The organism is Pseudoalteromonas thalassia (assembly GCF_049257215.1).
GTDB classification, from domain to species: domain Bacteria; phylum Pseudomonadota; class Gammaproteobacteria; order Enterobacterales; family Alteromonadaceae; genus Pseudoalteromonas; species Pseudoalteromonas lipolytica_C.
In genome coordinates, this window is sequence record NZ_JBMMUE010000008.1 from 115,343 (window position 1) to 173,013 (window position 57,671).

53 protein-coding genes and 14 tRNA genes (2 of these 67 running past the window's edge) are annotated in these 57,671 nt (G+C 41.4%); 32 read left to right on the forward strand and 35 right to left on the reverse strand.

The window, feature by feature from the left end:
* A protein-coding gene (locus AAEU31_RS11280) for a LysR substrate-binding domain-containing protein (RefSeq protein WP_054551603.1) crosses the window boundary here: on the forward strand, positions 1 to 288 show its 3' end. It extends 600 nt beyond the left edge of the window; 288 of the gene's 888 nt are visible here — the last part of the coding sequence; its start codon lies beyond the left edge, outside the window; the stop codon is at positions 286 to 288.
* Between the two features lie 55 nt (positions 289 to 343).
* The gene (locus AAEU31_RS11285; protein WP_421967258.1) at positions 344 to 1,108 is read left to right on the forward strand and encodes a YdcF family protein; all 765 of its coding nucleotides are present in this window, start codon (positions 344 to 346) and stop codon (positions 1,106 to 1,108) included.
* 6 nt (positions 1,109 to 1,114) lie between these two features.
* Here the strand turns inward: AAEU31_RS11285 and AAEU31_RS11290 are convergent, their stop codons facing one another.
* Positions 1,115 to 1,867 carry a Nif3-like dinuclear metal center hexameric protein gene (locus AAEU31_RS11290; RefSeq protein ID WP_138556787.1) on the reverse strand — a complete coding sequence of 251 codons (753 nt, stop codon included), beginning with the start codon at positions 1,865 to 1,867 and terminating at the stop codon, positions 1,115 to 1,117.
* Between the two features lie 150 nt (positions 1,868 to 2,017).
* Here AAEU31_RS11290 and AAEU31_RS11295 point away from each other — a divergent pair, with 150 nt between their 5' ends.
* Complete coding sequence (locus AAEU31_RS11295; protein ID WP_063706001.1) at positions 2,018 to 2,395, forward strand: hypothetical protein; 378 nt, start codon at positions 2,018 to 2,020, stop codon at positions 2,393 to 2,395.
* A 31-nt stretch (positions 2,396 to 2,426) separates the two neighbouring features.
* Here AAEU31_RS11295 and AAEU31_RS11300 read toward each other — a convergent pair whose 3' ends face one another.
* Entirely contained in the window at positions 2,427 to 2,903 is a 477-nt protein-coding gene (locus AAEU31_RS11300) for an HPP family protein (RefSeq protein WP_421967259.1), read from the reverse strand.
* Positions 2,904 to 3,003: 100 nt separating this feature from the next.
* On the opposite strand from AAEU31_RS11300, the gene AAEU31_RS11305 reads away from it, so the two are divergent.
* On the forward strand, positions 3,004 to 3,546 hold the full coding sequence (locus AAEU31_RS11305) for a TetR/AcrR family transcriptional regulator (protein ID WP_421967260.1): 543 nt from the start codon (positions 3,004 to 3,006) through the stop codon (positions 3,544 to 3,546).
* A gap of 43 nt (positions 3,547 to 3,589) precedes the next feature.
* Here AAEU31_RS11305 and AAEU31_RS11310 read toward each other — a convergent pair whose 3' ends face one another.
* From AAEU31_RS11310 to AAEU31_RS11335, 6 genes are all read right to left on the reverse strand, one after another.
* Positions 3,590 to 6,775, reverse strand: a complete 3,186-nt coding sequence (locus AAEU31_RS11310; RefSeq protein ID WP_421967261.1) for an amidohydrolase family protein — start codon at positions 6,773 to 6,775, stop codon at positions 3,590 to 3,592.
* 106 nt (positions 6,776 to 6,881) lie between these two features.
* Positions 6,882 to 7,706 carry a M90 family metallopeptidase gene (locus tag AAEU31_RS11315; RefSeq protein ID WP_199525812.1) on the reverse strand — a complete coding sequence of 275 codons (825 nt, stop codon included), beginning with the start codon at positions 7,704 to 7,706 and terminating at the stop codon, positions 6,882 to 6,884.
* An 88-nt stretch (positions 7,707 to 7,794) separates the two neighbouring features.
* Entirely contained in the window at positions 7,795 to 10,695 is a 2,901-nt protein-coding gene (locus AAEU31_RS11320) for a two-component regulator propeller domain-containing protein (protein ID WP_421967262.1), read from the reverse strand.
* Between the two features lie 163 nt (positions 10,696 to 10,858).
* The gene (locus AAEU31_RS11325) at positions 10,859 to 11,515 is read right to left on the reverse strand and encodes a CatA-like O-acetyltransferase (protein WP_421967263.1); all 657 of its coding nucleotides are present in this window, start codon (positions 11,513 to 11,515) and stop codon (positions 10,859 to 10,861) included.
* A 127-nt stretch (positions 11,516 to 11,642) separates the two neighbouring features.
* The gene (locus AAEU31_RS11330; protein WP_135924167.1) at positions 11,643 to 12,683 is read right to left on the reverse strand and encodes a Leu/Phe/Val dehydrogenase; all 1,041 of its coding nucleotides are present in this window, start codon (positions 12,681 to 12,683) and stop codon (positions 11,643 to 11,645) included.
* A 404-nt stretch (positions 12,684 to 13,087) separates the two neighbouring features.
* Positions 13,088 to 14,614, reverse strand: a complete 1,527-nt coding sequence (locus AAEU31_RS11335) for a fumarate hydratase (RefSeq protein WP_062570698.1) — start codon at positions 14,612 to 14,614, stop codon at positions 13,088 to 13,090.
* Between the two features lie 181 nt (positions 14,615 to 14,795).
* Between AAEU31_RS11335 and pabB the strand changes: the two genes are divergently transcribed.
* From pabB to AAEU31_RS11350, 3 genes are all read left to right on the forward strand, one after another.
* Entirely contained in the window at positions 14,796 to 16,139 is a 1,344-nt protein-coding gene (gene pabB / locus AAEU31_RS11340; protein ID WP_421967264.1) for an aminodeoxychorismate synthase component I, read from the forward strand.
* 17 nt (positions 16,140 to 16,156) lie between these two features.
* Entirely contained in the window at positions 16,157 to 16,735 is a 579-nt protein-coding gene (locus AAEU31_RS11345; RefSeq protein WP_138556782.1) for an NUDIX hydrolase, read from the forward strand.
* A 153-nt stretch (positions 16,736 to 16,888) separates the two neighbouring features.
* Complete coding sequence (locus AAEU31_RS11350) at positions 16,889 to 18,265, forward strand: L-serine ammonia-lyase (RefSeq protein WP_135924164.1); 1,377 nt, start codon at positions 16,889 to 16,891, stop codon at positions 18,263 to 18,265.
* A gap of 55 nt (positions 18,266 to 18,320) precedes the next feature.
* Here the strand turns inward: AAEU31_RS11350 and cysB are convergent, their stop codons facing one another.
* Positions 18,321 to 19,298, reverse strand: a complete 978-nt coding sequence (cysB, locus tag AAEU31_RS11355) for an HTH-type transcriptional regulator CysB (RefSeq protein WP_135924163.1) — start codon at positions 19,296 to 19,298, stop codon at positions 18,321 to 18,323.
* Between the two features lie 298 nt (positions 19,299 to 19,596).
* Here cysB and AAEU31_RS11360 point away from each other — a divergent pair, with 298 nt between their 5' ends.
* Positions 19,597 to 20,355: a hypothetical protein gene (locus AAEU31_RS11360; RefSeq protein WP_135924162.1), complete on the forward strand. Its 759-nt coding sequence runs from the start codon at positions 19,597 to 19,599 to the stop codon at positions 20,353 to 20,355.
* A gap of 37 nt (positions 20,356 to 20,392) precedes the next feature.
* On the opposite strand, the gene AAEU31_RS11365 is transcribed toward AAEU31_RS11360, so the two are convergent.
* Complete coding sequence (locus tag AAEU31_RS11365) at positions 20,393 to 21,685, reverse strand: NCS2 family permease (RefSeq protein WP_168246726.1); 1,293 nt, start codon at positions 21,683 to 21,685, stop codon at positions 20,393 to 20,395.
* Between the two features lie 121 nt (positions 21,686 to 21,806).
* Here AAEU31_RS11365 and AAEU31_RS11370 point away from each other — a divergent pair, with 121 nt between their 5' ends.
* Complete coding sequence (locus tag AAEU31_RS11370) at positions 21,807 to 22,271, forward strand: SEL1-like repeat protein (protein WP_135924161.1); 465 nt, start codon at positions 21,807 to 21,809, stop codon at positions 22,269 to 22,271.
* Positions 22,272 to 22,294: 23 nt separating this feature from the next.
* Here the strand turns inward: AAEU31_RS11370 and AAEU31_RS11375 are convergent, their stop codons facing one another.
* From AAEU31_RS11375 to dnaQ, 7 genes are all read right to left on the reverse strand, one after another.
* Positions 22,295 to 23,014 (reverse strand): helix-turn-helix domain-containing protein, encoded by a 720-nt coding sequence (locus tag AAEU31_RS11375; RefSeq protein ID WP_421967265.1) that lies wholly within the window; start codon positions 23,012 to 23,014, stop codon positions 22,295 to 22,297.
* Between the two features lie 216 nt (positions 23,015 to 23,230).
* Positions 23,231 to 23,307 (reverse strand) — tRNA-Asp (locus AAEU31_RS11380).
* A 31-nt stretch (positions 23,308 to 23,338) separates the two neighbouring features.
* Positions 23,339 to 23,415: transfer RNA gene (locus AAEU31_RS11385), tRNA-Asp, on the reverse strand.
* A gap of 42 nt (positions 23,416 to 23,457) precedes the next feature.
* A tRNA-Asp gene (locus AAEU31_RS11390) sits at positions 23,458 to 23,534 on the reverse strand.
* A 27-nt stretch (positions 23,535 to 23,561) separates the two neighbouring features.
* Positions 23,562 to 23,638 (reverse strand) — tRNA-Asp (locus AAEU31_RS11395).
* Positions 23,639 to 23,736: 98 nt separating this feature from the next.
* Positions 23,737 to 25,074, reverse strand: a complete 1,338-nt coding sequence (locus AAEU31_RS11400) for a TIGR03503 family protein (RefSeq protein WP_421967286.1) — start codon at positions 25,072 to 25,074, stop codon at positions 23,737 to 23,739.
* A gap of 45 nt (positions 25,075 to 25,119) precedes the next feature.
* Positions 25,120 to 25,830, reverse strand: a complete 711-nt coding sequence (gene dnaQ, locus AAEU31_RS11405) for a DNA polymerase III subunit epsilon (RefSeq protein ID WP_135924158.1) — start codon at positions 25,828 to 25,830, stop codon at positions 25,120 to 25,122.
* 68 nt (positions 25,831 to 25,898) lie between these two features.
* Here dnaQ and rnhA point away from each other — a divergent pair, with 68 nt between their 5' ends.
* Together rnhA and AAEU31_RS11415 are read left to right on the forward strand one after the other, a co-directional pair.
* Entirely contained in the window at positions 25,899 to 26,366 is a 468-nt protein-coding gene (gene rnhA, locus AAEU31_RS11410; RefSeq protein ID WP_421967266.1) for a ribonuclease HI, read from the forward strand.
* 90 nt (positions 26,367 to 26,456) lie between these two features.
* Complete coding sequence (locus tag AAEU31_RS11415; protein ID WP_421967267.1) at positions 26,457 to 27,320, forward strand: MBL fold metallo-hydrolase; 864 nt, start codon at positions 26,457 to 26,459, stop codon at positions 27,318 to 27,320.
* Here the strand turns inward: AAEU31_RS11415 and AAEU31_RS11420 are convergent.
* Positions 27,291 to 28,049: a class I SAM-dependent methyltransferase gene (locus tag AAEU31_RS11420; RefSeq protein WP_135924156.1), complete on the reverse strand. Its 759-nt coding sequence runs from the start codon at positions 28,047 to 28,049 to the stop codon at positions 27,291 to 27,293. The two genes, AAEU31_RS11415 and AAEU31_RS11420, sit on opposite strands and share 30 nt — an antisense overlap.
* A gap of 53 nt (positions 28,050 to 28,102) precedes the next feature.
* On the opposite strand from AAEU31_RS11420, the gene gloB reads away from it, so the two are divergent.
* Positions 28,103 to 28,876 carry a hydroxyacylglutathione hydrolase gene (gene gloB / locus AAEU31_RS11425; protein WP_138557644.1) on the forward strand — a complete coding sequence of 258 codons (774 nt, stop codon included), beginning with the start codon at positions 28,103 to 28,105 and terminating at the stop codon, positions 28,874 to 28,876.
* A 146-nt stretch (positions 28,877 to 29,022) separates the two neighbouring features.
* A complete protein-coding gene (locus AAEU31_RS11430) occupies positions 29,023 to 30,603 on the forward strand; it encodes a LysM peptidoglycan-binding domain-containing protein (protein ID WP_421967268.1) in 1,581 nt (526 codons plus the stop codon).
* A 59-nt stretch (positions 30,604 to 30,662) separates the two neighbouring features.
* Here the strand turns inward: AAEU31_RS11430 and speB are convergent, their stop codons facing one another.
* The 4 genes from speB to AAEU31_RS11450 all read right to left on the reverse strand — a co-directional run bounded on the left by speB (position 30,663) and on the right by AAEU31_RS11450 (position 34,656).
* The gene (gene speB, locus AAEU31_RS11435; RefSeq protein WP_063706052.1) at positions 30,663 to 31,586 is read right to left on the reverse strand and encodes an agmatinase; all 924 of its coding nucleotides are present in this window, start codon (positions 31,584 to 31,586) and stop codon (positions 30,663 to 30,665) included.
* A 3-nt stretch (positions 31,587 to 31,589) separates the two neighbouring features.
* Entirely contained in the window at positions 31,590 to 33,503 is a 1,914-nt protein-coding gene (gene speA, locus AAEU31_RS11440) for a biosynthetic arginine decarboxylase (protein ID WP_421967269.1), read from the reverse strand.
* Between the two features lie 183 nt (positions 33,504 to 33,686).
* Positions 33,687 to 34,127, reverse strand: coding sequence for a hypothetical protein (locus AAEU31_RS11445; protein WP_138557641.1), 441 nt, complete (start codon positions 34,125 to 34,127; stop codon positions 33,687 to 33,689).
* A gap of 67 nt (positions 34,128 to 34,194) precedes the next feature.
* On the reverse strand, positions 34,195 to 34,656 hold the full coding sequence (locus tag AAEU31_RS11450; RefSeq protein WP_135924151.1) for a GNAT family N-acetyltransferase: 462 nt from the start codon (positions 34,654 to 34,656) through the stop codon (positions 34,195 to 34,197).
* 510 nt (positions 34,657 to 35,166) lie between these two features.
* On the opposite strand from AAEU31_RS11450, the gene cysZ reads away from it, so the two are divergent.
* Positions 35,167 to 35,877 (forward strand): sulfate transporter CysZ, encoded by a 711-nt coding sequence (gene cysZ / locus AAEU31_RS11455; protein WP_199525844.1) that lies wholly within the window; start codon positions 35,167 to 35,169, stop codon positions 35,875 to 35,877.
* A 77-nt stretch (positions 35,878 to 35,954) separates the two neighbouring features.
* Here the strand turns inward: cysZ and rlmM are convergent, their stop codons facing one another.
* The 12 genes from rlmM to hemA all read right to left on the reverse strand — a co-directional run bounded on the left by rlmM (position 35,955) and on the right by hemA (position 47,332).
* Entirely contained in the window at positions 35,955 to 37,040 is a 1,086-nt protein-coding gene (rlmM, locus tag AAEU31_RS11460; RefSeq protein ID WP_135924149.1) for a 23S rRNA (cytidine(2498)-2'-O)-methyltransferase RlmM, read from the reverse strand.
* Between the two features lie 9 nt (positions 37,041 to 37,049).
* Positions 37,050 to 37,418: a DUF423 domain-containing protein gene (locus tag AAEU31_RS11465; RefSeq protein ID WP_168246725.1), complete on the reverse strand. Its 369-nt coding sequence runs from the start codon at positions 37,416 to 37,418 to the stop codon at positions 37,050 to 37,052.
* On the reverse strand, positions 37,415 to 38,056 hold the full coding sequence (locus AAEU31_RS11470) for an alpha/beta family hydrolase (RefSeq protein ID WP_421967270.1): 642 nt from the start codon (positions 38,054 to 38,056) through the stop codon (positions 37,415 to 37,417). The genes AAEU31_RS11465 and AAEU31_RS11470 overlap by 4 nt, the downstream gene beginning before the upstream one ends.
* A 1-nt stretch (position 38,057) precedes the next feature.
* The gene (locus AAEU31_RS11475) at positions 38,058 to 38,954 is read right to left on the reverse strand and encodes a transcriptional regulator GcvA (protein WP_063706073.1); all 897 of its coding nucleotides are present in this window, start codon (positions 38,952 to 38,954) and stop codon (positions 38,058 to 38,060) included.
* Between the two features lie 109 nt (positions 38,955 to 39,063).
* Complete coding sequence (gene kdsA / locus AAEU31_RS11480) at positions 39,064 to 39,918, reverse strand: 3-deoxy-8-phosphooctulonate synthase (RefSeq protein ID WP_054561809.1); 855 nt, start codon at positions 39,916 to 39,918, stop codon at positions 39,064 to 39,066.
* Positions 39,919 to 39,927: 9 nt separating this feature from the next.
* Complete coding sequence (locus tag AAEU31_RS11485; RefSeq protein WP_421967271.1) at positions 39,928 to 41,181, reverse strand: DUF819 family protein; 1,254 nt, start codon at positions 41,179 to 41,181, stop codon at positions 39,928 to 39,930.
* A 15-nt stretch (positions 41,182 to 41,196) separates the two neighbouring features.
* Positions 41,197 to 42,024, reverse strand: a complete 828-nt coding sequence (locus AAEU31_RS11490; RefSeq protein ID WP_135924146.1) for a tetratricopeptide repeat protein — start codon at positions 42,022 to 42,024, stop codon at positions 41,197 to 41,199.
* Between the two features lie 133 nt (positions 42,025 to 42,157).
* On the reverse strand, positions 42,158 to 42,532 hold the full coding sequence (locus tag AAEU31_RS11495; RefSeq protein ID WP_135924145.1) for a SirB2 family protein: 375 nt from the start codon (positions 42,530 to 42,532) through the stop codon (positions 42,158 to 42,160).
* Positions 42,533 to 42,553: 21 nt separating this feature from the next.
* Positions 42,554 to 44,092, reverse strand: coding sequence for a DUF3369 domain-containing protein (locus AAEU31_RS11500; protein WP_135924144.1), 1,539 nt, complete (start codon positions 44,090 to 44,092; stop codon positions 42,554 to 42,556).
* Between the two features lie 45 nt (positions 44,093 to 44,137).
* A complete protein-coding gene (gene prmC / locus AAEU31_RS11505) occupies positions 44,138 to 44,980 on the reverse strand; it encodes a peptide chain release factor N(5)-glutamine methyltransferase (protein WP_421967272.1) in 843 nt (280 codons plus the stop codon).
* Between the two features lie 2 nt (positions 44,981 to 44,982).
* Positions 44,983 to 46,068 carry a peptide chain release factor 1 gene (prfA, locus tag AAEU31_RS11510; protein ID WP_135924142.1) on the reverse strand — a complete coding sequence of 362 codons (1,086 nt, stop codon included), beginning with the start codon at positions 46,066 to 46,068 and terminating at the stop codon, positions 44,983 to 44,985.
* A gap of 7 nt (positions 46,069 to 46,075) precedes the next feature.
* The gene (gene hemA / locus AAEU31_RS11515; protein WP_171040414.1) at positions 46,076 to 47,332 is read right to left on the reverse strand and encodes a glutamyl-tRNA reductase; all 1,257 of its coding nucleotides are present in this window, start codon (positions 47,330 to 47,332) and stop codon (positions 46,076 to 46,078) included.
* Positions 47,333 to 47,415: 83 nt separating this feature from the next.
* On the opposite strand from hemA, the gene lolB reads away from it, so the two are divergent.
* The 17 genes from lolB to AAEU31_RS11600 all read left to right on the forward strand — a co-directional run bounded on the left by lolB (position 47,416) and on the right by AAEU31_RS11600 (position 55,034).
* Complete coding sequence (gene lolB / locus AAEU31_RS11520) at positions 47,416 to 48,003, forward strand: lipoprotein insertase outer membrane protein LolB (protein ID WP_421967273.1); 588 nt, start codon at positions 47,416 to 47,418, stop codon at positions 48,001 to 48,003.
* A gap of 2 nt (positions 48,004 to 48,005) precedes the next feature.
* Positions 48,006 to 48,872 (forward strand): 4-(cytidine 5'-diphospho)-2-C-methyl-D-erythritol kinase, encoded by an 867-nt coding sequence (gene ispE / locus AAEU31_RS11525; protein WP_421967274.1) that lies wholly within the window; start codon positions 48,006 to 48,008, stop codon positions 48,870 to 48,872.
* Between the two features lie 79 nt (positions 48,873 to 48,951).
* Positions 48,952 to 49,899, forward strand: a complete 948-nt coding sequence (locus AAEU31_RS11530; RefSeq protein ID WP_135924138.1) for a ribose-phosphate pyrophosphokinase — start codon at positions 48,952 to 48,954, stop codon at positions 49,897 to 49,899.
* A gap of 151 nt (positions 49,900 to 50,050) precedes the next feature.
* Positions 50,051 to 50,662, forward strand: a complete 612-nt coding sequence (locus AAEU31_RS11535) for a 50S ribosomal protein L25/general stress protein Ctc (protein ID WP_135924137.1) — start codon at positions 50,051 to 50,053, stop codon at positions 50,660 to 50,662.
* Positions 50,663 to 50,681: 19 nt separating this feature from the next.
* Positions 50,682 to 51,266 carry an aminoacyl-tRNA hydrolase gene (gene pth / locus AAEU31_RS11540; RefSeq protein WP_135924136.1) on the forward strand — a complete coding sequence of 195 codons (585 nt, stop codon included), beginning with the start codon at positions 50,682 to 50,684 and terminating at the stop codon, positions 51,264 to 51,266.
* Positions 51,267 to 51,300: 34 nt separating this feature from the next.
* Positions 51,301 to 52,392 carry a redox-regulated ATPase YchF gene (gene ychF, locus AAEU31_RS11545; protein WP_135924135.1) on the forward strand — a complete coding sequence of 364 codons (1,092 nt, stop codon included), beginning with the start codon at positions 51,301 to 51,303 and terminating at the stop codon, positions 52,390 to 52,392.
* Positions 52,393 to 53,030: 638 nt separating this feature from the next.
* Positions 53,031 to 53,107 (forward strand) — tRNA-Met (locus tag AAEU31_RS11550).
* Between the two features lie 61 nt (positions 53,108 to 53,168).
* Positions 53,169 to 53,253: transfer RNA gene (locus tag AAEU31_RS11555), tRNA-Leu, on the forward strand.
* Between the two features lie 36 nt (positions 53,254 to 53,289).
* Positions 53,290 to 53,364, forward strand: a tRNA-Gln gene (locus AAEU31_RS11560).
* A gap of 4 nt (positions 53,365 to 53,368) precedes the next feature.
* Positions 53,369 to 53,445 (forward strand) — tRNA-Met (locus AAEU31_RS11565).
* 87 nt (positions 53,446 to 53,532) lie between these two features.
* Positions 53,533 to 53,617: transfer RNA gene (locus AAEU31_RS11570), tRNA-Leu, on the forward strand.
* A gap of 40 nt (positions 53,618 to 53,657) precedes the next feature.
* Positions 53,658 to 53,732, forward strand: a tRNA-Gln gene (locus AAEU31_RS11575).
* 71 nt (positions 53,733 to 53,803) lie between these two features.
* A tRNA-Leu gene (locus AAEU31_RS11580) sits at positions 53,804 to 53,888 on the forward strand.
* A 40-nt stretch (positions 53,889 to 53,928) separates the two neighbouring features.
* A tRNA-Gln gene (locus tag AAEU31_RS11585) sits at positions 53,929 to 54,003 on the forward strand.
* Positions 54,004 to 54,150: 147 nt separating this feature from the next.
* Positions 54,151 to 54,235, forward strand: a tRNA-Leu gene (locus AAEU31_RS11590).
* 38 nt (positions 54,236 to 54,273) lie between these two features.
* Positions 54,274 to 54,348, forward strand: a tRNA-Gln gene (locus tag AAEU31_RS11595).
* Between the two features lie 284 nt (positions 54,349 to 54,632).
* Positions 54,633 to 55,034, forward strand: coding sequence for a hypothetical protein (locus AAEU31_RS11600; RefSeq protein ID WP_138558631.1), 402 nt, complete (start codon positions 54,633 to 54,635; stop codon positions 55,032 to 55,034).
* Positions 55,035 to 55,104: 70 nt separating this feature from the next.
* On the opposite strand, the gene AAEU31_RS11605 is transcribed toward AAEU31_RS11600, so the two are convergent.
* Positions 55,105 to 56,274 carry an FAD-dependent oxidoreductase gene (locus AAEU31_RS11605; protein WP_421967275.1) on the reverse strand — a complete coding sequence of 390 codons (1,170 nt, stop codon included), beginning with the start codon at positions 56,272 to 56,274 and terminating at the stop codon, positions 55,105 to 55,107.
* A 258-nt stretch (positions 56,275 to 56,532) separates the two neighbouring features.
* On the opposite strand from AAEU31_RS11605, the gene miaB reads away from it, so the two are divergent.
* Positions 56,533 to 57,671: the 5' portion of a tRNA (N6-isopentenyl adenosine(37)-C2)-methylthiotransferase MiaB gene (miaB, locus tag AAEU31_RS11610; RefSeq protein ID WP_421967276.1), read on the forward strand. 307 nt of this gene lie beyond the right edge of the window; 1,139 of the gene's 1,446 nt are visible here — the first part of the coding sequence; it begins with the start codon at positions 56,533 to 56,535; its stop codon lies beyond the right edge, outside the window.

Sequence of the window (57,671 nt, forward strand, 5' to 3'; positions counted from 1 at the left end):
CGCCAAGATATCTTTAAACATTTTATTCAAAATGCACGCTTTGATGGCACGCTTAAAACAGTTGACCAAGGTTTATTGATTTTCCAATTAGTGAGCGCTGGAATGGGTGTTGCAGCATTACCAGATTGGCTAGTCACCCCTTATGAAAGCCAAGGACTCATTAAGTCGATTCCGTTAGGTGCACTTGGCCTTACTCGCCCTATGTATTTAGCGATGAAAAAGAATATGAAAGATAACCCTGTTTATCGCCACTTTTTAAATACGTGTAAGCAAAATAACGGTCGCTAAAGAAAGGCAAAATAATTAACATAGCTGCATCTGTTACAAACAATAATGCTGATACATGTTTGAAATTAAAAAGATCATTGGCTCATTATTAATGCCCCTGCCGTTGCTCGGGCTGCTTACTTTAGTGATGGTATTTTTAGCCATTGCCCATAAACGCAAAGCACTCTACTTTGGCTTTGTTAGCATTTTAACTTTAATGCTGATAAGCACGCCATTTATTGGTCAGTCACTGATAGCTGCAAGCAATAACCCTGCATGGCAATTTAACCAAGCAAAACACCCTAAACTCGATAATATTGTGGTACTTGGCTGCTCTATAATGCCCAACTCACGCCTTGCCGCTAATCACCAGTTAGGCGATTGTGCGCTAGGTCGATTACTTGAAGGTGTTAAGCTTGCCCACCACTACCCAAACGCCACTCTCTATGTATCAGGGGGCGGTTTTGCTAACACCACCAATAGCCAGCTCATGTTTGAAACAGCAAAAGCGCTCGGCATTAAAGGCTCCCGAATTAAGCAAAATCCCCTCGCTATGGATACCGCTGAAGAAGCGAAGCGACTTGCCATTTATTTAGTCGATAAAAAAACAGCCCTAGTCACCTCAGCAAGCCATATGCCGCGAGCGAAAGATTTATTTAATGCACAAGGTGTTGATGTGATCCCTGCGGCAACTGACTTCCAAGATTTTAGTCAGTATCCGACGTATAAGCAGTTTATACCAGATGATGATGTACTGGTTGCCGTTACCAGAGTCGCTCATGAAAAAATTGGCAGTGCTTGGGTAAGTGTGCGCCGCTGGATTGATCCAGAGGCGCTGTAGACTTAATCAGACTGGATTGTCGATATCGATAAACGTTACATCAAAACCATGCTGCTCAGCTAAAAGTTCGCCTAAGGCTTTAATGCCATAACGCTCAGTAGCATGGTGTCCTGCTGCAAAAAAGTCGATGCCTTGCTCGCGTGAACTATGAATCGTTTGCTCAGAGGCCTCACCAGTAAGATAAGCATCAATCCCTTGAGCAGCCGCTAAATCAATATACCCTTGGCCACCCCCGGTGCACCAAGCGATTGTTTCGATTTTTTCTTTTCTGACCAAACTAGTTAATGGTGCTCTATTAAGTACTTTCGCAATTTTATCGGCAAATTCTTCACCGCTTAGTGGTGTTTTTAAACGCCCTTTTACCGGCACACTATTTGGACCAGATTCAAGCCCACCAGTGAACTCAATACCAAGTAAATTTGCCAATTGTGCGTTATTACCAATGTCAGGATGAATATCTAGCGGTAAGTGATAGCCATATAAATTAATATCATTATTTAAAAGCGCTGCTATGCGGCGTTTTTTCATGCCCGTGATTGGCTGCGACTCTCCTTTCCAGAAATAGCCATGATGTACCAAAATCGTATCTGCATTTTCTGCAATAGCGGCATCAATCAATGCTTGGCTTGCTGTGACACCCGTCACTATTTTTTTTACCTCGCTCGCCCCTTCAACTTGTAAGCCGTTTGGGCAAAAGTCAGCGATAGAATCAGGTTTAAGAATGTCGTTTAATAATTGAGTAAATTGTTTGCGTTGCATATGAAAATCGTCCTTCAACCCTCTATTTTGTGCAAATTTTGGCGTTTATGAGTGAAAAATGGAAGGGAAATCGCAAAAAATTGAAAAGTAAGCTGAAAATAGGTATAAATATATATTCTTAATCTGTGTTTACAACGTATAGGGTCTCTGATGAGCAAACTAGACAAAACAGAAGTGTTAAATGCCTTCGAAGCAGCATACGAAGCAGCGAATGGTAAGAAACCTGAAATCACTACAAAACCTGGTTGGTATAGCATCGATGGTGGCAAAAACTTGCGCCTTGCTGATGTTGCAGCGCTGACTGAAGAGCTCACTTCTGGTAAAACAGCTGAGCCTAAAGCAGAAGAAGCACCAAAAGCACCAGCGAAAAAAACCAAAACTAAAACCGCTGCACCGGCTAAAACAGCTAAGAAAGCACCGTTTACTGTTGTTACAGCAAACGATGATGGTTACAAAGCTGAAGAGCTTTGGATTGTTAACCTAGCTGAAAAAGACCACGATTGTCGTTTACCGCGTGGTGTTGTGTAATCTCATTACACTCATTCATTTTAAAAAACCGCTACTCGTTAGCGGTTTTTTTATGACTATTCAATTGGTTGCTTAATATCCATTGACTTAAATAGCCAAACAACACAATAAATACGGTTCCGATTAATACGGGCATCACTAAAAAATCCCAGCTTTGCATAGATTGCATTATCAAAATTGGGTTTGCGCCTGCCGCTGGATGTACGGTATCTGTCAACATCATTAGGCTAATTGCCAGTCCTGTTGCTATAGCAATTTCAACAGCCCCTACACCGACATAATTTACAAATACAACACCGATTAATGCAGTCAAAAGATGCCCACCAATGACATTCTTCGCTTTCGCAAGCGGACTGTGTGGCACACCAAACACTAGCACCGCTGTTGCTCCAAAGGGTGCCATCAACCACACACCGTAATGTCCTAATTGCTGTAAATAGGCCAATACAAAAATTGCCATACAAGCAAATATACCCGCAATGGCCGCTTTGCTTACTTTATTCTCCATAAACCCTCCGAAAAGTAGACCGACTTGTCTACCCAGCAGATAGTAGACAACTCGGTCTACTTCTGTCAAGCTATCATTAATCTCCAATTGAGGCCTTGTTATGGATAAACGAACACATATTATTTTGACCGCCTTGTCACTTTTTTATCAAAAAGGCATTCATAGTGTGGGAATAAACGAAATCATTAGTGTGGCGGGTGTCGCCAAAAAAACCATGTACCACCATTTCGCAAGTAAAGATGAATTGTTACTCGCGTGCCTCAGTGAGCGACATAATAGGTTTATACATTGGTTAACGCATGCCACCAGCAAGCAAACCACTGTTGAAGAGTTTAAAGCAACGTTGATCAGCTGCCATGAAGCTTGGTTTAATTCTGAAGTAACAGAATTAGGTGATTTCAATGGCTGTTTATTTATTAACACTGCTGCTGAATTTGCTGATCCTGCAAGTCCAATTAATCAAGCCTGCAAAGAGCATAAAATGGCAGTTCAACAGTTAATTAAACAGCGTTTATCAGCGTGTAATAACTTAGAAAGTTCGCAACTAGACTCACACAGCAACTATTTGATGACGCTTGTAGAGGGCATGATCTGCCAAGCAAAACTAGTAGGAATTAAACAATTTCCTTATTTAAAACAATAAAAAAGCGGCACAATGGCCGCTTTCAGTTTAGATTTTCGCTTTGTTAGATTTCTTCAAAATATAACTTTTCGCGTTTTTTTTCACCCACTTCGTTCATGGTTGCAGCATCAAATAAACGACCATTGATCATGGTGTAATCGATTTTATCTGTATCACGAATGTTAGTTAGCGGATTACCGTCAATAACGATTAAATCGGCAAGTTTACCCGGCTCTAGAGAACCGATATTTTTATCAAGGCCGATGTATTTAGCAGGGTCTAACGTTGCTGCACGAATTGCTTCAAGTGGTGTCATACCACCTTGCGCAAACATCCAAATTTCCCAATGTGCTGCTAACCCCTCACGTTGACCATGAGCACCTAGGTTTACTAACACACCTAAGTCTTGCAGCTCTTTTGCAACACGGGCATTGTTAAAGTGGTTATAGTGATGATCGGGAGCCTTAACACGGCGCATTGAGCGAGGTAAAAGCTGATTCTTTGGTACAAACTTACTTAAGCGCGGGTGATTCCACACATCGGTCTTATCGTACCAATAATTTTCCCCCCAAATACCACCGTATGCTACACCCAGTGTCGGCGTATAACCTACATCACTTTGTGACCAAAGCTGGCGAATATCATCGTAAATATTGGCAACAGGAATTGAGTGTTCAATACCCGTATGACCATCAACTACCATGGTTAAGTTGTGCTGTAGTAATGAACCGCCTTCTGGCACAACCATCATTTCAAGTTCGCGGCCTGCTTCAATAACTTGCTGGCGCTGTTCACGACGTGGTTGGTTATATGATTTAACACTAAACGCCCCTACTTTCTTTAAACGCTCAAGGTGGAATTTAGCATCTTCTAACGAATCAATATGCGATGTATAACCTGGCATATTCGCACCATATAAAATGGTACCCGTTGAGAAAATACGAGGAGCGACAATCATGCCCGCTTTTTGCATTTCGCTTGCAGCAAAAATCTCAGTGGTATCGTTTGATGGATCATGAATCGTTGTCACACCTAACGCTAAGCCCGCTAAGTTCTTCCAGTTTTGCTGTGGAATGATCTCATCGCTGCCTTGCGAACCGTGAGCATGCGCATCAACAATACCCGGCATAATCGTCTTACCGGTTACATCAATTACTTCTGCGCCTTTAGGAATAGCAACACTGTCTTTACTGCCAACCGCTTTAATATGCTTACCATCAGTAACAATAACGCCGTTTTCAATGACTTGCTCACCGTTCATGGTGATAATACGTGCGCCAGTTAACGCAAATACTGATTTAGGCTCGGCCATGGTTTTTGTAAAACCGATGTTATCGCCACTTTTAACTTTAAAATCAGTCTCAGCATTTTGGTTAATATCAAATAAACCCGCTAGGCTTGCATGATATAACTCAGGGCCTAAGCTCCAATAAAGTTTATCGCTTGTGCCACTCCAACTGATGTTTTCACCCGCGCGAACAGAGAGCTGCTCAATTGGGAATTGGCTATCTTTCGGACCAATATTAATGGTTTTACCACGCTCAACAAATGGCGTAACAAATACTTTAAAACGCTCTGCAAACGCTAAGTATTGACCATCTGGTGATACTCTAAACTCTGTTGCATGTTCTGACTCATAAAGTTTACGAACTTGTTTTGATTCAAGCTCAACAACGCTCAATGTTGGTTTTGGCCAAGGGCTCATCACATAAATTCGGTCATTCGCAGCACCAAATTGCGGCTGATACCCTGATTTAGTGATAAGTGTTGAATTACCGCCTTTAGCACTTACTGAGTAAATGCCTGGCTCTAATGACCATGTTGGATTAAGGATACTGCCGCCAGACGCTTTACGGTAAACAACCGTTTTGCCATCTGGGCTAAATGTTGGCTCTACGTATTTACCTGGTTCTTTGGTAATAGTATCGCCACGACCACCACGTGCAGACACAACACGAACTGAGCCCTGCTCATTGTCATCCCATGTGGTGTAAACAATCTTCTTACCATCACGAGAAAACTGCGGAAATAATTCAAAGTGATCGTCTTGCTTAGTCAGACGCTTTACTTTGCCAGACTCTAAATCACGCTTATAAATATGACCTAGCGCCTCAAAAATAGCTGTTTCACCATCTGGTGAAATTTGTACATTACGCAGCATTTTCACATCAAAATTATCGCTATCGATGTTTTGTGTAAAGCGCACTGCTTTTTGAATTTGCTTATTGGTTTCAACTTTAAATGGAATAGTCGAGACAGACTTATCATCCACATCTAACTTATGGATTGACCCCCCCGCCCAAAATACTAGTTGTTCGTTGTCTGGTGTCCAAGCAATTGTCGGGTATACACCATGAATAGCCCATGTTTCTTGCATATCGCGCTCAAGCTCACCATAAAGCTTTGTATGCTCACCGGTATGGAGATCATATAAATACAAGCTTGTTTGGAAATCATCACGCTTGATATACGCAAGTTTTTTACCATCTGGTGAAGGTGTCGGTCGTATAGCCCCACCCATACCATCAATAATTGTTTCAATCTCGCCGGTTTCACGGTCGTAGCGTTTAATTTTATAAATGCCCGCTACAGAGTCTTTTGAGTAATGGAATGTTTTACCCGGCGTTGCATCATGAGAGAAATAAACATAACGACCATCAGGTGAGAACATTGGCTCGCCTAAGTCTTTTTGGTCGTTCTCGCGTGCAGTTAGTTGCACACCCTTGCCACCCGCTTTGTGGTAAAGCCATACTTCACCAGCACCTAAAGAGCGGCTTGCAGTAAAGTGCTTACGCGCAACTAAATAGTCGCCATCAGGGCTCCAAGCTGGGCTATTTAGCAAGCGGAATGTTTCGTTGGTTACTGCCTTTTGGTTTTCACCGTTTACATCCATAACCCAAATATTGTCACCACCGCCTTGGTCTGAAGTAAACGCAATGTGCTTACCATCAGGGCTAAAGCGTGGTTGCATTTGCCATGCAATATCACTGGTTAATTGCGTTGCAGTACCACCCGACATTGGCATGGTATAAATATCGCCGAGTAAGTCAAACACCACTGTTTTACCATCAGGGCTAATATCAACATTCATCCACGTGCCTTGCTCAACACTAATTTTAGCGTCTAGGAATTGGCCTTTTGGTGTATCTACTTGCCATTTGTCATCATTTGATTGCTCAGTTGCAGCCACTTGCCCTGATAGAGCAAGTGAAATCGATACAGCAAGCGCTGTATGAAGCATTTTCTTCATTGAAATCTCACTTTTTATTGTTTTGCTTATATGCACACTTTTAAGATTGCACCAAATAGCTTAGCAAGATTCCAGCAATACGTGTTAAACAGACGTAAATAGACGACTAATGCCACGCAATCGGATCAAACTGATAAAAGCCAACCAGTAAATGATAAATTTCTGGGTCGAACTGCCTGAGTTCTGCGGGTTTTTCTAAAAAGGTTTCGGTGATAACAGCAAAAAACTCGGCCTCATTAGTTGCCCCGTAACTGTGAATAACATGAGGCATGCCATAGGCTAAGTGGGTTTTGAGTTGATTAAATGCGCGGCTAAATACTTTCGCCCATTTTTGGTAATCCTCATTACTCGAAAGCAATGGCGTGCCTGTGGTTTGCCCTGTTTCTTGGTCGAGTTGATGAGCAAATTCATGAAACACCAAATTATGTCCATCACTTGGTAAGCGATTGCCCTCAAGAACATCATGCCAGCTCAGTACCAAGGTTCCACCCGGCCAAGACTCTCCTTGGCGCACGGTATTGTGATAGCTTACGAGCCCTGCATTATCGCGGGAGGTTTGTGGCGCATAATAAGCACTTGGATATAAAAGGATCTCTTTTACATTGCGATACAGGGGCCAAGGTTTATTAAGCACTAAAACACAGGCATCGGCCGCTACAATCAGCTTCATTGCATCATTAAGTTTAAGGCCATCACAGCCAATAAAGCGCTTTTCATTTAAAAACCAGACAATGTGACGCTCCAGCTTTTCGCGGTCTGCATCCGTCATCTTTTGGTAGATGGGCATATAGTTTAATAGCAGTTTTTTTTGCTGAGCATTGAGGGAGTAATTAAGGTATTTTTTCTGCCAAAAATGGTTACGGATGTCATCCCAGCGCCAGTAACAGACAATAAATATAATTAAAAAAACTAACAACAACAGGTTTAGCATTACTAACGCCTAAAAAACAGTCTTGTTACTTTAATGTGTGCAAACCAAAAAAGATCAATTGTTTGCACACTTTTTATTTTCAAAAACCTTAACTTGGAGTCATGCAACCCTTATTATGCATGAAAACCCTGTTGCGGCCGCTATTTTTAGCACTGTATAAGGCATTGTCTGCATTAGATAGTAATCGATCATAGTCAGTGACTTTTGAATTATCTGCAACACCAAAGCTCACCGTAACACATAGTCCTGTTGCGATATCAGCAAAGTCATAGTCAGCTATCTGTAAACGTATGTTTTCACACAACAGTGCTGCTTGTTCAGCATTTTTGTGCGGGAATAGTAAGGTAAACTCTTCACCTCCCCATCGTGCAGCATAGCCTTCATCTGGAAAACTCATTTGTAATAATCGTGCGATTTCACAAATCACCTTATCACCGATTAAATGAGAGAAATCATCATTAATCTGTTTAAAGTGATCAATATCCATAATCGCAATACTGAGCGCTTTATCCTCATCTTGAAACTGGTTAAAGTTATTTGCTAACCAACTATCAAAGGCGCGTCTATTCGGTAATTGTGTTAATTGGTCATGGTTTGCTAAGTGGGCAAATGCATCAGCTTGTGTTTTTAGTTCATGCATTTGCTGTTCAACTTTTTCCGTTAATTCAATTTCAATTCGCTTATAGTGATATAGTCGATATTTATAAATGACATACGCGGTAAAAAGAACGGCAATTAAGATAAATAACTTAAAGCTGGTTTTTTGCCAAAAATAAGGAGCAATTTTAAAATGCAATACTTGCTCATTATTTTGCCAATCACTATTTGGGTAGCCTGCGCGCACTTTAAAGGTATATTCACCTGGCGGTAAATTTGTGTACTCGGTAATGGTCAGACGCCCCCGGTCTACCCATTGTTGATTGTACCCACTTAATTGAGTTTGATAGTTAAGCCGAGCAGGCATAATAAAACTAAGCCCTGCGTAATTAAAAGACACACGTGAGACACCTGCCGGCAAACTAATAAAATCAGTATCAGAAGTTAAAGGGATTGATTTACCATCTACCTCAAAACTTTCTATTACAGTCGACAAACGGCGTTTACTGGCCTCTTTTAAGCGCTCTGGTGCTGCAATAGCAACGCCCTTAGCGGTCGCAACCCATATTTGACCATCAGAATGTATTACCGCAGCGGGGTTTGAGCCACCATTCGCTTGCGCACTTAGCATGCCATCGCCTTCGTCATAAAGCTGCATGGAAACGTCCATTGGTTTAGCTGGGTTATCTAATAACGTATTGAGTTGTGCTTTGTTAACCTGAATGACACCGCGATTACTGGTAAGCCAAAGTGAATCACCTTGTTCAATCACTTGGAACAGTTTATCAACTGGTAAACCTTGCTCTCGGCCAAACAAACTCATTTGATCTGTGCTGAGGTTGTAGCGAACTAGCCCTCGGTCTGTGGCGAGCCACATTTTATCGCCATCCAAATAAAAGCCGAATGCATACTCAGTGCTAAACTGATCAGGAAATTTTAATGAGCTGATTTGTCCAGAAGCTGAATCTAAGATAGATACGCCAACGCCTGTGCCAATCCAGATATTGCCATAAGCATCTTCAGCAAGGGCCATGATAAAGTCGCCAGCTAAACCATCGACTGTTGTATATGAATATGTTTGCCCTGAGGTATCTATTTTAGTTAACCCACCTGCAGTCCCAACCCACAAGTTATCAGACGAATCAAATAGCACCGCGCGAACTTCGTTACTAATAAGACCATTACTTCGATTTTTAACGGGATAAATTTTGTTATCTGCAACTTTCATTAAACCCGCAGTATAAGTACCAAGCCAAACACCTCCCTGTTTATCTTCGGTAAGGCTTAAAACTGATAAAGGGTCTTTGTCGTTAGCTTGTTCAAGCGTTGTTAACTCACCATTTTCAATACGATTTAAGCCGTTACTACTGCCCACCCATAAGCTGCCATCTGAGTGAGAGAGCACTGTACGAACATAATTTGATGCCAGGCCTCTACTCTTGTTCCAATTTGTAAAAGGGGCTTCTCTTAATCGAAATAAGCCCGCGTTAGTTCCGACCCAAATGCTTTTTTCACGATCTTGCATTAGCGATAAGATACGATTATTTGGTAAACCATCGTCAGCGGCTAAATTTTCTAAACCCAATTCACTTAACCTAAACACCCCTTTATTAATGGTACCAAACCATAAATCACCATGTGCATCTTCAAGTAAGCTAGAGATAGATTCTTTATTAAGGACGGGGTCAACAGAAGTGAACTTGTCTTGTTGCTTTTTCCATACACCTTTTTCGGTGCCTACAATTAAGGTACCCGAATTCGTTAGTAGTAAAGTAAACACGGAGGCGTCCGGCAACCCTGAATCTCGGCCAACCTTACTAACCTTGTTATCTATAATTTGATACAAGCCATCACTGGTTGCCGCCCAAATAACGCCCTCTTGGTCTTGTAACAAGCGATAAACACTCAATTTATCAAGTAGTTTTTGTTCAGGTGCATGCTCTGCGGCCCGATAAGCAATCCCCTCTCCTTCGAGGGCAAGCCAAATCTCACCTTGTTCAGTTATAAGTGCATGATTTATCATAGCTGACGATGTTGCTAAAGCGCGCCATTGCCCGTGAGTTCGCTGTGCAATACCACCTCGTGCACCAACTATATATAAATCACCATTATCCATCGGAATAAGGCTACGCAATCCTGAGTCAGGTAAGCCGGGGATTTCTGTACGGGTAAAAAGTTTAAATTCACGACCATTGAAACGAGCGAGCCCTTCCCAAGTTGCTATCCAAATATAACCGTCATTTGTTTGTGTAACTGAATTTATGCTGTTATGTGGAAGGCCTGCCGGTGTACTCCAAGTCTCGGTAAAATAATCACTGAGAGAGAGGCGTGCAGAATCTGCAAAAGTATTGAAACACAAGAAAAGTAAAATACAGCTAACTACCCGCACCATAAACTAAGACCCTGATATTTATTATCATTCTTTTCAGTGATGTAGTTTTATAGGTTCAGGGTTAAGCAAAACCCTGAATGGAACCAACTTACTTAATTAAGCGAATTGCTAAAATACTACATTAGTTGCAATTTTTACTTACTTTAATCACATTTAGCAACAATCAATTACAAAAATTTGTAATTTTTTCTTGTAGTACCTTTAAAAACTGCGCTACATGAAGTCCATCCATCAAGGCATGATGAACGTCAATCGACAGAGGCATTTTTCCAGTTTTTGAATCAAACTGGCCGAATACAAACTTAGGAATACCAAGTCCGTGACCTTCACTTACCGCATGCGAAAAACCAGTAAAGTTTAACCATGGTAGCACTGAGATATGAATTAGGTCTGGCTGCCCTTCTGTTGCAGCAAATGCATCAGAGAAAAAAGCTTGTACTTTACTGTTTTTTCCCACTTCAATAGCATGTTTAGAAAACGCTTCAATCGACGCCTGTTTTTCAAAATAACTGAATCGAAACGTATCATCATCAGCAAGCTCAACCACACTCCCTCGTACCGATGACAGTTGTACCGGTAGAGAATCTATAATACGTTGCCGCATTGGGGCGTAGTCATGACACGCTTCCAAAGTCAGGTATACATATGCATGAAAAAATGAGTACGGCGATTTTTTACATTTTTCATAAAGCGCAGCCATATCAAGTGAAACACAGACATTAAAATAAGGTAAAGAAAACTCACTGAAAAAAGCAAAATGTTGCTTTCGAGGCCAAGAATCTAAATCAATCGGTGTGATTTCACAAAGTGCTGTATCCATAAGAGACCCTCGAAGATTAAAAATCGAGTTTAACGAGTTAAAATGGCTTCGTCACTTAGTTGCGACAAATTACGAGCACAAAAAAAGGTGCGACCTGCGCACCTTTTCGAACAATTAATTTAATTAATTATAAACCGTTTTCGATGATTTCTAATGCTAGTTCATCGGCAATTAAATGTGTTGATTTTTGTTCTTTCTCTGAGCGAGCAAAGATTTCAGTTAAGGTATCGTAAATACCTTCAACGTGCTTAGTTGAAGCTTCTGCACTATAACCTTCTGGCGCAGTTTCGTAGTAAACGTTGATGATACCACCAGCGTTAATAACGTAATCTGGCGCGTATAAGATACCTTTTTCACGGATGATCTCACCGTGACGAGACTCTGCTAATTGGTTATTCGCACAACCAGCAATAATCGTTGCTTTTAAGCGAGGGATGGTATTATCGTTTACCGTTGCGCCCAGTGCACACGGTGCATAAACATCAACATCTAAGTCGTAGATTTCATCAATACCAACAGCCGTTGCGTTAAAATCGTTAACAACGCGCTCAACAGCTTGCTCGTTGATATCTGTTACAAATAATGTTGCGCCCGCCTCATGCAGGTGCTTACAAAGGCCATATGCCACGGCACCTAAACCTTGCACGGCTACTTTGATGCCAGCTAGATCTTGATGACCACGTTGATGCTGTAAAGCAGCTTTAATACCTAAGAATGTACCGTATGCCGTAAATGGTGATGGGTTGCCACTTTTACCTTCAAGGCCTAATACATAGTTAGTTTCTTTATTCATGATAGCCACATCATCACAGGTGATGTTTACATCTTCAGCTGAATAGTAGCTACCGCTTAAACGCTCTAGTTGGCGACCAAATGCACGAAAAAGTTGCTCTGATTTAATTTCTTTAGCATTACCGATGATCACTGACTTACCGCCACCAAATGGTAAACGTGCTACAGCATTTTTATACGTCATACCTTTTGATAAACGAAGTGCATCTGTTACAGCATCTTCATCTGTTGTGTAATCCCACATTCTGCAACCACCAACAGCTGGACCTAACTTGGTATTGTGAACCGCGATAATAGCTTTTAGGCCTGATTCTTTATCTGAACAAAATACCACTTGCTCGTGGTTATCAAAGTCGACTTTATTAAATACAGCCACAGTTAAATACTCCGAAATTTTCTTACCCTAAGGGGTGTGAGCGCTGAAATTGCCGAGACTTTATCACTTCATATGCTCGCTTACCACTATATGAGATGATAAAACTAAGCAAAGTTCAATGACAGAAATAACAACTCAAAAAACAACTTATAAAAGAAAAAATATACCAACCAAAGTTTGAATTGAGCATTGTTAATTCAAAACAAAATATTAACATCACCAACTTTATTACGTGAACGTAAAGGTAAAGTATAGCGTAAAGAAAAAGTGACAAGGAAAATGTGCCGATAAAGCCAAGTAGTATCTGCTTTTTAAGGGCATGCAGAAAAAATAGCCGAGACTGGTCAGAGCTGAAAAAAAACGGCGCAGATGCGCCGTTTTTTATTAAAAGACTTACAGGATGATTATTTTAATTTACCATCAAGTTCTTCGATTTTTGCTTTCCAAATAGCAGGGCCTTGTGTATGCGCATTCGCACCTTCACTATCAACAGCAACCGTTACTGGCATATCTTCTACTTCAAACTCGTAGATTGCTTCCATACCTAAATCTTCAAAAGCCACTACACGTGCTTTTTTGATTGCTTTAGATACAAGGTAAGCTGCACCACCAACCGCCATTAAGTAAATAGACTTATTGTTCTTGATTGATTCAACTGTTGCAGGACCACGCTCGGCTTTACCAATCATACCGATGATGCCAGTGTTTTCTAGCATCATATCAGTGAATTTATCCATACGTGTTGCAGTTGTAGGGCCAGCAGGACCTACCGCTTCATCACCTACTGCATCAACAGGGCCAACGTAGTAGATAAACTTGTTATCAAAATCAACGCCTTCAGGTAAACCTTCACCTGATTGGATCATATCTTGTAAGCGTTTATGTGCTGCGTCACGACCCGTTAAAATAGTACCAGACAGAAGAACCGTTTCACCCATCTTCCATTCTTGCGTGTCTTCTTTAGTCAGTGTGTTTAAATCAACACGACGTGTACCTTCACCTACTTCAAACGTAACTTCTGGCCAATCTTCAAGTTTCGGCGCTTTAAGATCAGCTGGACCTGAACCATCTAACGTGAAGTGAACGTGACGAGTTGCTGCACAGTTCGGGATCATTACCACTGGTTTTGATGCTGCATGAGTCGGTGCAGTTTTGATTTTCACGTCAACAACTGTTGTTAAACCACCCAGACCTTGTGCGCCAATACCTAATTTGTTTGCACGTTCGAAGATATCGATACGCATTTTTTCTTCAGTTGTTTCTGCGCCACGCTCAATCAGCTCATGAATATCAACCGGATCCATTAATGATTCTTTAGCAAGTACCGCTGCTTTTTCTGCAGTACCACCAATACCTATACCTAGCATGCCAGGTGGACACCAGCCCGCACCCATTGTTGGTAATGTTTTTTCAACCCATGCAGCCACATCATCAGATGGGTTAAGCATAACCATTTTCGTTTTATTTTCTGAGCCGCCACCTTTAGCTGCCACCATTACTTCTACTTCAGCACCTGGCACTAAGTCGATATGAACAACTGATGGAGTATTGTCTTTGGTGTTTTTACGCGTACCAGCAGGGTCTGCAACAATTGATGCGCGTAACGGGTTATCTGGATTTAAGTATGCGCGACGTGTACCTTCATCAACCATTTGCTGTACAGTCATGTCTGTTTTATCCCACTTAACATCCATACCTACTTTTACAAAACAGGTAATGATACCGGTATCTTGGCAAAGTGGACGTTTACCTTCAGCAGACATACGAGAGTTAATTAAAATTTGCGCAATGGCATCTTTTGCCGCTTTGCTTTGCTCTTTGTTGTAAGCTTTTTCTAAGGCTTGTACGAAATCGAGAGGGTGATAAAAAGAAATGTATTGCAATGCATCTTCAATGCTATCAATGAAGTCTTGCTGACGAATTGTACTCATTACGGGTTCCTTAAGTTTTTATCGCGTAGCGCTGTACGTGATCCTGAGTAAACCGGTGACGAAGATTTACTCTACGGGTTAGTCATGGCATCACTATAAAGGAAATCATAACGCTGCCAATCAAATTTAACTTATGATACCCTCCTCGCCCGTTTCGGGCTAGTTATTCAGGGCAATGTAGATGATAAACGATGAAAATTTGTGCATTAAATTAGATTTAAGCGGTGATTGCATCGCGCTATTTACTCATTTTTCTCATTTGCCCCATGCCGTGTTGCTTGATTCAGCTAACAGTGAACATGTAAATAGTCGCTTTGATATCATTGCCATTGCGCCGCTAAAGCAATTAGAGGTGCGCGAAAATCAGTGCTTTATCGACGGTAAGCAACAATCGAGTGATTGTTTTAGTTTAATGAAAGCGGCTCTTCAGGAATTTAATCACGCACCAAGCACGAATAACCTACCTTTTACGGGTGGTTGGCTTGGCTATTTTGGTTATGATTTAGGCCGTGTGATTGAAACTATGCCAAATCATGCCGAAAACGACATTAACATGCCGCAAATGGCTGTTGGACTTTATCCTGATGCCCTTATTTTTGATAAGCAACAACAAAGTTGGTTTTACGTTTGTCAGCCAAATCAAAATCGCTTAGCGCTATACCAGCAGCACCTAAACGAAACACCTGCAAGTGCAGAGTTTGCGCTGCAAAGCGACTGGCAGTCAAACATGAGCAAAGCCAGCTACAGCGAAAAGTTTGAGAAAATTCAAGCTTATTTAAAAAGCGGTGACTGTTACCAGATCAACCTTGCACAACGATTCAAAGCTGAGTTTTCAGGTTCAACATGGCAAGCCTATAAACAACTTCGAGAAGCGAATAAAGCACCGTTTTCAAGCTATATCAATCACCCAGATGGCGCTATTTTATCTATCTCACCTGAGCGCTTTATCTCGATAAATCAAGGGCAAATTGAAACCAAGCCGATTAAAGGAACCCTGCCACGCTTAGCTGACTCAGAGCAAGACCAAGCGCAAGCAACTCGCTTACAACAATCTGAAAAAGATCGTGCAGAAAATGTCATGATTGTTGACCTATTGCGCAACGATTTAGGCAAAGTGGCTCGTCCTGGCAGCGTGACTGTGCCATCGCTATTTGCCATTGAAAGCTTTCCTGCGGTACATCATTTAGTAAGTACAGTGCGCGCAGAATTAGCCGAGGGTAAAGATGCCGTTGACCAAATTCATGCCGCTTTCCCGGGTGGCTCAATTACCGGAGCACCGAAAATTCGCGCTATGGAAATTATAGAAGAGCTCGAACCACATCGCCGTAGTGTGTATTGTGGTTCAATTGGCTATTTAAGTGCCTGTGGCAATATGGATACCAGTATCACAATTCGTACTTTAGTGTGTCATCAAGGTGCTATCTATTGTTGGGCTGGCGGTGGCATAGTGGCTGATTCAAAGGTCGACTTGGAGTACCAAGAAACTTACGATAAAGTAAATAAAATACTGCCTTTATTAAAGTAAAAGTTGAAGTAAAAGCCTTGAATAGTCAGCAAATAATTGCCCGCTTTAGTTTAAGTCAAACCACAGAGCGCCCTACCACCATTCGCTTTAATGCCGAAAAGCGTGCCAGTGCCGTAATGCTCCCTCTGCTTGATGTTAACGACGAAGCGCATTTATTGCTGTGCAAACGACCAAGTTATTTACTTCATCACCCGGGGGAGATTTGCTTACCGGGTGGTAAGTATGAGGAGCAAGATGACACTTTAATGCACACTGCCCTTCGAGAGCTTAATGAAGAGCTCAACATTGCGACACATCAAGTGACTGTTCACGGTAAATTACACCAGTATGCGACTCTAACTGGTTTCACTATTGAACCATTTGTTTGTGTACTTAGTAAAGGCACTACATGGCAAGCAGATCCTAATGAAGTGGCCGCCAGTTTTTTGCTACCGATATCACATTTGAGCAACCAGCAAAATTGGCAACCTCTCCCTTTTGAGCGCAATGGCAAAACCATCATATTACAGGGCTTGATGACCCCGCATGGCCTACTTTGGGGAGCAACCGCGAGCATAATTAACAACTTTATCAAGCAGCTCGCCCTACCAGTTTAATTATCCTGCTTTTAGGGTTACACAGCCACATAGAAACGTTATCATGTGGCACCGTTCAAAGACAGATATACCTTCCCCTAAGTTACTGAGCAAAGTATGTAAAGGGGACTACATTTTAGGTATAGCGTTTAATAGGAAAATGAGTAGCAAATTATGATCAGTGCATTCGATATGTTTAGTATTGGTATTGGCCCATCGTCATCTCACACAGTTGGCCCAATGCGCGCTTCGCGTTTATTTGTAAACGAATTAGAAGAAAAAAACATACTTACAAACGTCACCGATATTAAAGTAGAGCTGTTTGGTTCATTAGGCCAAACGGGCATTGGCCATGGCTCAGGTAAAGCCGTGATCTTAGGCCTTGCCGGTTATGATCCAGAAACCATTGATGCTGATTTAGTCGATGATATTCTCGCGAAAATCGAAAAAGAACAGGTTATTTACTTAAACCAAAGCCATAAAGCTAATTTCCCTAAGCAAGGAGCGATTGTATTCCATCGTCGTAAAACATTGCCTAAGCATTCAAATGCGATGGAAATCATTGCGAGCCAAAATGGCGAAAAACTTTTTAGTAAGGTGTATTACTCAATCGGTGGTGGCTTTATCGTAAGTGATGAAGAGTTTGAGAACGAAAAACAAAAAGCGCTCGAAATCCGCGAAGAAAACCCAGCACCTTACCCATTCAATACTGCTAAAGAGTTATTAGAGCTGTGTCGCGAATCAGGGTTTAGTGTATCAACGCTTATGATGCATAACGAAAAAACTCTTCGTAGTGAAAAAGACATCAAAGATGAGCTGTTTAATATTTGGCAAGTCATGAAAGCCTGTATTGAACGTGGTATGCGCACAGAAGGTATCTTACCGGGCGGCTTAAAAGTAAAACGTCGTGCACCTAGCTTACACCTTAAATTAAATATTGAAGTTAACAACGACCCGCTTCGCGCTATGGATTGGGTTGATTTATTTGCCCTTGCTGTGAACGAAGAAAATGCAGCTGGCGGCCGTGTTGTTACCGCACCAACCAATGGTGCTGCAGGTATTTTACCAGCGGTATTGATGTATTATCACACTTTCATTAAAGAAGTAGACCGAGATATTGCCACCCGTTATTTATTAACAGCTGCGGCAATTGGTATTTTGTATAAAAAGAATGCCTCAATTTCGGGTGCTGAAGTAGGTTGCCAAGGCGAAGTGGGTGTTGCTTGCTCAATGGCGGCTGGCGCACTAACTGAAATAATGGGTGGTAATGTTGTGCAAGTTGAGAACGCTGCTGAAATCGGCATGGAGCACAATCTAGGTCTTACCTGTGACCCTGTTGGTGGCCTTGTGCAAGTACCGTGTATTGAACGTAATGCGATGGGTGCTATAAAAGCAATCAATGCGTCACGCCTTGCAATGCGTGGCTCTGGCGAGCAAAAAGTGACCCTTGATAAGGTAATTAAAACCATGCTCGACACAGGTAATGATATGAAAACCAAATACAAAGAAACCGCTCGCGGTGGCTTGGCGGTTAATATCATCGAGTGTTAATTTACAGCACGTCTTCAGCACATAAAAAAGCCGCTTTAAAGCGGCTTTTTTATCTCTATTTTACTGGTAACTCAATATTTTCGAAGAGCTTATCAACATCTTCTTGGTTACGTAATAAACTTGCTCGCTCAACTAACTCTTTAGTTAAGTGTGGTGCAAAACGCTCGATAAAGTCATACATGTAGCTGCGTAAAAAGCTGCCTTTTCTAAAACCAATCTTAGTAGTACTGGCTTCAAATAAGTGACTAGCATCAATACACACCAAATCATTATCAGTTACTTGGTCAATGGCCATTGAAGCTACAACCCCCACCCCAAGTCCTAAACGCACATAGGTTTTAATTACATCCGCGTCCGTTGCAGTAAATACAATATGCGGCTCAAGCCCATGAGCATTAAAAGCTTTATCTAATTCAGATCGACCTGTAAAACCAAACACATAAGTTATAAGGGGATATTTAGCAACATCTGCAACTGTTAAGTTATCAGCCTTTTGCGCCAGTGGATGTGTTTTTGCAACAACGATACTGCGATTCCAGTGATAACATGGCAGCATCACTAGATCAGAGTATAAATGCAAAGCCTCTGTTGCAATGGCAAAGTCTGCGTCACCGCGCGCTGCGGCGTCCGAAATTTGCTGCGGCGTACCTTGATGCATGTGCAACGATACTGCAGGGTATTTTTTCATAAAGCCCTGAATAACATTAGGTAATGCATAACGTGCTTGGGTATGTGTTGTAGCAATGTTTAGCTTACCTTGATCCGGTAAAGTATGTTCATTGGCAACCGCTTTAATACCCTCAACTTTTGATAGTATCTCGCGTGAAATATTAATAATTTCGTTACCCGCACTGGTTACGTGCGTAAGGTGTTTACCACTACGACCAAAAATTTGTACGCCGAGCTCATCTTCAAGCATACGTACCTGCTTTGAGATCCCCGGTTGAGAAGTAAATAAACTTTCTGCTGTCGCTGAAACATTTAGTTTATGATTTTGGACTTCGACTATATATCTGAGTTGTTGTAATTTCATGGCTGCATTGTAAACGTTGTTATTGTTTATTTATAAAGGCTGCAAAGCGCAATGCCAAGTGATATTTCATCGCGCTATACTTTTATATCGATTGTTTCTAAGGCTAACACAATAAATTACTGCTCGGTAGCCGTGTTTACTCGCAAAATATTCAATAAAGATGCTGCTTTAACGCTATACTCATTAAAAAGTAGTAAACATCAGAAGTTTATTCTAGATAAGTAACCGCAAAACTATCCAGATCTAATCTTTTTAATGTAAGATAAAAAAATTAGATAGTTAAAACTGAGATTTAGTAATGATTGTTTCTATCATCATCATGCTCATTGTTGCATTAATCGTAATCGCACTGTGGGTAAGTGCTGTGCAGCAACACAAAGAAAAACAAGAAGCTGAGCGCCGCAAAGAACTAACAAAACAAAAAAAAATTATCGAAGAGGCAGAAGATGTACTTCTTAACAGTACGAATATCCCTATGTCTGAAAACACCTTACGCATTATTCAACGACGTATTTATGATGCACTAGCAAGCATGGTGCAACTTTCGCCAAACTCAAGAGAATTAAAAAATCGTTTAAAAGAATCAAAAGAACGCTTAACCGCTCCTCTCGAAGTCAACAACACAGAAGCGTTAGTATTACCAGATAACGACAAACAACTTATTTCACTTATCCAGGGTATAAAGAAACTGCGTACCTTACTTCGCTCTGAACATGGTAAAGGCAAAGTCGATAGCCAAGTTTTTGTTGCCGAAGATAAACGTTTAGAAAAACTTCAATTACGTATTAATGTCGAAAGCCAAATTAAGCGAGGTATGTCTGCTCGCTCTGCCAATATGGTTGGCTCTGCGAGACAATACTTTGAAAAAGCACTCGCAACACTATCATCTGTTAGTTATAGCGATGAATATGTTAATAGTAAAAAACAAGAAGTTGAGAATTACTTAGAAGCGATAAGCTCTGAACTGAAAGCGTCAAATGCAACGTCACTTAAGAAAAAAGCAGAGCAAGAGCAAGACGACTTAGACGTGTTATTCGCACCAAAGAAAAAGTGGTAAACCACTTTTTCTTTGTGCTTTTTTATTTAGTTGGTGTTTAAGATAAAAACGCGAACTTAACAATAAATAATGCTGTTAACACCCACACACTAATACTGATTTCATCTTTTTTACCACATACCAACTTCACCGCAGTATACGAAATAAAACCCAGTGCGATACCGTGCGCAATCGAGAAAGTTAACGGCGTCATTAATAATACCACGCTCACTGGAATGGCATCTGTCATATCATCCCAATTTACCAGCTTTAAGTTTTGCATCATTAAAACAGCAACATACAAAATCGCACCTGCCGTTGCATACGCAGGGATCATCCCGGCTAGTGGTGCAAAGAACATCATTAACAAGAAACAAATACCCACAACAACAGCTGTAAGACCTGTACGGCCACCTACAGACACACCCGCTACAGATTCAATGTATGACGTTGTCGTTGAAGTACCAAGCATTGAGCCTGCAATCGTTGCTGTGCTGTCGGCACTTAACGCACGACCTAGGCGTGGCATTTTACCTTGCTCATCAGCAAGACCTGCCTTTTGCGTTACAGCAACCAAGGTACCTGAAGTGTCAAACAAATCAACAAATAAGAAGGCAAAGATTACCGTTAACATTGAAATTTCTAGTGCTGCAGCAAAATCCAGTTGCATAAAGGTTGGCGCAATTGAAGGTGGCATTGAAATAATCCCTTGATACTCCACAAGGTCTAAGCCAAGGGCGATAGCCGTAACCAATAAAATGCTAATTAGCACGCCGCTTTTCATGTCGCGGTATAGAAGAGCCGCAATAACAAAAAAGCTAAAGATAGCCAGTAAAGGACCAGGAGCTGTGATATCGCCTAACTGCACTAAGGTTGCAGGACTTGCTACAATAATACCGGCATTTTTTAGTGCAATAAGCGCTAAGAAAGCACCAATACCTGTGGCAATCGCACGCTTTAATACCAGAGGGATCGCATCAATGATCCACTCTCGCACCTTAAATAGGCTTAAACACAAAAATATACAGCCAGACATAAATACTGCACCAAGTGCGGCTTGCCAAGTGTAGCCCATACCAAGCACTACACCATAGGTAAAGAACGCGTTTAAGCCCATACCCGGTGCCAGTGCTAATGGATAGTTTGCCCATAAGCCCATGATAAAACAGCCAATTGCAGCAGCAATACAAGTTGCTACGAATGCGGCACCTTGATCCATTCCCGCTTCTGCAAGCATTGCAGGGTTAACAAATACAATGTAAACCATGGTAATGAATGTTGTGATGCCAGCAATAGTCTCGCGGCGCACAGAGGTGTTGTTTTCAGTGATTTTGAAAAGTCTTTCGAACATGTTTAACTTTAAGTTGAGATTAATTGGCTAATTTTATCATATTTTATCTCAATAAGAGGACATTTTACCTTGCAATGTTCTAAACTAATAAGGTCTTTTATTTCAAGAAAATAACTAAACTATGTCTGATAATTCGCCAGTAGGCTTAGATTTAGAGCAACAGCTTGATAATGTACTTGCCTTTATAACCCAACCCGATAAAGGGTCGGCGCCAGATAAAAGTACTCAATCTGTTGAAAACGTACTAAACAAAGCTTTGTATTATTTAAAAAATGAACAGCCTCCCCTTGCTGCCAAATGGATGCGTTTAGCTGCTATGGCGGGTAATCATAGGGCACAATTTTATATGGGGCTGTTTTTCATCAAAGGGCAAGGTGTACCGCACAGTGTATTTCATGGCGCGGTGTGGCTAAGTCTGGCAAGTAGTCAGGGTTATGAGCCTGCAACCGCAGCACTTAACGACCTTCGAAAACACATCAGTACGCGCCGATTACAAGACGCGCAAAGCTATGCAGCTACCCTATATGAGCAAATCCACCAGCAGCAATTTGCTCATTTAATTCCTCGCGATCCTGACGCCAGCTAACACGCGTCAGGTTCTACAACTCATTAATGCTGTCTTGTCAGTTTACTCTCAAATGTTATGAGACCTGCACCAACTACAAACAATAAGATACCTATAAACTCAAGCCACACATGGCCTTTATGGGGCTTGATAACAGGTGTTTTTGAAGTAAGGTTATATAAACGCCTGCCTTGCTCGCCAGATTCTACAAACGAAAAACCTTTATAGTCCGCTGAGATAATAAATTTAAAATCATGCCTGCTAATCATTTCACGACGTTTAGCATCTATTTTCTCGCTGCTTTGCTCTACCAGCATACGCCAATCATGAAAAATGCCATCTGGTTCATTATCTTTCACCACACCATATGATTTGTACTCATAGAATTTTGTATTGAATAGCTTTTCTTGATGCCCTAAATAACACATGGCACAGCCTAGCGCACTTAACAGTATGGCAATATAGACGAGTGAACGCTGCTTAATGAATTGCTTATTACTTTGTTGCTTATACCAAGCTTCAATGTCAGGCACATTAATCAACCGAGCTTTATCTACAGAATGTTTTAATGGCTCCATAAAGTCGCAAATTGTTAGATTGAGCGCCGTTAATATTGAACGAAATGTGTCATTCGAAGGCACTGATTTATCGTTCTCAAGTTTTGAAAGGTAACTTTGCTCTATTCCAACTTGCTCTGCAAATTCTGGTTGGCTCAGTTTTAGCTCACTGCGATAGTGTTTTAGTTGTGTTCCGAATGTACTCATAACGCATTTCCTTTTTGTTGTGGAGCCGCCATTCTTTGCTATTCATGCAGATATAAAAAGCTGAATAAATAGGAATAATGAAGAATATTAGCAAGATAGGATGAAAGATACGAGATACGAGATACGAGATACGAGATACGAGATACGTTGTAAGTATAATTAAAAAGTGCGTTGTTAAGTAAAGACTTATCTAATCATTTGTTTGAGGAAAACAAATGGCGGAGTGGACGGGACTCGAACCCGCGACCCCCGGCGTGACAGGCCGGTATTCTAACCAACTGAACTACCACTCCGCAGTATTTAATGCTATTTATTTTTTCCTATTGGCGGAGTGGACGGGACTCGAACCCGCGACCCCCGGCGTGACAGGCCGGTATTCTAACCAACTGAACTACCACTCCGCAAAGGAAAAATGTTTTACAACCAAACGTTGTGTAAGTAATTGGCGGAGTGGACGGGACTCGAACCCGCGACCCCCGGCGTGACAGGCCGGTATTCTAACCAACTGAACTACCACTCCAGCGCGTACTTACAAATTGTCGAAAATTGGCGGAGTGGACGGGACTCGAACCCGCGACCCCCGGCGTGACAGGCCGGTATTCTAACCAACTGAACTACCACTCCACATTTTCGTTGCTGACTGAGTCTCCCCTGACAGCGGCGTGAATAATACGAATCACCCTCTGGTTCGTCAAGGGGTTTTTTGTATTTTTACAGGTTTTTTAGTCATCTGACATCGAAAGGTTTAAAATTTCACCTGATTTGTCATTTTTTGAGCCATTTTTGCCGACTTCATTTTCTTTCGCTGCTTGCTCATCATTTTCAGTTTTATTTTTTTTCTTTAAAAATGGCAAAGAAACTTTAAATTTAAGTGGTTTTTTCTGCACAAAAATTCGAATCGCTAGCCACCCTAACAGTAGAACGATTAAATTTCCAACAACAATGAGTATCACCATTAGTGTAGTGGACGCTTTTTGTTCCTCTTCAATAATTCGTTGCTGCTCAGCTTGGGCTTCTAAATCGATTTCAGGGCGAACAATTTCTGGTACAGCTTCAATGGGTCGCTCAATTTCAAATTTATAAGTAGGTAAAGTAGCCATAAATTCACGGTCATTTATATTGCTACCAAATACAGATAGCTCAACACTGTATCTACCCCAGTCATAATTTTTAATTGCAAGTTCGCGCATTTGTGATTTATCCGCATCAATTGAGAACATTTGCTCTTCATTATTCGGATAATAGATTTTCCCCTGAATGAGCACGGTTTCAGGTTTGACGATTTCAGGATTTAAGGTGATTGTTAAAATGTGGTCACCTTCATCTTGCTCAGCAAGCGCTATTTCATAATCAAAAGGAGGCTCGTGCACCACAATCGGTTTTTGTACCACGGTGCGTTTCAGTATTGGCGTTTCTATATAAAGCTCTGGTTGCCACTCACCTGCAGGAAACGTCAGTTTAAATTCGCCAGTAAATACGCCATCAAGCGGGCGCTCATCAAAACCACGGCCATCATCTCTAAACTCAGTGACACTTTGCGTACCGGCACCAAAGTTTGAGTAATCACTATTATTAGTACTGACAAAATCGACATTCAAACTAATCACATCACGAAACTGCCCCACTTCGATGGGTTCTCCATCATTTAATACGCGACCAGTCAGTTTCACTGTCTCTCCGCGAAATAGCATCGGCGGTAAAGGATCTACATCTAATTCAATTTCTCCCATCACCATAATACGGCTTCCTGGCAAAATTTTGCCAACAACCTGCCATGGGCCCGGCATAGGATTAGTAATAGTGACTAAGTCATAACTGAGCTCATCATACCAATCAAGATCATGATTTTTCACTGAGTCTGTGGCGTAATACTTAGTCCCATCAGGACGAACCAATACAACGGCAGGTGCACCGCGGTTACGAAAGAAAAGTAAGGTTACTTTATCGATTTTATGATCGATGCGAAAACGATTTTCTAACAGAGGAATTTCATTTTTAACCCCATCCCGAGCTAATGGCGTTATCTTATCTTGTGCTGTTGCAAATCCCATACAAGGCATTAAGCACAGTATTCCTGCTAGTAGCTGTTTTCTCATTTCATTACCTTATTCTGCACGCCATAAACATTGACCACCCTTTGCCACTAAATCTAAACGTTCTTCATGGGCAGCTTGCTCTTGTTCGGTTGCTCTTAATACCACAAGGGGTGCTCTGTCGGCACTAAGACGACGAATACCACCCGTTTGATGTGTTGAGCCTTCATCTTTATTTTGATTGAGGTTCAGCTTTACTTGTCCACCGGTCATTGCCAAGTAAACATCAGCTAGAATCTCGGAATCCAGTAATGCGCCGTGTAAAGTACGCTTTGAGTTATCAATATCATAGCGGCGACAAAGCGCATCAAGGTTATTCTTTTGACCTGGATGCAAGTCACGCGCCATTTTCAAGGTATCAAGTACACTACATACATCGGCAGTATTCGGAAAACCTTGATTTAACAATGCAAACTCGTTGTCCATGTGGCCGATATCGAACGCAGCGTTATGAATAACAAGCTCTGCGCCACGAATATACTCTAAAAACTCATGGGCAATTTGGTGGTACAAAGGTTTATCACGCAAAAATTCATTGGTGATACCGTGTACGTCTATCGCTTCTTCTTCTATTTCACGTTGTGGATTGATGTACACATGAAAGTTGTTGCCAGTAAGACGGCGATTCACAAGTTCAACACAACCGATTTCAATGATGCGGTGGCCTTGCTTTGGGTCAATACCCGTGGTTTCTGTATCTAAAACTATTTGTCTATGTGCCATATCGTCTTAAGCCTGACTCTGGTATCTTTCTATATTCACTTTATTGTACACAATATCAAGGTAAAACAGTGCAGAAAACCGTAGAGATTTACACCGATGGATCATGTTTAGGAAATCCTGGGCCTGGAGGGTATGGCATCGTGATGCGATACAACGGCCACGAAAAGCAATTGAGTCAAGGCTATACCCTAACAACCAATAATCGGATGGAAATGCTCGCAGCTATCGTTGCACTAGAAACCCTCACCCGCTCTTGTCACGTCATTCTGACGACCGATAGTCAATATGTGAAACAAGGCATTGAGTCATGGGTCGAAAATTGGAAAAAACGCGGCTGGAAAACTGCAGCAAAAAAACCAGTTAAGAATGTCGATTTATGGAAACGACTCGATGCAGCATGCCAGCAACACAAGGTAGAATGGCGCTGGGTAAAAGGTCATAGCGGCAACAAATATAATGAAATTGTTGACGATCTAGCCCGCGAAGCCGCTGGTAGCGATCAATTACTTGAAGACACAGGTTACGACGGTAATTAAAATTACCTAGAAAGAAACTTAGCGCAGGCCGTTTTATATTTTTGTTATATGTTATAATATTTGGCTATAAAGAAATATAAAGGACTCATTATGGCTCTGCGCATTCACTCTTTTTTTCATCAACAAAGCGCCACTCTCTGTTATTTAGTCAGTTGTGAAAGCACTAAAAATTGCTTGCTGATTGATGCGCCAGCTGATTTTGATATGCCAAGTGGAGAGTTAAGTTTTACCACAGCCAATGAGATCATCAGCTTCATAAAAACTGAGCAGCTGACATTACAATGGCTACTTGAAACCCACGCCCATGCTGACCATATAACTGCGGCAAGTTATATAAAGCAGCAATTACAAGCCACACATCCTTGCAAGCTCGGCACTGGCAAAGGGATCACACAAGTACAAAAGCACTTTAGCCAACTTTACAATCTGGATATGCCGTGTAATGGCGAGCCTTTTGATGCTTTATTTGCTAATAAAGCGCAATTTAAGTTAGGTAATTACAAGGTTGATGTGATTGCCACGCCTGGCCACACTCCTGACAGTGTGTGCTATCACATTCATGGCAATGTATTTGTCGGTGACACTTTCTTTATGCCAGACAGTGGCACAGCACGCTGTGACTTTCCCGGCGGCAGCGCAGGCGAATTATATGATTCACTACAACAAATTTTAGCGTTTCCTGACGATACAGTGCTTTGGATGTGCCATGACTACCAACCTGATGGTCGACCTTTAGCAAACAAAACCACGGTTAAAGAGCAGCGTGAGCAAAACATTCACTTAAAAGGAGATAAACAAGATTTTATTGCAACACGTGAAAACCGCGATGCAACCTTGGCAGTGCCAAAACTACTGCATCCTGCTATTCAATTAAATATTCGTGCAGGTCAGTATCCAAGTAAAACAGACACGCAACAGCATTATCTAGCTATCCCGCTCACAGTGCTGCTTTGATGTTTGTCTAAGACCTGCTCCTTTCACTGGCGAAAATTGCGGCCTTGCATGCCATTTAGGTTTAATTGGTGTCAGCGGGGCCACACGCTTTCTAGCCACCAGCATATACACACTGCCCATTGGCTTTAAATATTGCTGGCCAAAGCTGCGCCACGCAGCAAAGCGCGATAAGCGGTTTCCTCTTGCAAGCGATGAATGGATAAAACGCTCATCAGAGATTATTTCAAAGCCTAATAAATTCAACCAATCTTTTACTCGTGATGGCGTAAAAAACCGCCCTGTCCACGGTAGCTTTTGGCGGCTAAAAGGTAATAACTGCGCCAATCCACACAAACTAAACGGGTTAAAGCCTGTGATCACGATGTAACCACCGGGGATCAAAGTACGATGCGCTTCACGTAAGATATGGTGCGGATCAGAATGATATTCTAAACAGTGCGATAATATGCAGGCATCAACACTGTGCTCATAAAACGGTAACTCGTCTACATCAGCAATAACACCGGTAAATAAGCCCTGCTCTGCTACGCAAACTTGATGCTTAATAGGACTTTCACTGGTTGCCAGCTCACCACTTAAATTACCGAGTTTGAGCATGTGATAACCAAACATGCGCGGCAGCCATGGTGTTAGCTTACGTTCAATTTCAGCACGTAAATAGTCACCATGAGGGAACTGCTGCCAAGAGTATGGCTTAGGACCTTCTTGAAAACTAAGGGCTGGTTTCATTTTCTGAGCTCGTTATACTGTGTGTTAACTGTCACTTTATAGAGCAATTAAACATGGTGCAAGTTAAAGCAATTAAAGCCTTTTCTGATAACTACATTTGGTGCATCAGCAATGAAGCTGAACAAACAGCGTGGGTGGTCGACCCAGGACAGGCAGAGCCCGTTCTAAACTACCTAAGCGAAAATAACTTATCACTGGCAGGGATTTTAATTACCCATCATCACTATGATCACACCGATGGCGTTGCAGCCTTGGTAAAAACATTTCGTGATATCCCGGTGTACGGACCAAGACACAGCCCTTTCAAAGGCATTAGCCATGGCGTTTGTGAAGCGGATAAGGTGACGGTGTACGATTACACTTTTACTGTGCTTGCGACACCAGGGCATACTCTCGATCATGTTTGTTACATTAATGACGAGTTAAGTTTTACTGGCGATACCTTATTTAGTGCTGGCTGCGGACGATTATTTGAAGGCAGTGCTGAACAAATGTGGCACTCTTTATGTAAATTAAGAGCTCTGCCTGATGAGTGTAAAATCTACTGCACTCATGAATACACGCAGGCCAACTTGGCCTTTGCAAAAGCTGTTGAACCAAATAACGAATACCTTCTCAACTACAGTGATAAAGTAGATGCACTGCGAGAAAGCGGCAAAATTAGCTTACCGACTCAATTAAGCGTTGAGAGGCAAATAAACCCCTTTATCCGTTGTCATTTTCCACACATAACTGATGAGCTTCCAAGCGAGCTGAAAGAAAATCTTGATCTAGCTGAACCTTGGCAACGCTTTGCGGGTCTCAGAGCCTGGAAAGATAATTTTTAAAAGTGTAACTCTACCGATTACATTTTTTCTATATTTAGATCAACACCTTGCAATAATGAGCTGACATATACTGGTCATAAAGTGGCAATATGTGCTTATAGCAGGTAATATTCGCCGAGTTTTTTTACCTGATTATATAGGTATATATGTATAAGTCTCCTTTAGTTATAACACTTGCGCTGGTACTAAGTGGTTGTCAGTTAACAGCTTCTAACTCAGCTACCACGGCTAATAATGATGTTGAGCAACAGCTCAATGGCGCAAGCCCAAGTGACGTTAATGATGCACTAATGATTAACGCACAGTATCAACAGGTCGCAGATCTTGATGAGCCACCACCGGTATTTGATGATGTATGGGAGCGTATTCGTTACCAACTTTCGATTGATGTGCCACAAAACCGCCCAGTGGTTGCTGAGCGTAACTACTATGCGCGTCATCAGGCATATTTAGACCGAATCTCTAAGCGTGCAGAGCCTTACTTGTACTTTATTGTAGAAGAAGTCGAGAAGCGTCAAATGCCAATTGAAATTGCGCTTTTACCGATTGTAGAAAGTGCTTTTGACCCATTTGGTTATTCACATCGCAGTGCCTCGGGCATCTGGCAATTCATGCCACAAACTGGTGAGCGTTTTGATTTAAAACAAAACTGGTGGTACGACGGTCGTCGTGACATTGTACAGTCAACCCGTGCAGCACTTGATTATTTGTCATATCTTCACAAAACCTTAGAAGGCGATTGGTTAAATGCCATCGCAGCCTATAACTCAGGTGAAGGCCGTTTGCTACGAGCTATTAAAAAGAATCGTAAAAAGCATTTACCAACAGACTTTTGGTCTTTGGATTTACCAAAAGAAACGACCTCGTATGTACCTAAACTGTTAGCACTGTCTGATCTAGTTAAACGCAGTGACGAGTTTGGTGTTAAGTGGCAACCAATTATTAATGCTCAAGTAGTTGAGGCGGTGAATGTAGGTAGCCAAATTGACTTAGCGCTTGCAGCTGATATGGCAGGTATTAGCTTAACTGAACTTTATCGTTTAAACCCGGGTTTTAATCGCTGGGCGACCGATCCTAATGGACCGCACTTTTTATTATTACCGTCTGATAAAGTTGAAGAGTTCTCTGCAAAACTAGCAAAAACAGAGCAAAAAGACCGTCTACGTTGGCAGCAATACGTGGTTGCGCGCGGTGACAGTTTATCTGTGATTGCGAAGAAGTTTTCTACTAGTACGAATGCTATTAAAACACTGAATAAACTCTCATCGAATACTATTCGTGTTGGTCAGCAATTACTTGTACCACTGAGTGATGGTGAGATAAATAGCCAGCATTTACCAAAATCAGTGCGTATGGCTGCTAATAAAGCAACACGTAAAAAGCTAAGCCATAAAGTCGCCACTGGCGATACGCTGTGGGATATTAGCCGTGAGTACGATGTGACCATTGCAGAGCTTGCAACATGGAATAAACTTAAAAAAGATGCTGTATTACGTGTTGGTCAAAAGCTAACTGTATATAAAGAAGAAAAGTCACAACTGGCTGCTACTCAAATCAAAGAGCGCACCATTACTTATAAAGTCCGTCGTGGTGATTCATTAGCGCGCATTGCTGCTAAGTTTAATGTGTCTGTAGAAGATATTATTAAATGGAACTCATTAGCTGGACAAAAGTACATTCAACCTGGGCAAAAACTTAAGTTAAAAGTTGATGTAAGAAGCGCATAATTGCTTCATCTTGTTAATCAAAAAAAAGAGCGCCTAATGGCGCTCTTTGTCTCTCTCATTTAGTATTTATGCTTCAAAGCCCATAAGTGTAATAACTCATTGGCAATGGTCGCTGCAGCAATCGCCGTTAATTCACTTTGGTCATAAGATGGTGATACTTCAACCACATCCATACCGACCATATTAATGCCCTTCAATGCACGAAGTACTTTAAGTACTTTATCGCTAGTTAAGCCACCACACACTGGTGTGCCAGTACCCGGCGCGAATGCTGGATCAAGGCAGTCAATATCAAAGGTTAGATACACAGGTAAGTCACCCACGCGCGCTTTAATTTGCTCTGCAATATCTTGCGCTGGCAAATCATTAGCAGCCATTGCATCAATCACTGCAAACTCATGCTTGCTCTGATCAAAGTCAGTACGAATACCGATTTGAATGCTGTGATCAACATCAATGAGTCCTTCCATCGGTGCATGATAAAACATAGTACCATGATCATAACGTGAACCATTGCTGTAAGTATCGGTGTGGGCATCAAAGTGAACTAATGCCATTTTACCGTGCTGTTTAGCATGAGCACGTAGTAGTGGCAAAGTCACAAAGTGATCGCCACCTAAACCCAATAATGTTTTACCTTGACGAAGAATTTGCTCAGCCGCTAATTCTAATTGCGCGGTAAAATATTCTGGGTCGCCTACTGGGTAAGTAAAATCACCGGCATCAGCTAATTTTAAGCGCTCAAATAATGGGAACGTCCAAGGATACTTGGTTTCTTCCCATGCAAGGTGCACTGAAGCACGACGAATTGCATCAGGGCCTAAACGTGCACCTGGGCGACCTGAGGTCGCTAAGTCAAATGGTAAACCTAGCACCACCACATCGGCATCGATTGCAGTGATGTTTTGCACCATCGGCTGACGTAAAAACGTCATGCCGTTTGAGTACAACGAATGATCTGTATGGTCAAACAATGTCGACATTGCTTATAACTCTTCTAAATAAGTGTAACCGTTTAAGCCAGTTTGCAGCTCATCTAATACGCTTTGCTGCTCAGTTTCTGGCAATTTAGCTGCTACCAGCTGGGCATAAGACTGCTGGAAGCTTTCTACATCTAAATGCACGTAACGCATCATGTCAGCAACGGTATCACCTTCGTTAATCTCGGTGATTTGCGCCTGACCTTGTTCATCCATTTTTATGATTGCACTATGCGTGTCGCCAAATAAGTTGTGCATATCACCTAAAATTTCTTGATAAGCACCTACTAAGAAAAAGCCCATTAAATAAGGTTTTTCTTCGCTAAATGCAGGTACTGGCAATGTGCTTTCAATACCTTGACCGTCTACATAGTGCTCCATAGCACCGTCTGAGTCACAGGTAATATCAAGTAACACAGCACGCTTTTGTGGTGCTTCTGTTAAACCACTTAAAGGCAGAACCGGAAACACTTGGTCAATGCCCCATGCATCAGGTAATGACTGGAACAATGAAAAGTTCACAAAAAACTTATCTGCTAATCGCGCATTTAATTCATCAATAATTGGGCGATGAAAACGGTTTTTGTTATCCATGTGTTTGTTAAGCTCATAACATACACGTAAGTTAACTTGCTCCGCCCATGCTCGCTCAGTTAAATCTAATAAACCAAGTGCAAACTGATTATGTGCCTCAGCTAAATCGCCTTGGCTATCATGATAAATTTCGATTAATGCACGGTCATCATTGTCATCACTTAACTGCTGCCATGATGTCCACATATTTTTTAATAATAGTGGTGCATCAGCGGCTGGCGCTTGAATGTCTTCTGGTACATAGCTTTCGGTGCCAATAACATTTGAAATCAATACGGCATGGTGCGCTGTTAATGCACGACCTGACTCAGAAATAATGCGCGGCATTGGCTGCTCATATAACTTACAGGTGTCACCAATGGTGTATACGATGTTATTAGCATATTCACTTAGGCTGTAGTTCATTGAGTTATGAGACTGGCTACGAGTGCCGTCGTAATCAACCGCTAAACCGCCGCCCACATCTAAGCAATCAATTTGTGCACCTAACTTGCGTAACTCGCAGTAAAAACGCGCAGCTTCGCTCACACCTAAACGCACATCACGGATGTTTGCCATTTGCGAACCTAGGTGAAAGTGTACAAGTTGGATCAAATCGAGTTGATCAGATGCTTTTAAGCGATTAACCACGCTCAATACTTGCGATGCTGATAAACCAAATTTTGATTTTTCGCCACCGCTTGCTTGCCATTTACCCTTACCTTGCGATGCTAAGCGTACGCGAATACCAATACGTGGTTTTACATTTAACTCTTTTGCTTGGCTAAGCACCATGTCTAGTTCAGATAGTTTCTCGAGAACAATGTAAACCTTATGGCCTAGCTTTTCGCCAATCAGTGCTAAACGAATGTATTCTTGGTCTTTGTAGCCATTACATACAATCACCGCACTGGTTTTTTCAGCCATTGCTAATACGGTTAATAGCTCAGGCTTACTGCCCGCCTCTAAGCCCAATTGTTTCTTTTCAATATCAGCTTGGCTTGCAACAATTTCTTCAACAACTTCGCGTTGTTGATTTACTTTAATTGGGTAAACAAGCAAATAATCTTTCGGGTAACCATAGTTCTCAATTGCTGTGTTAAATGCCTGACACAAGCTATGTACTCGATGATGTAAAATTTGTGGAAAACGAACCAACGCAGGCAAGCTTAAGCCTTTGTCTTGTAATTGCTGTGCGATATCGATTAGTGCAATGGTTTGCTCTGGGGCATGGGCCTTTGGCGCAACATACACATCACCTTGATCATTAATACCAAAGAAACCTTGGCTCCAATGACGAACATTGTAACTCATGCGAGCTTGTTCTAGTGATGTTGTTTCTTTCATCTATCTTTCTCTTTATTTTAGTAATGCCAAAATTGGCAAGCGGTAATTGCGCGCATTAAAAGAAAAATAGTGATTCAAGTCCAACAAGAATTTTTACTCGTAACGAGTGATTTTTGATGTGAAAAATTAATCGTTTATCGACTAATAATTTTAAAGTCTAAACAGACAGTTAAACAGTGGTGCTTAAGGGATAACTTTGTTTATTTCATCTGCTTTAGTAGAGCTTGAGCCAAGCTGCCGCCATGCCTCATACTGCTCATTATTCACCCAGGTAATCCCGATATATTCCTGCCAATGTTGAAAATCTTTCGAGCGATACCTTTCAAGCCCACAACCACCTGCTGCAAACGCTGTTCGACAAAGCTTTACTGTAAGGTATGTGCCATCATAGCTAAGTTGTGTTCGTTCTTCAGAACAGTAACTCATAAGGCGAGTAGGAAATGTAACAATGACTCTGGAGGTTATCTTGCCAGCATCATTAAAAACACCACTAAGAGACTGGCATGAGTTTAAGTAAAACTCGGCGTTATCAATAATAAGGTCGGGTTGTTTGTTTTGTAGCTGTTCAGGTATTGTGTGTTTTTTATCACACGCAATGAGCAGCAAAGCTATAAAAAGCCACATGACCTGCAAGGATAGTTTAGTAATAACGTTAACCTCACAAAAACAAAGCTTTAAATAGCTCTTACAATTACTGATTAAGTCCCAGTTCCATAAATAAACTTTGCGGGCTGTCAGTGTAGTTGCCAAATGGGCCACAACGATGAAAGCCTAAATTTTCGTACAAACTAATTGATTCAGTTTGCTTAGGGCCCGTTTCAAGACGAATTAGCGGGATTTGTTGTTCACCAGCATGATGCAATAAGATTTGCATAATTCGGCGAGACAAACCTTTACCTCGATAACTAGGTTTCACATACAGGCGACGGATTTCGCCGTACGGTGGGTTGCCTTCTTGCATCACAATCGCTCCGCAGGCAACAATACCATCTTCATTTTTTAAACCTATGGCGTAAACATTAGGCTCAGCTAACTCTTCAACACTTAATGATTGAGCTGTAGCTACGGGGTATAAAGAGTTAATGAGTCGGTCTATATCAGCAAACACGTTTACTACTTCTGGATCATCTGGATTTAAATCGACTAACTGCATAAAACTCCCATTTTTATATGTCGTTTTTGTTAATGATGTTAATAATAGTATCGGATATTAGTGTGATCCTCTACTGTTGTTTTCATTATTCATTTTTATAGGTACTATCAGACAGTCATGGTATCGCTTAGTTCATCCCGATGTAACTGAAAATACGTTCAAATGATAAAAAACAACGTTTAACGTGAGTAGCCTTGCGGGTTGCCTAGCAGGTTAGTTGTAACTAAAAATCAATGTTCCGTAAATTAAGTTTACATTAGAGTTTTTCGCTAACTTAAGACATTAATACCAGTGAGGCGGTATTGCTTAATATCTAAACAATTCACTTCACAATGATTTGTTAACAAACTAACTCACCTTAACCTCTTAAATTAATCAATATGCCTGCTTGCTACAATTTTGCTCAATAAACACTTTGTTACGGAAAAAGACTGTTCAAACATATTGAAAACCCTATACTGCAAACAAGAAGAAATAAGATGAGGTTATCTCGTGCAGTTTACTCAAGGTATGGAATACTTCTTTTCTGGCTTTAAACTAATTAGCCAAAAGGGGTTAAAACGTTTTGTACTTATTCCTTTATTAATCAATATCCTGCTTTTTGGTAGTTCGTTGTTCTTTTTGTACGGCTGGCTAACTGATGGCTTTGCTTACATGAACTCATTGCTACCAGAATGGCTGAGCTGGCTTGAATGGTTAATGTGGCCGATTGCTGTGCTTGTCATTTTATTTAGTTACAGCATGCTCTTTACCGTTATTACGAACTTTATTGCAGCCCCATTCAACGGCTTGCTCAGTGAAAAAGTCGAACTTTACCTGACAGGTCAAAAAGTCAACGATGATGGTCTGCTTGATACAATGAAAGATGTGCCACGCATGCTAGGCCGAGAATGGACAAAACTTTGCTATTACCTGCCGCGCGCTATAGGCTTTTTTATTCTACTATGGATTTTACCTGTGATTGGGCAAGTTTTATGGGTGCTATTCACCTGTTGGATGTATGCTATCCAATACGAAGATTATGCCTTTGATAACCATAAAATTAGTTTTAATGCCATGAAAGATGACTTAAAACAAAAGCAAACCTTATCATATGGCTTTGGTTTAGCAGTGATGCTCTTAACAGCAATCCCCATTGTAAACCTTATTGTTATGCCGGTTGCTGTATGTGGTGGAACCCGGTTATGGGTTGAAAATTACCGCAGTAAATACCGCTCATAACTTTAACCACGTTAAGCTGATTTCAAATAAAAAAGCCAATCGAATTGCGATTGGCCTTTTTTAATTTCAAATTGATGTTAACTGTAGAGGCTTTGTGGCACTTTAGTTACATTTAAATGAACGGTCACTTCTTCACGATCATGATATAAATGTTTTGCTTGTAACTCGTAACTTACACCGTACTTTTCAAGCTCTTCTTTAATCATTTTTAAGCATTCATAGACACTGTCAAAACGCTTCTTCATCGGCAGCTTTAAGTTGAAAATCAGCTCGCGGGCATAAGCATTTACTGCCCAGTCAATCATAAGATTCGTTACTTTAGCTGGCTTTTCTACCATGTCGCACACTAACCAGTCGATATTGCGCTTTTCAGGGCGATATTTAAAACCATCGACTCTAAAGTGTTTAACCTGCCCTGTTTCCATTAAATCATCATTCATTGGACCATTATCGATAGCGCTAACAAACATTCCACGGCGTACTAGCTGATAAGTCCAACCTCCTGGGCACGCACCTAGGTCAACACCACGCATGCCTGGTTGCATGCGCTCTTCAGCTTCATGAGGTGGAATGAATACATTAAATGCTTCATCTAATTTAAGTGTAGAGCGGCTCGGTGCATCACTTGGCATGCGTAATCGCGGAATACCCATAAAGAATGGCGAATTATTAAATGTATACGAATACCCCACATAAGCGCTGTTATTAGCTAAAAATAACACATGCATGACTGGTTTTTTCTGGGCAAGTTCACGTGTAACCTTTGCACGTTTTTCAAGCGACTTTTTAAGTGGTGTCGAAATCTTTTTGCAGAACTTAGAAAGCTCTTTACCTTCGTTAGTGTCGGGTGTTTCTACACGTAAGTCACCACACTCAGGAAAGTCAACGGTTGCATCAGCAATGGCACTAACGCGGTCTTCAAGTGGCATATTATCCACTAACGTGCCCGTAAACCACTGGCGGGCAAATACCATATTTTTAAAATCTACTTTTTTTATGATCTCATCGCCGTGGCTTGCATCAAAACATTCGTACACAACAATTCCTGTATTTGGTTTTGTTTTTACGTACCCCGCAAAACCTTGCTCGGCAGCCTGAAAAGTAATTTCAGCAGCGGCATCATTTTCAAAACCACTTCGGCAATAAATAACTACACTCGACATAGATACCCCTTAAAACTTATATCGTGCGGCTTGAACTAACAAAATAGCCCAACCAATAATAAAACAAACGCCGCCAATTGGGGTGATAGGCCCAAGCCATTTCATGCCCGTTAATGCGAGTAAATACAAACTACCGCTAAACAACACAGTACCTGCAATAAAAAAACCACCAGCCCAAGTCAGGTTCATTCCCCACTTGATTAAGATAGCAATCGCTATAAGCGCAAGACCATGCACCATTTGATATTCAGCAGCAGTTTTAAAAATACCAATTGCGTATTCTGATACGCGACTTTTTAAACCATGGGCAGCAAATGCGCCTAGTATTACAGAGAACATACAAAATATACTGCCTGTCATTAAATACAGTTTGATCATTTTTTCTCTCCAATTAAATTAGCCATAAACTGCACAGCGTAATCCGCAGCCTGCTGTAGGTTTTCTTGTTCTGTGATACCACTTTTTTTACGAGGTTTTAGTGAATGGTCACCATCTCTTAGCCATTTGATTTCTGGCGGGTTAACCATTTTAAGCTCAGCAAGCTCTTGTTGATTACCAAACGTATCGCGTTCACCTTGTAGGACTAAAAATGGGCATGGCATATCAACAAAATGTTCTATGCGAAGTTTTTCAGGTTTACCCGGTGGGTGAAAAGGATAACCAAAAGCCACAACGCCAGCAATATTAGCCAAACCCTGCTCAGTACAAAGCATAGAAGCCATACGCCCGCCCATCGATTTGCCGCCAATAAATAGCGGCAACTCTGGATCACGGTCAGCTAAAACTTCGGCAAAATATGCAAGCAGCTTAGGTGCGCGATCAGGAGGTCTGCGCTTACCTGTCTCTTTAGCAATTTGCATATACTGAAAATCAAACAACGCCACATCAATATTTTGCTGACTAATCAATTTAGCCATTGTTTGCATAAATTCGGAGTCGCTACCTGCCCCTGCTCCGTGGGCAAATATAAATTGTGCACGCGCCTTGCCCGTTGCACTTTTAAACCACTGTAACATGTTAATACTCTTGTTCTTGCTCTACTAAGCTCAGCATCCAGTCTTTGAAGGAAACAATTTTACCAAGCTCTGTTTGTGATTCGCGGATCACTAAATAGTAAGCATTTTTACTTTCTAATGAGTGATTAAATGGAATGACGAGTCGACCCGCATCAATATCGGGCTTTGCTAATACGCTATTACCAATAGCGACACCCTGCCCATGTACCGCAGCTTGCAGCACCATAGACGAGTGACTAAAAATTGGCCCTTGGTTAACTTGCACATTTCGTACGCCAGCTGTTTTCATCCACGTTTTCCAGTTTTTACGGGTCGTATCATGCAATAAGGTATGATTCGCCAAATCACTCGGTTGATTAAGCGGTTTTGGGCCTGTTAACAATAATGGGCTACATAACGGCACTAAGTATTCAGTGTGCAGTTTATAAGTTTGCACCCCACTCCAGTGGCCACGACCATAGTAAATAGCAATATCGACATCGTCAGAAAGTGAATTTTCGTCCTGATCTTGCGCTTTAATTCGCACGTCGATTTCTGGGTGTAATTCATTAAATAAACTAAGTCTGGGTACTAACCATTGAATCGCAAAACTTGGCGTCAAACTTACTGTCAGAGAACCTTTCGCACCTCGTGCTAGCAATTTCTCTGTGGCATCAATCAGCTGGGTAAAAATCTCTTTAATATCCAGAAAGTAACCTTGCCCTTCTTCGGTTAACAGCAACGAGCGATTTTTACGTAAAAACAGTTTTAAGCCTAGATGCTCTTCTAAGGTTTTAATCTGGTGACTCACCGCAGCTTGCGTGACATACAACTCCTCAGCCGCTTTGGTAAAGCTCAGATGACGAGCAGCAGCTTCGAAGGCTTTAAGCGCATTTAAGGGAGGTAAACGACGAGACATAAACACCAAGCTTTGAATTAGTTTTTCTTATGCATCGATTATAGCGACACAAATAAAAAAAGGCGACCTTGGTCGCCTTTTTCGTACTTAAATACTTATAATTATATCATTATAAATCGCTTGCGCTGGTATCGAGTGGTGCAAAGCTCTTAACTAAGTCATCAACCGCTTTCATTTGCGATAAATAACCTTCAAGCTTACTTAGTGCTAAAGCACATGGGCCGTCACATTTTGCTTCATTCGGATTAGGATGCGCTTCAATAAATAAACCTGCAATACCTAATGCCATGCCACTGCGAGCAAGTTCTGCAGCTTGTGCACGGCGACCATCTGCAGAGTCAGCTCGGCCTCCAGGGCGCTGTAGTGCGTGCGTTGCATCAAAAATTACTGGCGCCATAGGCTTCATGTCATCCATACCAAGCATATCAACCACAAGGTTGTTATAACCAAAGCTAGTACCACGCTCACACAGTGCAACATTGTTGTTGCCAGCTTCATTAAACTTTTTAATGATATGACGCATTTCGTGCGGTGCTAAAAACTGTGGTTTTTTCACGTTGATGATGGCACCTGTTTTTGCCATCGCTACAACTAAGTCAGTTTGTCGAGCTAGGAATGCAGGTAACTGAATTACATCAACAACTTCAGCAACTGGTGCTGCTTGATGTGGCTCATGTACGTCGGTGATAAGCGGCACGTTAAAAGTAGATTTAATTTCTTCAAAGATTTTTAAACCTTCTTCCATACCCGGACCACGGTAAGAGTTAATTGAAGAGCGATTAGCTTTATCAAAAGACGCTTTAAACACGTATGGAATGTTTAGCTTTGACGTTACTTCTACGTAATGTTCAGCAATACGCATTGCTAAATCACGCGATTCAAGTACGTTCATACCACCAAACAAAACAAATGGTTTGTCGTTGGCTAATTCAATCTCGTTAATTTTAATTAACTGGTTGTTCATTTCTATTCCTTAGGGTGCAACAGCTTGTAGCATTAATCCACAAATATAAGCCATGTAAGTACCTACACCATAGCCCAAAACAGCAAGTAATACACCTACTGGCGCAAGTGACGGATGGAATGCTGATGCAACAACGGGTGCTGATGCCGCGCCACCTACATTTGCTTGAGAGCCCACTGCCATATAAAACAGTGGTGCTTTAATTAGTTTCGCGACAATAAGCATTAAGCTTGCATGGGTAATCATCCAAATCACACCCAGTACAAAATACATTGGTGAGTCAAAAATCGCGGTAATATTCATGTGTAAGCCAATTGAAGCAACAAGGATATATAAAAAGCTTGATGCTACTTTTGAAGCGCCAAAAGCTTCAATATGACGAACTTTAGTAAACGATAAACTAATACCAATTGTGGTTGAGATAACGATTAACCAAAAGAATTTACTGTTTAAACTATACTCTTGCGCCCAAGGGAAGTTAGCGCCAAAAAACGGACCTAAAAAGTCGGCACAAAAGTGCGCAAGGCCAGTAATACCAAAGGCAATAGCAATGATCGTCATGTAATCATTTAAGGTTGGCATACGTGCATGCTCTGCGTGATATTTCTCTACACGCTCTTTAAGCTCTTCAATCGCACGGGTATCTGCGCCCGTTTTTGCATCAATCGCTTTATGATTTGCAGCCATTAATAGCAATACGGCCATCCATAAGTTTGCCACAATCACATCAACGGTAACCATTGCAGAGAAGATGTCGCCGCCTACTTCAAACATTTCTTTCATTGAAGCTTGGTTTGCACCACCGCCAATCCAACTACCAGCAATGGTTGTCATACCGCGCCAAACCGCATCAGGGCCATGACCGCCAACGGCCTCTGGGAAAACTGCACTCATCACTAAAATAGCAAGCGGTCCGCCAATAACAATACCCATAGTACCCGTTAAGAACATAATTAGTGCTTTTGGACCAAGATTAAGAATTGCTTTTAAATCAATGCTAATAGTAAGCAATATCAAGCAAGCTGGCAGTAAATAACGTGATGCCACAAAATAAACATTTGAAGAGTGGCCATCAACAATACCAAAGGTATTGAGTAACGATGGTAAAAAATAACAAAGTAGTAATGCGGGTACATACTTATAAAATTTTTGGCAGGCAGCATTATTACTGTGAGAGGTTTTAAAAATAAACCCCAAAATAACGGCAAGCAAACCAAGTACGACTGCGTCATTGGTAATTAGCGCACTGTGGGCGTCAGTCATAAATGTTCCTTTAAATTAGTGGTGTGTATTATTATTGTCTTCTATTTCAGCAATTTGGTGCTGAATTATTTCAATAGCAGGATCATCTGGGCATTCATTCACAAAATACTGAAGATCATCTCTTGCCATTTTTGGGCAATCTAACTGATTAAGTAGATAACCCCGATCACGACGCTCATAAGGGTCATCCCCTAATAATTCCATGAGCATCTCTACACAATGAAGTGCATGACCAAATTTACTTTCGCTGATAAACGACCATTTTTGTTGAGCTAGGTAAAGCTTATATAGCTCTTCATCAAATACTAGCTCCAGCGGCTCTTGTTCATCACCATTTTCTTCGCACGCGTTTTCTGGGGTAATATACCAACTTTGTTGGCCTGTACTAGGCTCAATTAAGTAGCCCTCTTCATCACTTATACCTACATGTACATGCACTTCTCCTTGACTCAAGGTAACACTCGCGTCAAGTTCAGCATGCTGTATTAAGTGGCAAAGTAAAATAGCCAACGTTGTTTGTGTGCCACTACGCATAGTAATCGTATAGCGAAAACTATTTAATGTATATTCAGGGACTTTTAAACTAGAAACACTAAATAACCAGTGTTGATAAAACGTATCGAGTAATTTATCAAGACGTTCGTGCGGCTCTTTTATTTCAGAACAAAAAGTAGCTACCGTGTCTTCAAGTTGATTTAGTGTCTCGTAGCAAGCCGATAAATCTACTTGCGGATCCCACTTTAGTTCAGCATCAATACAACGATAAAGCACTTTAGATGAATATGCATCGAAGGCTTCATCTTGATAGGATTCATTTTGATCTTCAAACCAAGGAATGGTCATTTATACTGCAACATCTATTTCAAAAAAGAGCAGCTAGTTTACCTACTTTTGACCTAAGTTACCAATACTGAGCGATGAGATACAAAAAAGCGGTACGATGGCGCACGCCCATCAAAATACCGCTTAGAGATTCTTACAGAAGAAGTGCTGTTTTAGCAGAAGCTAAATAGCCAATTGCTAATAAGATGACTGTGGTGATCGCAAGTAAAGCGACTTTCATACCCTGTGCGCTTTGTTTTGCTGCAACAACGCCAAGTACAATGTAAAGGATCACTAGAATGATCTTTTCTAATAACCACGATTGCTCTAGAGGGTTAAAGCCCGCCATAACAATTAATGCAACGGCTGATACAAGCAATAAAGTGTCGATACTATGACTACCAATAAACACCACTTTATTTTTTGCTAAAGCGCCCGTCTTTAAACGTGAAAAAGAGCGAACATAAAATAATACTATACTCAACACGGCAAATAACATGTGAGTATGCTTTACTGCTAAATAATCCATACGACCCTAAACTTGTTTTAATTAATCTGGATAACGTACAAGTACGTCTTCTAATTCTTGAACGCGTTCATTAAACACATCAATCAACTTGGGATCAAATTGTTTACCCTTTTGTGCGTTTATTTCTTTTATAACATCATCAAGCGACCAAGGCTCTTTATAGCAGCGCTTATGACGAAGTGCATCATACACATCTGCAAGTGCAACAATTCGGCCAGCTATAGGAATATCTTGCCCTTTTAAACCTTTTGGATACCCTGCACCATCCCAACGCTCGTGATGCGATAAAGCAATAGTAGCTCCAACGTTAACAATTTCTCGTTTAGAGTCTTTCAAAATACTATGGCCTTTTTCAGCATGCTGCTTCATCACAGACCATTCATCATCTGTCAGTGGTCCAGGTTTGTTTAATATAGAATCTGGGATACCTACTTTACCAACATCATGAAGTGGCGCTGCAAGGCGAATTAACTCTGCTTCTCGTTTGTCTAATCCATAACCTATCGCCAGCTCATAACAAATATGCGATACACGTTTTACGTGGTTGCCTGTTTCTGTTGAGCGTTGTTCGAGTGCTTCGCTTAGCCTAAACACTAGCTCTTGTTGTGTTGCTTCTATTTCTGATTGTAGTTGCACATTTTCGTAGGCTAACTGTACATTTTGCGAAAAAATTTCGATTAGATGGCGCTGTGTGTCGGTAAGGTGTTTTGGAATACCTGATATAAATAACATTGAGTTATGATTGAACTCACTGCAACAATAGGCAAATAAGTAGTTTTCTCGATAAACAATGGTTTTTTCTTTTAAAGCTTGTTGGCAGGCTTGCAGTTGCTCATCATTAAGCACATCTTCAATCGCCTTACCTTCACTGCGTTCAAACTCACCACTGCCCGAAAACACCACTAACTTCTTTTGATTATCCTGCGGGTTACTAGCCACTAAACTTGTTGAATACATTGCTTGGTCAACCGTGCCGAGCAAAGAAGTAAGCTGCTGCATTACACCTTCGATGAAGCTCTCAAGTGAGTGAGTAGAAAAAATATCGCGAGATGCTTTAATGATTTTTTCAAGACCCAAGCGTGACTGCTCAATCGATAAAATGTCTCGATACGACCGTAAACTCGACATCACTACCGTAAACAGCTTTTGTGCTGTGAGTTCTGTTTTCGACTTATAATCGTTGATATCAAAATTGACTATTACTTGTCGCTCTGGGGCTTGGCCCGGTTGACCTGTTCTTAGGATGATTCGGATATGATTGTTTTTAGCAGTTTCACGGATAAATTTAGCAACCTTTAAGCCGGCATCATCCGTTTCCATAACAACATCAAGTAACACAATTGCCGCATCAGGATGCTCTTGTATAACTTGCTTTGCCTCTTCCCCAGAATAAGCACTTATAAATTCAAGACGCTTGTCTTGAAATTCGAAGTCACTCAACGCAAGCTTTGTTACGGCGTGTACTTCTGGCTCATCATCAACCACGATGACTTTCCAACTACCTTGGAGCACTTCATTTACTTCATCAAGTGCTTCATCCGAAAACAAAAAATCATCCATTATAAGGGATCCTCAAAGGCTATGTACGCACAAGCCTTTTTGTTATTATTTAGGCCATTGTGCAAGTGTTACACGGTCATTACCGCCAAGATCTTTAATTGTAAGTATATGGCTATACGACATTTGTGCAAAAAAATCTTGAACTTTTGCCCGTTGCTGGTAGCCATGTTCAATTAAAAGATAGCCATTTGTTGCTAAATAGTCACGCGCCATAGTAATTATTTGTTTGATGTCAGCCATACCGTCATCATCTGCGACTAATGCAGATAAAGGTTCAAAGCGCACATCTCCACGGCTCAAATGGTCATCATCATGTTCAATATACGGCGGATTGCTGACAATTAGGTCAAACTTTTCTTTTTTTACTGCACTAAACCAATTACTCAATGCGAAATGAGCATTGTGAATGTTTAGTCGTTGTTTATTTTCTTCAGCTAGTGCGACTGCATCAGCGACCCTATCGACTCCAGTAACCTGCCAAGTTGGCATTTCGCTGGCTAGCGCAAGGGCAATAGCCCCTGTCCCTGTGCCTAAATCAAGCACCTTAGCACTTGCTGGTAATTCTAAACCTAAAGCATATTCAACTAAGGTTTCGGTATCAGGTCTTGGGATCAAGGTTGTTGGATTGACCTTTAAAGGAAGGCTCCAGAATTCACGAAAGCCAACAATATGAGCAACTGGCTCGCCGTTTAAGCGGCGCTGGCATGCTTGTTCAAAAGCAAGTTGTTGCTGTTCGGTAAGTTGTTTTTCTGGCCAAGTGAATAAATAACTGCGGGGTTTATCAAGAATGGATAATAACAATACTTGCGCGTCAAGTTTGCCGCTGTCACTGCTAGGCGTTAATAACGCCGTCGCAGTAACAAGTGCTTGTTCTATGCTTTGCGGCACGATTATTCATCGCCCATCGCAGCAAGTAAGTCAGCTTGGTGTTCTTGCATTAGTGGCTCAATGACACAGCCTAAATCACCTGCAACCACTTCATTTAAGCGATAAAGTGTTAAGTTAATGCGGTGATCTGTAATACGACCTTGTGGGTAGTTGTAAGTACGGATACGCTCAGAGCGGTCACCACTGCCCACTAAGTTACGACGTTCTGACGCCTCAGCCGCTTGACGCTTTTCATCTTCAGCTTGTTGTAAACGAGCACCAAGTACAGACATTGCTTTAGCACGGTTTTTATGCTGTGAACGTTCATCCTGACACTCTACAACCACACCTGTTGGAATGTGAGTAATACGAATAGCTGAATCTGTTTTATTTACGTGCTGACCACCAGCACCCGATGCACGGAACGTATCGACTTTAATATCTGCAGGGTTAATCTCAATTGCTTCTGCTTCAGGAATTTCAGCCATCACTGCCACGGTACAAGCAGATGTATGAACACGACCTTGCGATTCAGTCTCTGGTACACGTTGAACACGGTGAGCACCCGATTCAAACTTCAGCTGACCATACACGCCTTCACCAGAGATGTGCGCGATGACTTCTTTATAACCGCCATGTTCACCTTCGTTAGTACTTACTACTTCAACTTTCCACTTTTTAGTTTCTGCGTAGCGGCTGTACATACGGAATAAATCACCAGCGAAAATAGCAGCTTCATCACCACCAGTACCAGCACGAACCTCTAAATAGACATTATTATTGTCTTTCGGGTCTTTTGGTAACATCAGAATTTGGATTTCGTCTTCTAATTCGGTGATTTGTGCTTTTGCTTCTTTATATTCTTCTTGCGCCATTTCACGCATGTCAGGATCAGAGTCTTTTAGCATCTCTTCAGCCGTAGCAACATCATCTTGTGCTTGTTGATAGGCTAAAAACGCTTTTACGATTTCTTCTAATTCTGAGTATTCTTTAGATAAGGCACGAAAGCGATTTTGGTCGCTGATCACAGAGGGGTCGCTTAGCAGCGCTTGCACTTCCTCATAACGCTCAACTAAGGTTTCTAATTTTCTATAAACAGACTCTTTCATTTAACGACTATTCCTGATCAATACCTAACATTTTCTTTAATTGGCTTAACTCGGCTGCTTCACCTTTTTTAGCAGCATCTTGAATGGCACGGGTAGGTGCGTGCATCAAGCGGTTGGTCAGTTTATTTGCCAACTCGAGTATAACTTTTTCTGCCTCTTTGCCTGCTTGCAGCTGACTGAGGGCTTTTTCGACAAGTTCTGACTTTATATCTTGTACATCGTTGCGATAATGGCGAATCAAATCCACCGAATCGAGTGAACGCAACCACATAGCAAATTCATCGGTACGAGAGCGAATAATGGTTTGCGCTTGTTCGGCGGCCTGCTCTCGGGCGGCGATATTCTCGCTTACTATGGCTTGTAAGTCATCAACTGAATACAAATAGGCGGCATCTAATTCGCCTACTTGACTCTCGATATCGCGTGGAACTGCAATATCTATAAATAACATTGGTTTATGGCGACGCTTTTTTAGCGCTTGCTCTACTACCCCTTTACCAATAATAGGTAAGGTACTTGCCGTTGAACTAATTACGATATCCGCATCGTGAAGGCGCTCAGGTAGCTGGGCAAGTGCAATCACATCTGCGTTGACATCGCTGGCAAGGGTCTTAGCACGTTCAATAGTTCTGTTGGCAACAGTAATTTTTTGCGGATTATTTTGGTACAGATGTTTAGCAACCAACTCTATTGTTTCACCAGCACCAATAAGCAGTACATTGGTTTTATCTAACTTGCCATATATGTGCTTAGCTAAATTAACCGCTGCGTAGGCAACCGAAACAGCGCTGGCACCGATATCGGTTTCAGTACGAACCTGCTTTGCTACCGAAAAGGTTTTTTGAAACAAGCGATCGAATGTCACACCGATTGCATCGTGAGTCTTTGCATTGTGATAGGCTTGTTTTATTTGCCCTAAAATTTGTGGCTCACCAAGCACCAGTGAATCTAAACCACAAGATACTCGCATTAAATGATTAATGGCTTCGGTACCTTCGTGATAATAGATGTTGTTGCTCAGTTCTTGTTCATCCAAACCATGGAAACTGGCTAACCAGTGCAACAAGGTTTGGGAATTACGCTCGGCAAGGCTACAATAGATTTCAGTTCGGTTGCAGGTCGAAACAATGACCGCTTCATTGAAATGCGCATGGCCACTTAATTGTTGTAACGCCTCAGACATTTGCTCAGGCGAAAACGCAACTTTTTCGCGTAATTCTACGGATGCGGTTTTGTGATTTATACCAAGTGCTACGATGGTCATATGTACCAAATATTGCTAAGCCCAGCTGTAAAGGCATTAATTTTACCAAAAATCAGCGGAATATGGAAAGTAAGGAACGACATTTGATTAAACAATATTTGATTTTATTCATATTTTTTTTATTTATCAGCGGTTGTGCGCAAAAAATTTCAACGGTTGATTACATTTACCCTGATTGGAAAACCCGCCTAGACCAACGGACTCAGTGGCAAGTACAAGGTAAAATGGCGTTTATCAGCACCGAGCAACGCCAATCAGCCAATTTAAATTGGCAACATGATGAACGCAACAGTGACATGGTTCTAACTAGCTTTATTGGCACACGCATTCTGTCTTTACAGCAAAACCCTCAAGGTGCTGTTTTAGAGTATGATGGCGACACCTACACAGATCAGGATGCATCTAGACTACTTTACCGGTTAACAGGCTTTTCAATTCCATTAGATAATGCCGCAAAATGGCTAAAAGGTACTGCACAGAATGAGCAAGCATCATTCGATGAACAAGGTCGTTTAAAAACACTGCTTTGGCAAGCAGAGAATGGTCAACAATGGCAGATTACCTATGCAAATTATCGCAAGCAAGATGGTTATTGGTTGCCAGAAAAACTGACTTTAAAAAATCAACATATTCGTATTAAAATTCAACTTAATGATTGGCAGTTACATTAATCATGACACACATTTTAAAGCCCCCTATCACATTAATCGCACCCGCTAAACTAAACCTATTTTTGCATATTAATGGTCGTCGCGATGATGGCTACCATGAGCTTGAAACCTTATTTACCTTTTTAGAATTTGGTGATGACTTAACATTTACAGTGACCCATGAACCCGATATCACTGTCATTGGCGATACAAACGGCATTGCTTTAACAGACAACCTTATATATAAGGCAGCTCGTTTATTACAGCAGCATTGTGGTTGCCAACAAGGTGCGACTATCGAGCTATTAAAACGTTTACCGATGGGCGGTGGTGTTGGTGGCGGTTCATCCGATGCGGCTACGACCCTACTTGCTCTCAATAAGTTGTGGGAGTGCGATTTATCGCTCGAAGAATTAGCTAAACTTGGGGTGACGCTTGGAGCCGATGTACCAGTGTTTATAAATGGCCACACAGCAATTGCTCATGGTATTGGCGAGCAGCTAGAAAATGTAGAATTACCGCAAAGTTGGTTTTGTGTAATACATCCTGGGGAGCATGTCAGCACCGCGAAAATTTTTACCCATCCTGATTTAAAACGTGACACACCCAAGTTAAAAGTAGACTGGCAAACGGAAAATTTAGGCAATGATTGTGAGCCTTTGGTTAAAAAGCTCTGCCCCGAGGTTGAAAAAGTCCTGCAGTGGTTGTTAAAATACGCCCCGTCAAAGATGACTGGTACGGGCGCTTGTTGCTTTGCTGAGTTTTCAACCCAGGCACAAGCACAACAAGTTTTAGCTCAGTTACCAGATAAATGGACAGGTTTTGTTGCAAGTAGTGCTACACTTTCACCTGCTCATAAAGCATTAAATGCTCACTTTGCTATGAAGTAACGTACAAGTAAATGTTAACCTGCTTTGGTGTCTACCATAGCCTGTTAGTCCCAAAATTCAGTGCCTGAGGAACCCTACCGTGCCTGACATGAAGCTCTTCGCTGGTAACGCAACACCTGAGCTAGCTCAAAAAGTTGCAAAACGTTTGTATATTGAATTAGGCGATGCTGTTGTTGGCCGTTTTAGTGACGGTGAGATCAGTGTTCAAATTAATGAAAATGTTCGTGGTTCTGACGTTTTCATCATTCAATCAACCTGTAACCCTACTAACGATAACTTAATGGAGCTTATCGTTATGGTTGATGCCCTTCGTCGTGCATCTGCTGGTCGTATCACAGCAGTTATTCCATACTTTGGTTATTCACGTCAAGACCGCCGTGTGCGCTCTGCTCGTGTGCCAATTACTGCTAAAGTTGTTGCAGACTTCCTTTCTAGTGTTGGTGTTGACCGCGTATTGACGGTTGATTTACACGCTGAACAAATTCAAGGTTTCTTCGACGTACCAGTTGATAACGTATTCGGTAGCCCAGTGCTATTAGAAGATATGAAAGAACGCGACTTCGATGACGTTGTTGTTGTTTCTCCAGATATCGGTGGTGTTGTTCGTGCTCGTGCTATTGCGAAGCTATTAAATGACACTGACCTAGCTATTATCGACAAGCGCCGCCCACAAGCAAACGTTTCACAAGTAATGCACATTATTGGTGACGTTGAAGGCCGCGACTGTATCATCGTTGATGACATGATCGATACCGGTGGTACATTATGTAAAGCCGCTGCTGCTCTTAAAGAGCATGGTGCTAAACGTGTATTTGCATATGCAACTCACCCTGTGCTTTCAGGTAATGCCGCTGAAAACATCCGTAACTCAGTAATTGACGAAGTGATTGTAACTGACTCAATTACATTATCTGATGAGCTTAAAGCAATTGATAAAATCAAAGTGCTTACGCTTGCAGATATGCTTGCTGAAACAATTCGTCGTATCAGCAATGAAGAATCTATCTCAGCGATGTTTGAACACTAATCAACAACGCGAAGATATTCAAAAAGCACCGTCTAGGTGCTTTTTTTGTAGTCGTTATTTATTTTCCCCGAAAGGGGTGGTATGATAGCGCGCCTTTTGGCTGGGGACCTTGGTCGCAAAGGCCCTAAGACTATTAATTATTGGAGACATTATGTCAACTTATACATACAATGCAGAATTACGTACAGAAACAGGTACTGGTGCGAGCCGCCGCCTACGCCGTGAAGATAAAGTTCCTGCAATCCTTTACGGTGCTGACAAAGAAGCTGCATCTATCGTTCTTGCACACAAAGATATGATCAAAGCGCAAGAAGACGAAGGTTTCTACACGCACATCCTTACTTTAAACATCGGTGGCGAGTCAGTTGAAGCTATCCTTAAAGATATTCAACGTCACCCATTCAAGCCTAAGATCACTCACTTAGACTTCCAACGTGTAGATGCTTCTCACAAACTTCACACTAAAGTGCCAGTACACTTCATCGGTGAAGAGAAAGTAACTAAAGCAGGTAACACTGTTGTTCACCAATTAACTGAAATCGAAATCACGTGTCTTCCTAAGTCACTTCCTGAGTTCGTTGAAGTTGACGTTGCAGGCTTAGTAGCTGGTGATTCAATCCACCTTTCTGACCTTAAACTACCAGCAGGTGTTACATCTGTTGAGCTAGCTAAAGGCGCAGACCACGATCAGTCAATTGTTACTGTTAAAGCTAACAAAGCTGCTCCTGCTGAAGACGAAGCTTCAGAAGACGCTGCAGAATAATTTTTAAGGTGTCAACACCTTGAATTCTATTCAAATGCTTGTGGGCCTGGCTAATCCAGGCCCCGAATACGCAAACACACGCCATAATGCAGGTGCCTGGTTCATCGAAGAACTTGCTGCACGTTATAACTGCACACTCAAACACGATCCTAAATATCATGGCCTAACAGGCAAAGTGATCATTCAAGGCCAAGAATTTAAATTACTGATCCCTACTACTTATATGAACTTAAGCGGTAAGGCGGTGAGTAGTCTCGCTAATTTCTTTAAAATTCCTGTCGAAAATATCCTCGTCGCACATGACGAAATGGATCTCGAACCCGGGATTGCTAAACTAAAAAAAGGTGGCGGTCATGGCGGCCACAATGGTTTAAAAGACATTATAGCGAAAATGGCAAACCAAAAAGATTTCATGCGCCTTCGTATTGGCATTGGTCATCCTGGTCACCGTGAAATGGTTACGGGCTGGGTACTGGGTAAAGCCGCGAAAGAAGACCAAGAAAAAATGGATGCCGCAGTTGACGAAGCAGTTCGTTGTATGGAAATTCTTGCAAAAGATGGTGTGTTAAAAGCACAAAACAGACTACATTCATTTAAACCTTAAATCGTTTATTTGAAATTACACAAGGTATCTTACTATGGGTTTTAAATGTGGCATCGTTGGTTTGCCAAATGTTGGTAAATCAACACTATTTAATGCACTAACTAAAGCGGGTATTGAAGCCGCTAACTTCCCTTTCTGTACCATTGAGCCAAACACTGGCGTGGTTCCGGTTCCTGATGCACGCTTAAATGCGTTAGCTGCTATTGTAAATCCTCAGCGTATTTTACCAACAACGATGGAATTCGTTGATATTGCAGGTCTAGTAAAAGGCGCATCTAAAGGTGAAGGTTTAGGTAATCAGTTCCTTGCAAACATTCGTGAAACTGACGCGATTGGCCATGTTGTTCGTTGCTTTGAAGATGAGAACATCGTACACGTAGCAGGCACTATTGACCCTGCAGATGATATTGATGTTATTAATACTGAGTTAGTATTAGCCGATATGGATAGTGCCGATAAAGCACTTGTTCGTAACGCTAAAAAGGCAAAAGGCGGCGATAAAGACGCTAAAGAGCAAAATGCAGTACTTGAAAAGGTAAAAGCACACCTTGATGAAGGTTTAACTCTTCGTTCATTAGAGTTAACAAAAGAAGAAAAAGCAGCAATTAAGCCACTTAACTTCTTAACGATTAAACCGACTATGTACATTGCAAACGTTGCTGAAGATGGTTTTGAAAATAATCCATACCTAGACAAAGTTCGTGAAATCGCTGCTGCAGAAGATGCCGTTGTGATCCCAGTTTGTGCGGCTATCGAATCTGAACTGTCTGAGCTTGAAGAAGAAGACAAGTTAGAGTTTATGGCTGACCTAGGTTTAGAAGAGCCTGGTCTTAACTTAGTGATCCGTGGTGGTTACGAGTTACTTAAGTTACAAACTTACTTCACCGCTGGTGTAAAAGAAGTACGTGCATGGACAATTCCAGTAGGTGCAACTGCGCCTCAAGCTGCAGGTAAAATTCACACTGACTTTGAGCGTGGCTTCATCCGAGCACAAACTATCGCTTTTGATGATTATATCGAGTACAAAGGTGAAAGCGGTGCAAAAGAAGCAGGTAAAATGCGCCAAGAAGGTAAAGAGTACATTGTTAAAGACGGCGATGTAATGAACTTCTTATTCAATGTATAAGCTACTTCGCTGATAAAATTTTAAAAGGCTCGTTACTACGAGCCTTTTTTATTGCTTATCATCTTTTAAACTTGCTACTAATCACCATATCATTTGTCACTCCTAGCTATTAGCTAGATTTAACCGTCTATTCCACGCAATGAACGCTTATCACGAACTTGGCAAATTGGTATTAGCGCCGATACAGCCAAACATAATTTGACAGAGGATTAAGGATATTAGTGCTGGATTGTTCCGCTGTTAGTTGATTTACTACCAAACCACGTCTTTACTTAAAGAAACAAAGATCGAAATCGAGTGCTCTTTTAGCTGCAATCACTTTAAGAAATAAGTTCTTCTGTTGTTTTTAACAAGCAAACATCCTATAAAAAGAAATTATCTATTTTTGTTGCTTGATTTTTGTTTGAAAATCAAGCAACTTAAAATCAGTATTAAAACAGTTACAAAACACATTGCAGTTTTAAATTGGTAAATAGCAGTCAAAAAAACAGCAATTCAAATGAAATTTAGCCACTTAGCTTAATTTTAATGCAAACAAACACTGATAAGCGTTTTTTTGCAAAAAAGGTGTTGACGGATTTAGGTCATATCAGCATAATACGCCCCGCACTCAGCGATGAAGTGCTAACAAAAAAGATGGCTAAGTAGCTCAGTTGGTTAGAGCACATCACTCATAATGATGGGGTCACAGGTTCAAATCCCGTCTTAGCCACCATTCTTTCTTGTTGCTCAATGAAGAGTTTAAAATAACTACCAGTACTTTTAGTACGAATGATGCGGGAGTGGCGGAATTGGTAGACGCGCTGGATTTAGGTTCCAGTAACTTCGGTTGTGAGAGTTCAAGTCTCTCCTTCCGCACCATGTTCTTGATAAGAACTAAAACTATCAAGCTTTTGTTGGGATATCGCCAAGCGGTAAGGCAGCAGGTTTTGATCCTGCCATTCCCAGGTTCAAATCCTGGTATCCCAGCCACGATGGCTAAGTAGCTCAGTTGGTTAGAGCACATCACTCATAATGATGGGGTCACAGGTTCAAATCCCGTCTTAGCCACCATTCTTTATTTAGAATGGCTCTGCAGGAGTTTAAGCTGCACTCAATGAAGAGTTTAAAATAACTACCAGTACTTTTAGTACGAATGATGCGGGAGTGGCGGAATTGGTAGACGCGCTGGATTTAGGTTCCAGTAACTTCGGTTGTGAGAGTTCAAGTCTCTCCTTCCGCACCATGTTCTTGATAAGAACTAAAACTATCAAACTATTCTTTGTTGGGATATCGCCAAGCGGTAAGGCAGCAGGTTTTGATCCTGCCATTCCCAGGTTCAAATCCTGGTATCCCAGCCACTTTCTTAAAGTGACGAAGAATGCTCAATGAAGAGCTTAAAATAACTACCAGTACATTTAGTACAAATGATGCGGGAGTGGCGGAATTGGTAGACGCGCTGGATTTAGGTTCCAGTAACTTCGGTTGTGAGAGTTCAAGTCTCTCCTTCCGCACCATGTTCTTGATAAGAACCCAAACTATCAAATTATTCTTTGTTGGGATATCGCCAAGCGGTAAGGCAGCAGGTTTTGATCCTGCCATTCCCAGGTTCAAATCCTGGTATCCCAGCCACTTTCTCTACCAAGAGAGTGAATAAGAAAACTCAAGCTAAGAGTTTAAATTAGCAAACCCTATGATGCGGGAGTGGCGGAATTGGCTGGTGTCTTGATTAGACGCTGGATTTAGGTTCCATTACTATACACTTGCATCACACTATGTGCGGGAGTGGCGGAATTGGTAGACGCGCTGGATTTAGGTTCCAGTAACTTCGGTTGTGAGAGTTCAAGTCTCTCCTTCCGCACCATGTTCTTAAGTAGAACTAAAACTCTTCAAGTTTAGCGTTGGGATATCGCCAAGCGGTAAGGCAGCAGGTTTTGATCCTGCCATTCCCAGGTTCAAATCCTGGTATCCCAGCCAACTTACTTCCTTTTCTAATTTCTATTTCCTGATTTCAAACACCTAACTTCAAATACCTAACTTCATATACTTAACTTCATATACTTAACTTCATATACCTAACTTCATATACCTAACTTCATATACCTAACTTCATATACCTAACTTCTAACTGAATAAATAGGCTTCAATAATAAAGAATCACAAAAATTAACTTTTATGCAACTTTTTATTGACAAAAGTACCCTTATTGATACTCTAAAAGTGCTCAAAAAACGAGCTAACACTCTAATAAGGAAAGTTATATGAAAAAGTTATTTACAATTTTAACTCTAATAAGTGGTCTATTCACTGCTAATGCTTTTGCAAACTCTGTATCATGCTACGTAGATACAATGGCCTACGATAACTACACCCAGAATCGTTGTTTTGGTGGTGAGACTAATCCTAACTGGGCACCAAAGGTTGCTTTCAAAGTTAATACCTCAAAAGATGTTTCACGCGTTGAGTGGGTATTTAGTGGTACTTATAATAGTGCAAGCGTTGCTGATTGTACTGGCACTACTTGTATAGTCGATGTATTCAAGGTTGAAAGCTCAGTAAGGGGATGTGTAGATAAGATTTATTACACCGACTACACTTGGGCTGATGTAAATTGGTGTGCTGATGCAGAGTATATGTACTCTAGAAGTGGCACTTGGAATTAAGATAGCTCGTAAAGTACAAGTGCTACCAAGGCACTTGTACTTCAAAATTAAAAAATATCTATATGGCGCTCTAACTTAATGTCCCGCTTATCGCATATTTCAATACCCAATTTTTTGCAGGGCCTTTATTATTGGCTAATTTCAAGAACTTGCTCCGCGCCCAACTGAGTGGTTTTATTTCATTTGAAAAACCAAAATAGCATGCATCCATCATACTCATCATGAGTAAATTCGCATGACGACGTTTTTTCTCATATTGTTTTAATAATTGATGTTGACCCACGTCTTCTTGATCTTCCAAAATATCCGCCAATGCAACCACATCTTGAAAGCCTAAGTTTACGCCTTGACCTGCAAGAGGATTAATTGTGTGCGCTGAATCACCCACAAGTACTAAACGCCCTTGTGAGTAATCATTGGCGTGTTGTCTGGCAAGAGGGAAAACAGCATGCTCAAGTAATTCAAAGTCACCCGGTAGTTGAGGGAAATATGCAATGAGCTTTGCTTTAAGTTCTTCATTAGAAAGTTTTTGCCATTGCTTTAAAACTGCTGCGTCGTGGTAACAAATTAAATTTGCATAAGGTGCTTGCATAGGTAAAAACGCGACAGGTCCGGTTGGAGTAAATTGCTGCCACGTTTTTACTTGTTGAGGAGCATCCAGTTTTATTAATACACCCATACAATGTTGAGCATACTGCCAACCAGTTACACCTAATCCAGCTTTGGTGCGCAATTGTGATTGACCACCATCAGCCGCAATGACTAAATCTGCCGTATAGTGTGTATCACCATAATGCAGAGTGATTGAATCGTCAGTTTGATTTATATCGGTTACAGGAGTCTTTTGCTCGATAACCTCAATATTGTAATCAGCAAATTGTTGCCATAGACTCGCCTGAATTAAGCTATTTTCAATTAAATGGCCTAAATGTGTCTCGCCAATATCTTTACAATCAAATAATAAGCTCTCATCTTGCTGTTGATACGCTTCTAGTTGTTGATAAGGTGCGATTCGGTTTTTTCGCAATAATGGCATTGCCCCAAGCTCATCAAGTAGGTGCTCTGAAAAACGATTAATAGCCGAAATACGAATATCCACTTTATCTGAGCTAAGAATACTATCCGCATCAATAAGGTGCTTTTCAATAATCGTGACATCACTCCCCTGCTGCGCCAATTTTATGGCTGTAGCAGCACCTACCATGCCACCTCCAACAACAATTATCTTATTTTTATTCATTTAATATTCGCTCATTTGGCTATTTAAATACCCGGCAAATTGTAACGTAATTCAATAAACAGTGTCAGTGCATTTAATACTTAAGAATTTCAAATCAGGGACTTGTTTGATTTCACACCACAAAGATTAAAACTATACTTGGATCTGTGCGGGTATCCAGCTAAAATACGCGTCCTTTAAGTCGGCATAATTGCCACTTAATCCTGTTTCTAACACATTTTTGTGTCACTACCGAATTGAAAACGAGGCTATATTTCAATGAGTAAAAAGCTGCATATTAAAACCTGGGGTTGTCAGATGAACGAGTACGACTCTCAGAAAATGGCTGATCTACTAGATGCGACAAACGGCTATCAGTTAACTGAAGAAGCTGAAGACGCTGACGTGATCTTACTCAATACCTGTTCAATCCGTGAAAAGGCACAAGAAAAAGTGTTCCATCAGCTTGGTCGTTGGAAGTTATTAAAAGATGACAGGCCAGACTTAATCATTGGTGTTGGTGGTTGTGTTGCATCGCAAGAAGGTGACTCAATTCGCCAACGCGCGCCATTTGTTGATGTGATCTTTGGCCCGCAAACATTACACCGCTTGCCAGAAATGATTAAGCAAGTGCAAAGTGGCGACAGCACATCTGTGGTTGACGTTTCATTCCCTGAAATTGAAAAATTTGACCGCTTACCTGAGCCAAAAGCAGAAGGTCCTACTGCATTTGTATCAATCATGGAAGGCTGCTCTAAGTACTGTACTTTCTGTGTAGTACCTTACACGCGTGGTGAAGAAGTAAGTCGTCCTTTAGATGATGTGCTCCTTGAAGTTGCGCAACTTGCAGAGCAAGGCGTGCGTGAAGTAAACCTTTTAGGTCAAAACGTAAATGCGTATCGCGGTGAAACACACGACGGTGAGATTTGTTACTTCTCTGACCTACTACGTTATGTTGCAGCGATTGACGGCATTGACCGTATTCGTTACACCACCTCACACCCAGTAGAGTTTACACCAGACATCATCGATGCATACGCTGATGTGCCAGAGCTTGTTGATCACTTACATTTACCAGTACAAAGTGGCTCTGACCGTATTCTTAACCTGATGAAACGTGGTCATACAGCGCTTGAGTATAAATCGACGATTCGTAAATTACGTAAAATTCGCCCTAACCTAAGCATGTCATCAGACTTCATCATTGGTTTCCCTGGTGAAAGTAAAGCTGATTTTGAAGCAACTATGAACCTTATCAATGATATCGGTTTTGATATGAGCTTTAGCTTCATCTACAGTGCGCGCCCTGGCACACCTGCTGCCGATTTACCAGACGATGTGACTGAGCAAGAGAAAAAAGAGCGTTTATACCTATTACAAAACCGCATCACGCAAATGGCGCAGCAAATTAGCCGTCA

Bases quoted from the DNA above. Each gene is read 5' to 3' on its own strand.
- AAEU31_RS11495 (WP_135924145.1), bottom strand. From the start codon at position 42,532: ATGGATTATTTAGCAGTAAAGCATACTCACATGTTATTTGCCGTGTTG.
- AAEU31_RS11475 (WP_063706073.1), bottom strand. From the start codon at position 38,954: ATGTCTCGTCGTTTACCTCCCTTAAATGCGCTTAAAGCCTTCGAAGCT.
- AAEU31_RS11285 (WP_421967258.1), top strand. From the start codon at position 344: ATGTTTGAAATTAAAAAGATCATTGGCTCATTATTAATGCCCCTGCCG.
- AAEU31_RS11370 (WP_135924161.1), top strand. From the start codon at position 21,807: ATGTCTGATAATTCGCCAGTAGGCTTAGATTTAGAGCAACAGCTTGAT.
- AAEU31_RS11465 (WP_168246725.1), bottom strand. From the start codon at position 37,418: ATGATCAAACTGTATTTAATGACAGGCAGTATATTTTGTATGTTCTCT.
- cysZ (WP_199525844.1), top strand. From the start codon at position 35,167: ATGGAATACTTCTTTTCTGGCTTTAAACTAATTAGCCAAAAGGGGTTA.
- AAEU31_RS11490 (WP_135924146.1), bottom strand. From the start codon at position 42,024: ATGACCATTCCTTGGTTTGAAGATCAAAATGAATCCTATCAAGATGAA.
- AAEU31_RS11500 (WP_135924144.1), bottom strand. From the start codon at position 44,092: ATGGATGATTTTTTGTTTTCGGATGAAGCACTTGATGAAGTAAATGAA.
- AAEU31_RS11300 (WP_421967259.1), bottom strand. From the start codon at position 2,903: ATGGAGAATAAAGTAAGCAAAGCGGCCATTGCGGGTATATTTGCTTGT.
- AAEU31_RS11305 (WP_421967260.1), top strand. From the start codon at position 3,004: ATGGATAAACGAACACATATTATTTTGACCGCCTTGTCACTTTTTTAT.
- AAEU31_RS11470 (WP_421967270.1), bottom strand. From the start codon at position 38,056: ATGTTACAGTGGTTTAAAAGTGCAACGGGCAAGGCGCGTGCACAATTT.
- AAEU31_RS11350 (WP_135924164.1), top strand. From the start codon at position 16,889: ATGATCAGTGCATTCGATATGTTTAGTATTGGTATTGGCCCATCGTCA.
- AAEU31_RS11325 (WP_421967263.1), bottom strand. From the start codon at position 11,515: ATGGATACAGCACTTTGTGAAATCACACCGATTGATTTAGATTCTTGG.
- speA (WP_421967269.1), bottom strand. From the start codon at position 33,503: ATGAAAGAAACAACATCACTAGAACAAGCTCGCATGAGTTACAATGTT.
- AAEU31_RS11365 (WP_168246726.1), bottom strand. From the start codon at position 21,685: ATGTTCGAAAGACTTTTCAAAATCACTGAAAACAACACCTCTGTGCGC.
- AAEU31_RS11600 (WP_138558631.1), top strand. From the start codon at position 54,633: ATGAAAAAGTTATTTACAATTTTAACTCTAATAAGTGGTCTATTCACT.
- kdsA (WP_054561809.1), bottom strand. From the start codon at position 39,918: ATGAACAACCAGTTAATTAAAATTAACGAGATTGAATTAGCCAACGAC.
- AAEU31_RS11310 (WP_421967261.1), bottom strand. From the start codon at position 6,775: ATGAAGAAAATGCTTCATACAGCGCTTGCTGTATCGATTTCACTTGCT.
- AAEU31_RS11295 (WP_063706001.1), top strand. From the start codon at position 2,018: ATGAGCAAACTAGACAAAACAGAAGTGTTAAATGCCTTCGAAGCAGCA.
- rlmM (WP_135924149.1), bottom strand. From the start codon at position 37,040: ATGTCGAGTGTAGTTATTTATTGCCGAAGTGGTTTTGAAAATGATGCC.
- AAEU31_RS11450 (WP_135924151.1), bottom strand. From the start codon at position 34,656: ATGCAGTTAGTCGATTTAAATCCAGATGATCCAGAAGTAGTAAACGTG.
- AAEU31_RS11315 (WP_199525812.1), bottom strand. From the start codon at position 7,706: ATGCTAAACCTGTTGTTGTTAGTTTTTTTAATTATATTTATTGTCTGT.
- AAEU31_RS11360 (WP_135924162.1), top strand. From the start codon at position 19,597: ATGATTGTTTCTATCATCATCATGCTCATTGTTGCATTAATCGTAATC.
- AAEU31_RS11485 (WP_421967271.1), bottom strand. From the start codon at position 41,181: ATGACTGACGCCCACAGTGCGCTAATTACCAATGACGCAGTCGTACTT.
- prfA (WP_135924142.1), bottom strand. From the start codon at position 46,068: ATGAAAGAGTCTGTTTATAGAAAATTAGAAACCTTAGTTGAGCGTTAT.
- AAEU31_RS11415 (WP_421967267.1), top strand. From the start codon at position 26,457: ATGGCTCTGCGCATTCACTCTTTTTTTCATCAACAAAGCGCCACTCTC.
- pabB (WP_421967264.1), top strand. From the start codon at position 14,796: ATGATAAACGATGAAAATTTGTGCATTAAATTAGATTTAAGCGGTGAT.
- AAEU31_RS11605 (WP_421967275.1), bottom strand. From the start codon at position 56,274: ATGAATAAAAATAAGATAATTGTTGTTGGAGGTGGCATGGTAGGTGCT.
- AAEU31_RS11420 (WP_135924156.1), bottom strand. From the start codon at position 28,049: ATGAAACCAGCCCTTAGTTTTCAAGAAGGTCCTAAGCCATACTCTTGG.
- hemA (WP_171040414.1), bottom strand. From the start codon at position 47,332: ATGACCATCGTAGCACTTGGTATAAATCACAAAACCGCATCCGTAGAA.
- dnaQ (WP_135924158.1), bottom strand. From the start codon at position 25,830: ATGGCACATAGACAAATAGTTTTAGATACAGAAACCACGGGTATTGAC.
- AAEU31_RS11445 (WP_138557641.1), bottom strand. From the start codon at position 34,127: ATGTGGCTTTTTATAGCTTTGCTGCTCATTGCGTGTGATAAAAAACAC.
- gloB (WP_138557644.1), top strand. From the start codon at position 28,103: ATGGTGCAAGTTAAAGCAATTAAAGCCTTTTCTGATAACTACATTTGG.
- AAEU31_RS11400 (WP_421967286.1), bottom strand. From the start codon at position 25,074: ATGCCTTGTATGGGATTTGCAACAGCACAAGATAAGATAACGCCATTA.
- AAEU31_RS11430 (WP_421967268.1), top strand. From the start codon at position 29,023: ATGTATAAGTCTCCTTTAGTTATAACACTTGCGCTGGTACTAAGTGGT.
- speB (WP_063706052.1), bottom strand. From the start codon at position 31,586: ATGTCGACATTGTTTGACCATACAGATCATTCGTTGTACTCAAACGGC.
- ispE (WP_421967274.1), top strand. From the start codon at position 48,006: ATGACACACATTTTAAAGCCCCCTATCACATTAATCGCACCCGCTAAA.
- AAEU31_RS11335 (WP_062570698.1), bottom strand. From the start codon at position 14,614: ATGAGTACAATTCGTCAGCAAGACTTCATTGATAGCATTGAAGATGCA.
- cysB (WP_135924163.1), bottom strand. From the start codon at position 19,298: ATGAAATTACAACAACTCAGATATATAGTCGAAGTCCAAAATCATAAA.
- AAEU31_RS11375 (WP_421967265.1), bottom strand. From the start codon at position 23,014: ATGAGTACATTCGGAACACAACTAAAACACTATCGCAGTGAGCTAAAA.
- AAEU31_RS11535 (WP_135924137.1), top strand. From the start codon at position 50,051: ATGTCAACTTATACATACAATGCAGAATTACGTACAGAAACAGGTACT.
- AAEU31_RS11320 (WP_421967262.1), bottom strand. From the start codon at position 10,695: ATGGTGCGGGTAGTTAGCTGTATTTTACTTTTCTTGTGTTTCAATACT.
- AAEU31_RS11290 (WP_138556787.1), bottom strand. From the start codon at position 1,867: ATGCAACGCAAACAATTTACTCAATTATTAAACGACATTCTTAAACCT.
- ychF (WP_135924135.1), top strand. From the start codon at position 51,301: ATGGGTTTTAAATGTGGCATCGTTGGTTTGCCAAATGTTGGTAAATCA.